Below are 57,671 nucleotides of genomic sequence, written 5' to 3'. Positions count from 1 at the left end.
CTCCGACAGTCCTTCATAATGAAGATAAAACTTCCCGTCTTCCGGAACCGCGATTTCACCCCGATACCAGTATAACGCCGTCCATTTCCACCCTTCGGTTCCCAACCCGCGTTGCCCCATTGAGCTTCTCAGTTCAATCCGTTCTCCCGCCGTATTTTCCAATTCGATTTGCTCCGGAAAAGCCGCCCCTTCCCCGGCCAGGTCGATCGTCGCCTGCTTGCTTTCAATCGAAACGGCACGCAGCTGCACCATCCGTCCGTTCTCGCCTCTGGCTTCCACAGGAGAAGGCAGCACATACCTCGGCGCATCGTCGGTTCCTTCCTGAACGTTCGCATAACCCGGAATGTACTGCAGCATTTTTTCGATCTGAGCTCTTACGGCCGGAGAACCGACTATCAGCGCGCCTAACAAAGCCAATCCGGCAATGACCGCGACTGCCGCCCAGCGTAACGCACTCTTCCGCCACACCGCCTCTCTGCGCGCAATCGAAGCGCGTACGGCTTCTGCACCGGCATCTTCCGCATCGAGCGGGGAAACAGGCGAGCCTTCAACGACCAGTCCCAGCCTGGCGAACGTCCTGGACTTGATTGCGGCGATCGTTTGCGAATCCGTTTCTGCCGCGCCGCGGCTCGGGAAACAATCGTCACCCGACAATAGAACCATAAGCTCCTCCTCGCTCAATTGATCCATATTGTCCAGCCATTGTTCATCCTCATGCGTCCAATCCTCCGGCCGCTCGCGATATTGACGTTTCATGACCATCCCTCCTTCCGCTCGCGTTTAAGCTGCTCTTTCAACCATTTGCGGATTCTGACCAGGCGGCTTTCCACCGCTTTGCCGGTTAAATCGAGCCGGGCCGCAATCGCTTCGATCCGCTCTTCGTGTACATATCGCTGAATGAATATTTGCCTGTCGATTTCCGGCAAACGTCCGACGAGTTCGATAAGCTGTGTCCGCTCTTCCTTCAACAGCACCATTCGTTCCGTCAACTCGCCACCGGGTTGATCTTCTGCGGCAATGTCCTCCTGCGAATGGCTTGATCCTCTCCGTCGGTAATCAAGAGCCTTGTACTTGGCCAGAATAAAAATCCACGTTCTCAGCGTTCCGCGGGATTCGTCGAACTTGCCGATTTTGTTCCATACGTCCATGAATACGTCGCTGACGCATTCTTCCAGGTCCTGCCGGGAACATTGCCCGCATATTCTCGCCACGAGCCGATAAACGCCATCCCCGTAAGTATCGATTACAAATTCCAGCGCCTGTTGATCCCTGCTTTGCAGCCCTTCCGCCGCATTCCGTTCCGTTATTCGCATTCCTTCACCTCATCTTGCCATCCTCTACACCATACTACGCAGGCACAATCGAAAATCCTGCAAGCAGATTTATCCAGTCAACAAAAAGGCAGCCATCCGTCAAATGGCTGCTTTTGATTTCAATTTATGACGACTATCGCCGGTTTCTCAAAACGTTCTGCGACTTGTAAGCAACCAACCGCCGAACAGGAAGAGCACGGAAAGCCCAAGCGTAAGTCCTAGCCCGGCGAACAGGGAATCGTTGAACAGCAGCGCCAGGAAGCCGTCTGCCACATGAACGCGCAGCGACGGAATCGACGTGCCGATCGGAATAGCGGCAATCAGGAGCACCCACAGTATCCAGCCAACGGGATGGCGCAAGCCGGAGAACAGCAAATTCAGCAGCGATGCAAGCAGCATATAAGTTCCGAATTGGTATAAAAACATGCCGATGACGCCGAACTGATCCCAGTGGAAAATTTCGAGCAGGTTGAAAATATTCGTATATTCCCGGATAAATCCTTTTTCCAGCTCCAGCCAAAGCACATTAAACAAGGCAAAAGCAGCCGACCACATCGTATAAATGGTAATCAACCCAACATAATATTGCTTGCGCGTCGCCCCTAGATTGATGATTCGCTTGAAGAAAGCGGTAGGCAACACGATGGCAACGAAGATCAGGAAGATCGTCAGCATATTGCCGATCGACACCTGGTTATTGTCTTCCTGATACCCGGTCGACATGTAAACGATAAAGTTGGAGACGAAGCTGGCGGTCACAATGCCGAACACGCACCACATATATACCCGCAGCTGCAAGAAAGACGCTCTCCACAGCACGTTCGTTTTATTCAATGCGCTCTCCCCCTTCGATCAAATAGGCAAAAAATTTCTGCAGCGGCAGTCCTTCGACCGCAACGCCCGAGCGGCTGGCCGCAAGCTTCTCCTCGTCACCGATCAAGTCGTACACGGCCGCCAACGTTTCTTTGCCGTACGCCTCCTTGTACATGACCCTCTTGCCTGCAACCAGGCGTTCGACGGCTTCCCGGTTTCCCGTTACGAGATGGGACCGCACGCGAATGTTGTCGACATCGTCCGTCAGCAAAATCGTCCCCGCTTCGATGATGAACACTTTTTCCACCACTTTGGCAATTTCGTCGATCAAGTGCGTCGAAAGCAGAATCGTCCGCGGGTTTTCGGTATAATCCTCCACGAGCAGCCGATAAAACTTTTCACGCATCAATACGTCGAGTCCAAGCACCGGTTCGTCGTAAATCGTCAGCGGAGCGCGGCTTGCGAGACCGACGATGTTGCCGACAAGCGACTCCATGCCGCGGGATAACTGCCGTATTTTTTTGTTCGGGTTCAGCCGGAACGTATCGACCAGCTTCATGGCGAAATCCCCATCCCAATTCGGATGGAAAGCCGAAGCCATTTGCAAAATCTCTTTCACCTTCGCACCGCCGAAATAAAAGTTTTTTTCCCGCACGTAGCAGGTTTCCCTTGGCGTATCTCCGGCATTCAGCCGTTCGCCGGCCACCGTTATGCTGCCGCTGTCTGCAAATTGGCCGCCGGTGATCATGTTCAGCAGCGTCGTTTTTCCCGCTCCGTTGCGGCCGAGCAAGCCATAAATCGTATTGGGCTCCAGCTTCATCGACAGCGAACGAACCGCTTCGTTTCTGCCGTAGCTCTTGTACACGTTGGCACATTCCAGAATGGCATTCATGGGTCAATCAGCTCCTTTTCCCTTGTTTGATCATGGCGATAACTTCTTCAGTCGTCAGTTGCAGTTTTTCAGCTTCGTCCAGCAGCTTCAGCACGAGCTCGTTGTAGAAGCGATGCCGCCTTTTTTCGATAATGATCGTTTTCGCTTCCGCGGAGACGTACATGCCAAGACCTCTTTTCTTGTATAAAATGCCTTCGCCGACCAGCAGCGCGATGCCCTTCACCGCCGTTGCCGGATTGATCTGAAACGTGCTTGCAAGCTGCGCCATCGAAATGATCTGATCGTCCGTTGCGTACAATCCGGTCAAAATATCGTCCTCGATCATTTCGGCAATTTGTTGAAAAATGGGCTGCCCTTCATCAAAGCGACCCTTCATGCCATCACCCTTCTGGTATGTTAGTATTGTAACATACTGTAATACCTTCGCGACGCAATGTCAAGAGGAAATCGGGCAAAACAAAAAGCGACAGTTGTCGCTGTCGCTCGAAACCAGGGCATGATTCGCCGTTTCTTGGATCTTCAACGATTACACCGATTGTTCCAAAGTTATGTCGTTCGGAAGTTCATAACGGACCTCGGAGTAGTTCGCAATCAGCCGTTCTTGTTTGATTTCATTCCCTGTCTTCTTATCGATGGTACTTCTCCAGATCTCATTCTGCCGATAGTTTTTCCCTTCCGCTTTCCGAAAGGCATGATTCTTTTCAAATACATGATAGGAAAAGGGCCATTCTGCTTCGATATGGACGGATCCTTTGAGATGCTCGTCGGTCAACCAAACCGTTATTTTATTCTCCTGAAGAACGGGGTCGCTGGAGCCCAATTTTCTGCGCAATAGAGATTGATGCTTTTTGCACGTATACGGCAGCGTTTCTTCCGTCCTAACTTTCGCAAACCTGGTAATGGAAAATATATTTTGTAGATGACGCTTGAAAATGAGATAGGCAACACGCGCTCTATACAAGACAGGGAAATATTGAAGCAGTTTTCGTCTCAAACCGTGTTCACCATTCTTTCTCCTCATAAAAGTAGATCGCCGCGGCACCTGCTCCTCGTTCAAAAATGTCTCCTTACTAGCTAAACGTTTTCTCCGGAACAAGCAGCTCCCGCAAATAACGCCCGGTCAGCGATTGTTCGGAGCGCACAATCTGTTCCGGCGTTCCGAAAGCTACCACCGTACCGCCATTTTTGCCGCCTTCCGGCCCCATATCGAATGCCCCGCATCAACCAACCGTTCCAGGCAGGCAAAAGTTATACCTCCATAGTAGCACACATACGTTCGCATATCCATCGTCAATTTCCATATTATTCTTCCCGAATCAAAAAATGAAACTGCAGCAAGATCTGCAGCTTCATCGTTGTTTATCGTCAGCTTCGTCAACTTTCTTCTATCGCCAACTCATATAAGCCCTGCAAACAAATTTCCGCGTGTTTCATCATATCCTCAATGCGAACAAACTCGTCCGGCCGGTGCACGTTCGTGTCGACCCCTCCCGGCAAACCCGCGCCGAAAGCAACGCCGTTGTTGTTCAGTTTCCGGGCATAAGTGCCCGCTCCCATTCGCAACAGCACCGCCTTGTCCCCTGTCGCGCGCTCGTACACCCGGCTTAAAGTACGAATGACGGGATGCTCGGGCGGGACATAAACCGGACGAAGGTGCCGGGTGATCGTCGTTTTCAGCCCGAACGATTCGGCTTGCTCCTCGACAAGGCCGAGCAGCCGATCGCCATCCTCGGTCACCGGATAACGGATATTCATGATGGCAGTAACCGTATCCCCTGCCGTGAGAATTTGCTTGAGAAATACAATCGTAGACCCGGAAAGCTCGTCGCTGCGCTGAATGCCCAGCGATTGCCCGTTTGTTTCATGTCCGAGCTTCTCGTTCAGAAAAACAACAAGCGGATCGGCATCGGTTTTATAAGGGAGACCGGCGAGCCATTCCATCATATCCGCAATCGCATTGCTCGGCGGGTCGGCGGAATTTCCGTTTGCTGCGATCTCGACCGATCCGTCACCGGCTATTTCAGCCGTCAGACTCGTTCGGCGTTTCAACTGCTCGCGCCATTCACCATCGGAAACAGGCCCGGAGGCGATCCGGACTTTGCACTTTGCGGGCAGCAGCGCCGTCGGCAGCCCGCCCGTCAGACTTTCGATTCGAAGCCGTTCCTGTCCGGGGCTGCGATCCCGGGTATGGGATACCTCGACAAGCGTATTGCCCATTTCCACATTAAAGATCGGGTAACCGGCATCCGGCACAAACGCCATATTCGGGAGCGGCTCCTTGGCAAAATAATAATCCATGTCCTTCATGCCGCTTTCTTCGTTCGTTCCGAAAATGACTCGAATCCGGTTGCGGATCGGAAGACCAAGATCGCGGATCGCTTTCAAGCAAAATAAAGCGACTACGGCAGGCCCTTTGTTGTCGGATGCTCCTCTTCCGATGATGCGTCCGTCCTCGATCAGGCCGCCGAGCGGCGGATAGGTCCACCCTTCCCCTTCTTGAACCGTGTCCAGATGAACCAAAACCGCCGCCAATCGGTCGCCGCTCCCGTATTCTGCATGACCGGCGTATCCGTCTACATTTTTCGTCCGGAATCCCATCGCGTCCGCCAATTCAAGCATATACGCCAAAGCCCGGTCTACCCCGCTGCCAAAAGGCTTGCCGGGTTCGGCCTCCTCCTGGACGCTTCGTATCTTGACTAACTCGGCAATGTGATGAGCGATCTCATTTTGATAAGGGGCCATTTCACGCCCGAGCAACATTCGTATCCCCTACTTCTGATCTTCTATGTAATATGGACATCTTAACTATAAAATCGGTTGAAAGCGTTTCATATCATGCGATCTTGTTCTTTTATTAGGTTTCTTGCGCTATTCGATTTCAACACTCACCACGGTTTTCCATGTATCCGGATGGTGGCACATCATTGCCGGGGTAAGATAGATTTCTTTTCGATCTCCTATGGCTATCGCTTCTTCATACATAGAAAGTGTAATGCAATCAGGGACCTGCATCATGTAGGTGACGGAATACTGATGACCTACACATTCTCGGATCGAACCGCAACGATATCCGGCCCCTTGTTTTTAACTCCTCTTGCGCACGGGGAAGCAAATATCCGTAATGGAATCATCGGACTCGGGTCCATGACTTCTTTCATCATAGATTTCAATATTATATAGTCCGGCGAGTTCATATTCACTATCTTTCAACCACGTAGAGTATAAATAAGCGTGCACGGCACCTGCATTCGCGAAGGGACCATTGAACGTAAATAAAACGTACGTATTGGCCGGTATCTCTCTGACGACCATTTCAGCGGGCCTCCGCTTTTCTTTCCAAGAAATTTGCCGATAGATGAAGCGTTGTCCTATTCTGCTGCACATCGCGGAGGGTTAGATTGGGAGCAAACTTCATTAAACTTTTACTACTCATTGCAAAATCGAATGGGCCTGCTGCAGTATGTCAGACATAATCTCCTCCGCTTTTTGACGGTCTGTGAGCATTCTCGTCCCTTGTCCGGCCCACAAGGACATATATTCCGTATTGGCTTGATCGGAAGCAGCATTCCGGATGTCGCGAGTGATTGAGTTTTGTGTTGGGAACGGCAGCGGTTGAACCTTGCTTTCGTCCCAGTGTTTCATAAACTTGTTCACGATCCCTCTCGCCGGACGCCCAGAAAATACTTTCGTGATCACCGTGCTTTCTTCCGTGCTTCCCAGCAGCGCATCCTTGTAGGCTTCATGCGCTCCGGATTCATAAGCAGTCAGGAATCGTGTTCCCATCTGTACTCCTTGCGCCCCCAGGGCAAGAGCGGCCACAAGTCCCCGGCCATCCATAAAGCCGCCGGCTGCAATAACCGGAATCTTGACACGATCCACGATTTGAGGCACAAGCGCGATAACGCCTATATTGGCCCCCATCGGATGGTTGGAAAGGTCGAAGGTGCCACGATGCCCGCCTGCTTCACTCCCTTGCGCAACGATCGCATCGCATCCAGCCTGTTCCGCCATTATGGCTTCGTTCACAGTCGTTACCATGGTCACAATGCGGATCCCTGCCGATAGGGACTGTTGGATGAATTTCTCCGGAAGCAGCCCGAATGCCGTGCTGATGACGGGAACTTGTTCTTCCAGTAAAACCGCGACCTGCTCTTCAAAACGATTCGGCGTACTTACTTCCTCATCTGAGGCATGCTTCATCCCCAGTTCATCGCGGATCTTGTTAAGCTCGCGCTGGACTTCTTTTATTCTGGCATTGTCATCAACGAATGGCGTTGAAAAAAGATTGACCGCAAATGGAGCTTGCGTGAGTTGTCTGAGTTCGCGGATCGCTCCACGGATGGCTTCCGGCGTCATGTATGCCGCCCCCAATGACCCAAGTCCTCCCGCATTGGATACTGCCGCAGCTAATTTTACTCCTGGCAAACCAGCCATTCCCGCCAAAAAAATCGGATAACGTATATTGAAAATTCCGCACAAGGCTGTGTTTAACTGAATGCCCACCGTTCGGATCCTCCTTTAGGTCGTTCAATGTACGACGCCGTACTTGTTCCCATCCGGATCGTACAGCGGAAATCCGCGGATGCCGCCGTCGAAGCTTTCAATTTCTCCAAGATCGGCTCCTTTTTCCTTCAAAGAACGATACGCGTCATCCACATCTTTGGCATGAAAATTGAAATATCGTTCAACCTGATAATGGTTTCTTGGAAAAGGAATTACCGTCCGGGTCCTTGAAGCTGAACCAGGCACGTCCTAGCATGAACCGTATTTGGTTGATCTTCACACCATTTTTCGAAAGTTCGCGGTAATAGCGGAACATCGATTTCGCATCAGTGTCGCGGAACGCTCTTACAAAGGCCTCAAGCAGTTCCGCTTCCACCGCGGATTTCGGAGCCGATTCCGCTTCGTCATCGCCCCTCGCCAACAGGTGAGATTGCCTGTCTGCCGCCTTCTTTTTGCCGTTTCCGGGCCCGATGAAGGGCTGCTTTGATTGCGGTGATTGGCTGATCCAATGCAGTTGCGGTTTCTACCGGTGTGAATCCGAATACGTCTGTCATCATGATTAGCGCTGCTTGCTTTGGTTCAAGAGCGTCCATCAGCGTCTCCAGCGATTCTCGGACGTCGTGCCGGCCCCACTCTGCATAGGAAAGTTCATCTGATCGGCTATGGACCCATGTACTAAAGCAATTTTGCGTCTACGGCAAACATCGAACCAGGCATTCGCAGCGATGCGGTATAAATAAGGTTTACTCAGCTCACGCTCCGGCCATCGCTGGAATCTGCGAAATGCCTTGATCATGGTCTCCTGATACAAGTCGTCACCGTCCCATTCCGAACCGGCCAATTTCCAACAATAATTACGCAAGCCCGGCTCATGGAACGATGTCAGCTGCTCAAAAGCGGTGTAGCTCAATACAGTAGTCATCGCATTCAATCCTGCCTATATTTTCGCTCAGGATCGTATTGTTCCTCTACAATTGATTTTCCTTACTCTACTATAACGGGAAAAAACGGCAAAGAGATATGGGGGGGGACGGCAACCCAATTATCCATCATTCCCCACTCCCCCTACCTGGTCTCTCACCTTTCGTTTTTGATAATCCAGAATCGCCGCATACAATAGTTCTTCGTTAAAATCTGCACGCGTAACTCTCCAATTTCCAGGGACAAAGCGAACATTTTTCGGCGATAAAGGGTTTGAAAATGGATTGTCCCGTATGTAATGGAAATTCTCGTATTCGATCGACAATTCCTGCTTTTTCAAAAGAGCGCCAAAATTTTTCTTCCTCCTCAACCGGCGAACAATCGGCGAAACCGGCCCCCGCTGAGCGTCCTTGAAAATAGGCCATGTTTTATTGCCTATTTCGCCTAAAACGGGCAGCCTCACCAAAATAACCAGTGAAATCACTGGCTATTCCCGCAAAAAGGCCCGAATCGGGGCCTGCCGGAGCGAATAAGCCATCTTTTCACTGGCTATTTCCGCCGAGGCACCCCAAATCGGGCAAATAAGTCATTTTTCATGGGCTATTTTCGTTATCCGGCCCGCGGGCCGGTGAAACGATGCATACTGTCGCGCTACCATTCAGCCTTTCACCCCTCCAGAAGCGACGCCGTCCAATATTTTTTGCGCGAACAGGTAGAAGACGACCAGAATCGGCACCGTTGCCGCCACCGAAGCGACCATGGCCAAATCGAGCGTATACATCAGATTGCTCGTCAGCTTCATGATCAACAGCGGAATGGTCCGTTTGCTTTCGCTTTGCAGGAAAATGAGCGGCACAAAAAACTGGTTCCATATTTGCACCGACATAATGATGCAGATGCTGAACACGACAGGACTGGCAAGCGGAAACATGATCCGGTAAAACGTTTTCCACTCCGACGCCCCGTCCATTTTGGCCGACTCGTAAATGTCCTTGGGCAGCCTGGCAAAAAAAACGGTCAGCAAGTAAACCGGCATCGAAATTCCCGCTGCCAAAATAATAATGACGGACGCTTGCGAATTCAGCAGCCCAAGGCTTCGAATCAGCAGGAAAATCGGCACGATGCCGAGCTGAATCGGGAACATGAGCCCAACGAGAAAGTAGAGCATGAGCGCTTTCTTCAGGCGAAATTGATACCGGCCGAGACCGTACGCCGTCATCGACGACAGCAGCACGACAAGCAGCAGAGCAGCCAGCAAAATGACCGCGCTGTTCAGCGCATATTGCAGGAAATGCAGCTCGCCGAATAACCTGCGATAAGCATCGAGGCGGAAAACGCGCGGCAAGCCGAACGTGTTCGACAGCAGTTCGTTTTTGGGCCGCAGCGAGTTGTAGGTCATATACAGCAGGACGAACAAGGTGAGCAGCGAATAGATCCACAGCAAGCCGGCGCTTACCGGCGTTCGCGGTTTGTTCGGCATCGGTTATTCCTCCTCCGTCTTGCGGTAGGTGACGACAACTTGCAAGAGCGCAACGACGAAAATGATGGCAAACATGACGCAGGCGATCGTTGTGCCCATCCCCATCGCGTTGGCATTCATCGTGCCGCCCACGGAGCTGTTGTCGCCGAACGCGACGCGGTAAAAAAACAACGCCATCACATCCATGCTGAAATGAATGCCGCCGGACGCGCCGCCGAGCATAAAGCTGTAATCGAACACGGTCATCGAAAAAATGTAAGTCAACACGAGCAGATTCAAAATCGTCGTGCGAATCAGCGGTACGACGATCCGGAAAAACCGCCCCCAATACGTCGCCCCGTCCAGCAGCGCCGCCTCCATCACTTCGCCGGGAATCATCCTCATCGCCCCGACAAAAAAAATCATGCCGATGCCGATGCCCGCCCATGCCGCAAGCAGCCAAACCACGTAAATGCCTAGCTCCGGCAACCCCATCCACGGCCTTGCCCACGCACCGAGGCCTACCGTTTCAAGCAGCTTGTTGACGACGCCGATGTTGCCGTCCAGCATAAGCGCGCCGAGAAACACGATCACCGGCGTAGAAATGAACTGCGGCGAAAAAATCATCGCCTGAAAAAAAGAAAAGCCGCGTACCCGGTTATACAGCATATAAGCCATATACAGCTGCGCCGGCAGCACGATGCAAGCGTTAAGGGCAAATATCGTCAGGCTGTGCCCAAGCGCGTTGGTCAACTGCTCGAACAAGGCGTCGTTGGCAAACAGTTCGGCGTAGTTGGCGAAGCCGACGAATGTTTTCGGGCCGATCCCGTCCCAGCGATTCAAGCTGATCTGCACCGCGGAAACGATCGGATAAATCGAAAATACGGTGTAAACGAGAAGGCCCGGAGCTATGAACCACAAGTAAGGCCGCTTTCTCAGCCAGGCCATGCGCATCACCTCTTGTCGCAGCGAAGGGACGCGCGGCGGAACATGCCGCCGCGCGCCGCCTATGCCAACCGGTTATTTTTTGTATTTGGCCGCCTTATGCAGCGCTTGCGCCGCCTGTTCGCCGGTGATCGCCGATGTCATCAGCTTCGGAATAACGTCTTTCATCAGTACGTCCGGCGTATTCGACTCGGTCGTGGCGAGTGCGGAAAGCACCGAATAGATGTTGAGCCCCGCCTCGTCGAACTGCGACAGCTCCTTGACGCCGTCATTCTTCGGTTTGATGTCCTTGATCGTTGGCACCAGGCCGCTCGAATCTTCCATAATTTGTTGTGCTTCCAGGCTGTTCAGGAACTTCACGTATTCAACCGCTTCCTTCGGATATTTGGTTTTGGCCGATATCGCATACGTCATGAAGTTGCTGTAGCTGGACTGGACGATGCGCTTGCCGTCCTTGTTCGGCACCGAGAAGCGCCCGAGCTTGATGCCGGAGCTTTCGTACGTCGGATTATTCCAGGTGCCGTCGATGATCATCGCAGCCTTGCCATTCGTGAACGCGAATTGCGCCGCGGCGAGATCCTGCGCCTGAAAATCTTTGCCGAAGTAGCCCTTCTCGGCAAAATCGCGGTACACCTGCAGCATTTGTCCGATGGCCGGAGCGGTCAAATCGCCTTTGCCGTCGAGCACCGCCTTGAGCGCATCGTTGGCGAAAGCCGGCGCGAAGGCGAAGATCGGCCAGGCGCGGTCCCACTCGCTTTTGCCCGGCAGCGAAATCGGCGTAATGCCCTTGCCTTTTAACGCCTCCAAAAGCGCGGTGAATTCGTTCCAGTTGTTCGGCACCTTCAGTCCGTTCTTCTCGAACAGGTCCTTGTTGTAATAAACGAGATTCGTATCGAAGAATGCCGGCAAGGAGGCGTACAATTTGCCGTTTACCGTGGAATACGCGCGTTCCGAATCGGAAAACCGCTTCGTATCGAGCTTATAATCGTCAAGCGCAAGCAGGAAGCCGTTTTTGACCATTTCCGCCATCTTCGGCGTTTTATCCCCTTGCACCCAGAACAAGTCCGGCAATTCGTTGGCTTGCAGCGCAACGTTTAAGCTTTGGTCGTTTTGGGCAAAATCGTACTGGATTTTAATGCCCGCATTCTTCTTCTCGAACGCTTCGTTGATTTTTTTGAACGGCGCTTCCAGCACCGCCTGGTTCGGCAAATCGCCCCACACTTTCAGCGTCACGGTTTTGCCGCCGGAACTTCCCGTTCCGTTCGTTCCCTTCGAGTCGCTGCTGCACCCCTGCAGCAGCATGCCGGTCATAGCGGCCACGACGAGCGGCGCGACAATTTTTGCGAATTTCACACGATCCCCTCCGTGTATTGTGATCGAGTACGGCCGTACGCCCGGGGGCTTCGGCCTCTCCACTTTTATTGTAGGAGCAGCCTGAGCGGCCAACAAGGAAAGCTGTATCGGGAATCGTTCCACATTTGTACGAATGCGCCGCCCCGGCGAACGGAAGATGCCATAATTCTCGCCATTCATGCCATATGTTCGGAAAGTGCGTGCCGCGATTCAATTGCGATGCCGGAAAGCGGACACCGTGGTGCCCGTCACCTTCTTGAACACTTTGACGAAATAATTCGCATTCGCATACCCCACCCGCAGCGCAACTTCCTCCGTCGACAGCTCCGTCTCCTGGTAAAGCTGCATCGCTTTGCCGATCCGATACCGCGTCACGTAGTCCGAGAAGCCTTCGCCGGTCTCCTGACGAAACCGCTGGCTGAAGTAGTTTTCGTTGAAGCTGACAAGCTCGGCCGCGTCCTCGAGCCGGATCGGCTCGTCATACCGCTGCTCGACGTAGTCCTTCACCCGCTGGATCCAGCCTTGTCCGGCCTGCATCAGCGCCATCATCTGCTGCACCTTGAGCGCCGTTTCGCGCACTCGTGCGGTCAATTCGCCCATGCTGCCCGCCCGCTCGACATATTCCGCAAGCGGCCACATGGCGGCAAAATGCCGTTCGATTTTGTCGGCATGCAGGTGGAAACGCTCGATGACCAGATCGGTTAGCTGCGTCGCAACGGTATGACCGAGTCGTTGCCATTCCGCTTGCCGGATCGTTGCCCCCCGCTCTTCGGCCAGCCCGGCGAACCAGCCGTGCAGTTCCTCGAATCGCTGCAACCGGATCAACTGCTTCGCCTGCGTATAGAACGCAAGCTGCTCCTTTTCGCTGAACGAAGACAGCGGCCCGTTCGTTTCCCGATCCGCGTAATAGCCGGGCCCGCCGCAAAATGCCGGCTCCATGGCCAGCATGGCGCGCTGGCGCTGAACGATCGGCTGCGGCAAAGGCTCCGGCCGGCTGACGCCGATCACAAGCGCAACGTTGATATTGCGCGCTGCGCCGATCAACTCGGAAGCGGCATCGGCAAGCGCGCGTTCGCGCGTTTGCCGCGGCTCCTCCTGCGGGAAAACGGCGAGGCCGTGCAGCATGTCGCGGTCCCAGCCGAGCAGCTCCATCCCGCGCAGCCGGGCGAATATTTCGCCGGCCATCGCCTGCAGCGCCTTCTGCTCGGAGGGCAAATAGCCGGGCTCGCGCGGGTACGGTTTCAGCGCCACCCAGCAAACCAGCTCTCCCGTTCCCCGCAGCAAACGCGTCAACTCGGGCCATTCCGGCTCGCGTTCGATCCCTCCCGCAGGCAAGCCGGAGTAGCGCAGCAGCTCCTCCTTCTCCGCATGCAGCAAGACGCTCCGTTCTGCCGAAGCTGCCGCCGCGCTTCCTCCTGCTGCATCCGTTTCGGCGGAAACGAAGTGCAGCGCATTCAAGACGCGGATCAGCTCTTCGGGCTCGAGCTGGTATTTGGAGATGTAATCGGCGACGCCGAGCTGAATCGCGCGGCGCGTATAGGTAAATTCATCGTAGCTGCTGAGCACGACGATGTTGATGTGCGGCTGCAGCCGCTTCAGCTGTTCGATCAGCTCGAAGCCGTCCATCACCGGCATTTTGATGTCGGTCAGCGCGACGTCGAATGTGCGGTGTTTCGCCGCCTGCAGCGCTTCCTCCCCGTTCTTGAAAACACCCGCGATCGAATAGCCGTAGCTCTCCCAATCGATAATCGACTGCAGCCCGACGCGCACGAGCGATTCGTCGTCGACGATCATGACGTTACGCATGCTCTCTCACCTCCGTTTCCCCGGCTTCGCATTCGCGATACGGCAACCGTATCGTGATCGCCGTTCCGGCGTCCGGCTTGCTGTCAACCCGCAGCCCATACGCTTCGCCGTAATGCAGCTGCAGCCGCTCATGCACATTGCGCAAACCGACATGATCGCCGGACGGCACCTTCTCCTCCAGCTTGCGCTGCACTTCAGCGAGCCGTTCCGGCGTCATGCCGATGCCGTTGTCCGTTACCGTCAGTTCCAGCGCGGCGCCTTGCCGCATCGCCGACAAACGAATGACGCCGCTGCGATCGGCATTCGCAAGACCGTGCAGCAATGCATTTTCGATCAGCGGCTGGAGCAGGAACGGCAAGAGAAGCGCTTTCAAGAGCGCCTTTGAAATGTCATTCTCCAGCGCAAATTGCTGGTAGCGCACTTTTTTGATGGCCACATAATCGTTTAATGCCTCCAACTCCTCCGCCAGCGTCACCGGTCCGCCGGAGCCTCGCACGGCGCGGGTCAGCAGCCGATTCATCGCGTCGATCATCTCTTTGATATTGTCCTGCTTCTGAATCATGGCCATCCAGCGGATCGAATTGAGCGTATTGTACATGAAGTGAGGCGACAGTTGGGTATGCAGCATGCGGATTTCCGCGTCCCGCTTCTTCTTCTCCTGCCGCACGACCTGCTGGATCAACTGCTCGATCTCGTACATCACGGATATAAAAGTGTCGTTCATTTCGATAATTTCAACCGCTCCCTTGAATGTTTTCAGTTCGGCGGGCTTGGTCCCTTTGATTCCCTGCTTCATATTGACCATCAGCTTGCGGATAGGAATGACCAGATCAAGCGCCAGCAGCTGAGTAACGGCAAGGGCGAGCGCGATGCAGCCGAGCAGCACGACGAGCGCCTGCCGGGTAACCGTGGTGATCGGCCGGTACAGCTGTTCGAGCGGCAATTGCGCCGACAAGCTCCAGCCGTTCTGCAGGCTGTCCTGCGAGTAGGCGAGTATTTTGTTGCCGTCCGTTTCCGGCGTTCGACCGTTGCCAAGCAGCTCCTGACCGTCCGGTCCGAGCAGCCGCAGCACCGCATCGTCTTGCAAATTCGTCTGGGCGAATATCGATGCAATCGCTTGCACATCGATGACAAGCGTAATTTCGCCCAGCTCGTTCAACTGTTTATCGCGAATCGTTCGTCCGAGACGAAACGCATCCAGCTCGCGATAGCCGTCGGTAAAAACCGCGGGCGCAAACCAGGCTGCGCTGCCTTTCTGCTCGCGCACCTTATTCTGGTAATCCGGATCGTCAACGGCATACCCGTTGACGGCGTCAGTGCCGTACGTATAGCTGCCGTTCGGCGATTCGATCTTGATGCTGCGAATGTATTTGTTCTCGTCGTCTCCCAGCCAGAGCACGTTGATGCTTTCGTTGATTTCACGCTCGATGCGAAATTGCTCGAAGCTGGATTCGGCTTTTTGGGCGAGCAGTCGGTGCAATTCTTCGTCGGTCATGATCTGTTTGCTGAGTTGCTCGTAGCCGCGCAGCCGGTCGTCGATTTTTTGCGCCATCAAGCCGAGCAGGTCGGACGCATAGCGGGAGGTCAATTGTTTGCTCGACGTCGTGTAGCTGCGGGTGGTCAAATAAATGCCGGTTAACGCCGGCAGCAAAATAAGCGGCATGAATACAAGCACAAGCTTGATCGGAAGCCTGATCTTGCGCCAGCGCAATGGGGCAACCCGCTTGGTCATCGTCGTCCTCCCACGTGCAGTGTCGTATATCCGCATTATACGCCGAACCGGCGCCATTTCGCACCATCCCGATTACAGGAAAAAACGCCCCGAACGGGTCGGGGCGATGGACGAATTAAAACGTATTGTACACATTTTCACACTCTTCCGCGGTCGGTTCGTAAAAACAGTGCTTCTTCCATCGTCCCACGAGCGGTTGATTGTACCAGGTTGGCGGGCAAGGTCCGGGATTTTCGAACGTTCCGGGACGGAAATACCAGAGCGAATATTTGGCCGGCCAATTCTGCTCCCCGTTCACTGCCCGCTGCGCCAGACGGCGTTCCCTCTCCCTTGCGTTCTGATAGTACAAACCATGCTGCAACGCTTCGAACGCATGCGGTTGATTGATCATTTGGGGGATCGTCCGGATTCCTTTAAAATCGGAGCAATTCGCTCTTATTCGGTTAATGCCGACATTTCCAACAAGGAGCATGCCCATTTCGCCTTCGGTCTCGGCTTCGGCCCGAAGCAGCCTTGCCAACATATCAACATCCTGTTTTCTCGCCTTTACGACTGCCATAGACTCACCTCTTCGGATTTCTAGACTCATCATATTGTAGGCGAATCGGATATGTTACTCTGGCGTCGCCGCGGTCACGGTCCCGCGACTTTGCGACAAGCGACGAATAACCCGACTTCCTTGGTAATAGAAATGGCTCCTTCAACACGGATTCGCTCATTTAACAAGTTTTCCAGCTGAAACAGACGGCTGTCCGTTAAATTTTCGCGGCCTCCGGGAGTTGTTCGTATGTAGTCGATGAGCGGTTTGGCATCCGTCACCCGAAGCGCATCCTCATATCGTTTCATACGAATTTCCACGAAACCTGCCGCTTCCAACTGTTCTTCCCCGTTCTCCAACCCAAACTCGCAGGCAAAATCCTGGCGTCCAAAATCATAATTTGGATTCAATTCGTTTAGAAATCCTTTCACCTCAACCATATGATGCCTGCCCATCGTGGATGAGAACAGGATGCCGCCAGGTTTCAGAACACGGCGAATTTCCTTCAGGGCTTGGTGCCGTTCGGTGACATGATAAAGCATATGATTCGCCAAAATCACATCAAAACTTGCATCCGGAAACGGAATCGAACGCGCATCGGCAGGCGCAAACCGGAATCGACTGGCAGGAACGGCATGTTCCAGCTCCTCCTTGGCATCGTTCAACATTCCTTCGGAAAGGTCTGTCAGCGTAATCCCCCAACCTGTCGGTATCCGATCGGCATTCCGTTTCCACAACGTTCCGTCCCCACAACCCAGCTCGAGGATCGTACTGGCCTCCGGTACCGCCATTTGATCGAAAAGCCAGCGATGCCATCCGTAAGGATTTACACTGAAGTCGTCATGCAATCTAATCCTCGTCTGAAGGTTGAACGCACTCTCATACTCCTGGTTAACAACGCGGATGATGGAAGCGAACAACTCCCACGCCGGATTACTTTCACAGAATCCGGCACTGCGCTCCCGGCCCTGCTCCTTGTGTTCCAGGCTTTCCAGCAGCGAAAGTGTCTCCTTGACCGTTTTTTGGACAAGACGGAGATGCTCCATTTTCTGACCGATTATCGTACTTTGAACTCGCAAAGATTCCTTCAGGTCCTCTTCTTGCCCGTTTCGGTGTATAATTCTTCCGATCTCGTCTATGGTCAAACCGATATATTTCAGGGTCAAAATTCGTTGGAGTCGCGCCAAATCCTGCTTGGTGTAATATCGGTGCCCGGTGACCGTTCGATGACTTGGACGAAGAAGTCCCACCTTATCGTAAAACTGCACGGTTCGCTTCGTCACCCCCGCCTTGTCCGCAAACTGTCCCGCACTCATCCATTCGCCTCGTAATTGCATTTCCTTCCCTCCAGCATGTCAGGCTTCAAATGGTTCGGGCCCCTCCGAAATAATTCCAAAATGATGGGCCATCCATTGTACGATCCGTCTCGAAGCTTTCCCGTCGCCAAAAGGATTCCCCGCACTTGCCATGGCGTCATAAAAACTTCCATCCAACAGAAGCCTTGTTATGATCGCATAGATGTCATCTTCTTTCGTCCCCGCGAGATAAATAGCCTTGGCAGAAACCGCCTCGGGGCGTTCAGTAGTATCACGCAAGAGAACAAGCGGTTTATGAAATACGGGGGCTTCTTCCTGCAAGCCTCCGGAATCACTTACGATCAGCTCGGAACGGGACAACAAATGGATCATGTCAGGATAATCGATCGGATCGAGCAAATGAATTCTTTCATGACCGGATAGCGTCTTGAAGGCAGCCTCCCGAACAATGGGGCTTAAATGGACGGGATAAATAATCGAAACATCCGGATGATCGTCGGCAATACGGCGAATGGCACGAAACATTCGGAGCATGGGGGCGCCATAATTTTCTTTGCGATGAACGGTCATGGTAATGAACCTGCCCGGTTGCTGCAGAATCCGAGTCAGCTTGTCTTCGTGAAACTTGTATACGGGACGATTCGTCTTTAGTGCGGCGTCAACCGCCGTTTGTCCGGTTACAAAAATATTGCTCTCCCTGAAGCCTTCTTTAAGCAAATTGTCTTTGCTGTTCCTTGTAGGGGCAAATAAAAAGTCGGCCACTGCGTCCACAAGTTTTCTGTTGATTTCTTCGGGCCAAGGGGAGTGCTTGTTGTACGAACGCAATCCTGCCTCCACATGTCCAATGGGTATTTTATGAAAAAATCCAACCAACCCGCCACACAATGCCGTTTGTGTATCGCCGTGAACCAAGATGAAATCCGGTTTTTCGTTGGCAACAATGGCATCTAACCCTGAAATGGCGGCAGATGTAAGATAGGCGAGCGATTGTTGTTCTTTCATGAGACGCAGGTCGACATCGGGCTGGATATGGAAGTGGGAAAGCGCTTGATCGAACTGCTCCTTCTGTTGTCCGGTCACAATCACCTTTGTTTCAAACCACTCGGGATGATGATGAAGCTCTTGGATGACAGGCCCCAATTTCGTTGCTTCCGGGCGGGTCCCCAAAATCACCATGATTTTTTTGCGTTGAGCCATTGTACGTTCTCCCTTCAAATGTGTTCTGCAACCAAGAGTAAGGGATGACGTTACGTCACATGCAAGGGGTAAAACAACTCCTTTAAGAGCAGGTCGCCGCGGCGCCTGCTCCGGAGTCATATATAGCGCAGTTTATCGGGGTTTCGCACGAAGAACAGCTCGCAGACTCGACTGTTTTCGAGTTGAAGCATTCCTGCCGTATGGACGACGCCTTCCGCCGAACGAACAACCAGGCCGGGCTGCCCGTTCATTACCTGCATCTCGATTCTGGCTTCGCCATTCACCAAAGCGGCTTGACGCAGCGGGCCAAGAAGAAAACGCGCGACGGCTTCCCGCGTGCGGATCGGGTCGAGTACTGCGGTTGCTTTGCCTCCTCCGTCGGAAATCGATACGACATTCTGATCGAGCATCGTCATGATCCGATTCATGTCCCCTTGTTTCAACGCCTCGAGAAAACCGTGCACCCATGCTTGATTCGCCTTTTCCCTCGGCACGGACTTTTCGGAATCGCGGACCATCTTCGCGCTTGCCCGGCTGAACAGCTTGCGGCAATTCGCTTCGCTTTTGTCCGTCATCCGGGCAATTTCGCCATATTTAAAACCAAACGCTTCGTGCAGTACAAATACGCTCCGTTCGGAAGGAGTAAGCCGCTCCAGGAGAACGAGCATGCCATAAGAGAGGAGGTCGTCGCGGACGACCGTTTCCATGGCGTCGTGGTCCGGACCGAGGAAAGGCTCCGGAAGCCACTCGCCGTAATAGTGCTCCCGCTGCCTGCGCGCCGCCTTGTACAAATCCTTGCAGCGATTCGTGACCATTTTGCAAAGATAAGCTTTCGGTTCGACCAACTTCTCCGGAGGAACGTCGTAGATTTTCAGAAAAACGTCCTGCACGACGTCTTCCGCATCCGAAACCGACCCGGTCAGTTGATAAGCTAACTTGAACAAAAGCTTTTTGTATTTTTCGTATAATTCTTTCGTACGACCACTTCCATCCATGACTGGTTGATTTCCTGATTAATCATAACGTGAAACCGCGCCAAGGTCGACGATCTATTTTTTCTGCCGGATTGTCACGAAATGACGAGATGCATCGTTATATGCTCGTTCAAATAAAAACAGGAGTCGTCTGGATCCCCGGGCTGCTCCGCAGGAGGAATGGATTCGGATGAAAATTGTAGTGGCAGGCGGAACCGGACTCATCGGGAAACAGTTGGTTCATCGGCTTCGCGAGCTTGGCCATGAGGCGACGGCGGCATCTGCATCGCTCGGCGTCAATGCCGTGACGGGGGAAGGATTGGCCGCAGCGCTGGAAGGCGCCGAAGTTGTTGTAGATGTACTGAACTCGCCCTCTTTCGAGGACAACGCGGTGTTGGCATTTTTCGATGCGTCGACGCGGAACCTGCTTGCCGCGGAAGCGGCCGCCGGCGTGAAGCATCATGTCGCCCTGTCGGTTGTCGGAACCGAAAGGCTGCTCCAGGGCGGCTATTTTCGCGCCAAGCTCGTGCAGGAAAAACAAATCGCCGCATCGCCGATCCCGTATACGATCGTGCGGGCAACGCAATTTTTCGAATTTGTCGGCAGCATTGCTTTTGTCGCCACTGATGGACAAACCGTTCGTTTGCCCTCCGCTTTTGCGCAGCCCATCGCCGCGGCTGATGTTGCCGGGGCACTTGTCGACTTTACGCTTGCGAAGCCTGTTGGCGGTATCGTCGATTTGGCAGGCCCCGAAAAAATTCGCCTGGACGAGTTAGTTCGCCGCTATTTAAGCGCGCAGCAAGATGTCCGGCAAGTCGTTACGGATGAATCGGCGGGATATTTCGGCGGTATCGAAGTGAACGATCAGTCCCTCGTTCCGACTGGCGATGCGGTTATTGCCACGACACGATTCGACGAATGGCTGAAACAATCGGCGGAATAAGAACCCGCACGACTGCAATCAAAACCGGCACTACGCCAAAGAACCCTCGACGAGGGTTCTTTGTGCGCGTTTCTTTTATTCAATCGGACCAACCACGGCACTTTATCTTATTCGAGCATGGGGAGCTTGCTGCGCAGGAGGCGTGTACTTCATTCCGATTTAGGCCGAATGGGCATATAAAATTCTACCGCACACATCGCTGTACATTCCTTGATTCCGATCCCGACCCGATCGGCATTAATAGTTGCCTTTTCGCGGAATACTTCAATGACCGCGCTGATTCCGCCACCGAAAGCGATGCGGTGACCATCAGAATCCTTCATCGTAAATTCGCTCCAGAGTTCAGAGTAGCTAGGGCCGTCAACGATCTCTACTTCTTTGTCGCGGCATTCTTCAACCAACAAATCGATCACTCATTTCTCCGGTCCTCCTTTACCTGGAAGTGTTTGTATACAGCATTAGCGTTGCTTAATCCTTTAAACGAAAAAAGTGAGTGGCATTTTCCGACTCCAATTGACGGGAAAAACCAATCGAACGATAAAATATATCCGCAATCGGATTATTTGTCCTCAACACAAGCGTTCTGTAGTGTGTCTTCGCTTCTTCAACAACCGCATCCACTAACATTCGCCCAATGCCGAATCGCCGCACCTTCGGCGAGACATAAAGTCGGCGAACACGACCAATCTCTTGGGAATTCGAATAGGGATCACGATTCAACCCGCAAATCCCTACAATTTCATCATTCTGATAGGCAGCAAACAGCGCTTCTCCGTCTTGATCGAATTTATTCGTTCCGGCATCAAAGTCGTTTACCAACCGCCGAATATGAAGAAAACCTTCGTTTACACTTTCATCGACCAGCAGCATTAAGCGGTTGGAATCCAATTGATTAACTTTTCCAATCGTAATCTCATGCAATTAACCCCTCCCCTTTCAACAAGCGAAGCTCCGCCTTTGCCGCGGCCGCCTCGTGCCGTAAAACTCAACAGATTTTCCTATAGTCCAATATTAATTTTATATTGTGCATAGGAGATAGCTCGGTTGCTTGCTCAAGCAGTTCAGGAAACAACCTCCCCATAATATCCACACCATCCATTCCAGCAGCAAATATAACGAGAGCGTTTGGTGTACAGTCTGTACTTTCATCATCGTTCAACCCTTTAAACATAATTGACGATACAGCGGTATAGCCACCTGCCGATGCTCCACACATCACAATTCGATTCGGGTTTACCCCCAGCAGAGCAGCATGACTTCTTACCCAATGAACAGCAGATTTAGCATCGCTGATCGCTTGCATCGGAACGAACCCATCGTCATGACCATTCCGATAATCAACACAAATAGCGACAATTCCTTGCATGGAAAAATAACGTGCTTGTTGCTGAAATTGTGCAGGTGTCAGCGGCCCTTTTTTAAAAGTACCTCCATTGAAAAAGAGAATGGCGGTCCTATTTGCTCCGGGTATTTCCGGTTCAAAGACGTATCGGGTCAGTTTCCGTTCCCCGATCACTTTATACGTCAATCCAATGTAGGTAAGGCGGGAGCAGTTCAATCCAGATCCGGCGGACGACGAAAACGAGTGGCCTGCTCAAAACTGTAGGCGATGCCGATTAGCGTCGGTTCACTGTAAGCCTTCCCGGAAAAGCACGAGGGCTTCAGAACTGCATTCGCCAGCAGTCATTGCCTTCTGCATGCTCACCCAATCGGCTTCTTGAATCCAATCTTGCAAGTTGACATTCATTGATTTAGTCTCCCGCCATCGGGTAATGGTCAAATGGATATTGCGACCTCTTCAATAAAAGTAACTTGAATTTCAGGAATTTCAAATGGAAAGTTTTCATTTACCTATCTTGCCCGTTACCTTAATGATTCGTCGGTAAGTCAAGAATACGCATCCAGCATGACCAGCAGTTCCTTATACTTGGCTAAGGTAGCTTGATCTTCGACTTTGCAACCGGATTGAAAAAACAACAGCTTCCCCGTTCCTTCATTGATCTGATTCCTTGCTTCGAGAATTCGTCTTAAATGTTTGGCTGTTCCCACACTTCCGGAAATCATGTCCACCCCTTCCGGGAAAACTTGTTTCAGACTATTTTCAAAAAACGGAAAATGGGTACATCCTAAAACAACCGTTCCGTACCGGTTCAAATCGAATGAGGCGAGTTCTTCTCGTAAATAACGGATTACCTGATCTTCGTCAAATATAAAATTTTCCGCAAATTGCACCAGACCGGGGAGAGCCAAACTATCCACCATATCCTCACGGCTAATGCTTTTCACCAAATTGTGGAACTTTTCTTCTCTCAGCGTCAAATTAGTCGCCAAAACGAGGATTTTCTTTCGTTTTCCTTCCCATTTTTCAACAGCGGGTTTTACCGCCGGTTCGATCCCCAAAATAGGGAAATCATACTTTTTACGCAGGTCTTCCACGGCAACACTGGTCGCAGCATTACAGGCAATGACTACTGCTTTCACTCCTTGTTCAGCAATAAAGTCGATAGCGTCAAAAATGTATCCTCTAACTTCATCCTTCGGCTTTTCGCCATAGGGGACGTGCAATGTATCCGCATAATAGAGGTAATCCTCGTTCGGCAGCAACCGCAAGGCTTGATGAAGAACCGTAATCCCGCCTATTCCCGAATCAAAAATTCCTATTCTCACTGCTTTCACTCTTTTCGATTAGGTGTTATGGAGCTGTTTTCTAAACCAATTTTATACCCATGGCACACCAAATACTATATGTCGACTGTACTGTGGTTCCTCTTTCCGCTAAAAAGATAATCAGAAAAGATCGAGGCCGCTCCGATCAAGCGTCCTGAAAAATAGACCATGTTTTATGGCCTATTTGGCCAAAAACAGGCAGGCTCGCCAAAATAGCCAGTGAAATCACTGGCTATTTCGGCTATGAGGCCTGATTTGGAGCCTGGTGGAGCAAATAGGCCATGTTTTCGCTGGCTATTTCCAGCGAGGCACCCCAAATCGGGCAAATAAGCCATTTTTCATGGGCTATTTCGTTACCCGGCCCGGCAAAGTAGAAAAACCGTCAGGGAAAATCACCCTGACGGTCCTTTCGAGCGTGGCGACGCATTATGGATGAATCGCAGCTTGGAACGCGACGATAGCGGCGTTAAGTTCCGCTTCCGCCTGGTCGGCATCCAGCTGTGTGACCGCGTACGACGGCGCGTTCGGCACGTCGTTGGCCTTTCCGATCGCTGCGGCGAAGATCGCCTTGGCTCCCGGCGCGCTTTGCCCGCTGCCGCCGCCTTCCATCGTGCCGTCATGCAAGATCTGCGCATCCGCGGCCAGATCCTCCAATGCCGACGTATCCCCCGCAGCAGGCGCTTTGACCGCCAGATCGGACGTATTGCGCATAATCGCCAGCCATTTGTCCCGATAACGCGTCTCTCCTGTCGCTTGATAAGCTTGAACCAGGCAGTTCGGAAAATACATGTACCCCAGATGGCTCTGCCATTGTTTGTCGCCGCCGGGCGCAAGCAGCCAATCGATCGGATCGCCGATCGCAACGAGTGGGCTGTTCAATAACGAAATCCGGTTATCCAGCAACAGCTCCGCGTCCTCCCTATACCGCGGATTGTCAGGGAGCGGCGTCAGCCGCGTTTGCTTCAGCCTGCGCCCCAAGATCGCCACATATGCCGCCATCGCTTCCTTCCATTGCTTCCTTCTCGCAAGCATGTTCACTTCCTCGAGGCCTGCCGACGTCAAGTCGATCAGCCCCATAAACGCCGCATTCGCGTTATCCGCCGCACCGCTTACAGTCACTTGCCGCGCCTCCTTCGTTTGTTGGCCGCCATGAATTCAAGCGCCGCGCTATCGATTTGCCCTCCAGCCGCAACTTTATCCTGCCTTACCGCGCCCGTCAGCGACAATTGCCGGAAACTCGAATTGTTGCCGGAATCGCCTGCGGATATTGCGAATAGCCGTACAGGAAACGAATAAGGACACTTCCCGCTTGCAGGAAAGTGTCCTCTTATTTATTGCCAAGCTTTCACCGATCCGGTTGTTCAGAAAGCAATGTTCTCGATAAGCATCCAGACGCCCATGAGTCCAAGCACGATGCCCGGCGCTTTTTCGGCCCATTCTCCGAGATAAGGCCTCAGTTTGGCGCTGAAAATGACGCCGATCATGGAGAACGTAAACGATTGGGCGGCAATCAGCACGATCGTGAGTACGATCGGCGCCTGCAACAATCCGGCGGTAAACCCGACCGAAAGCTCGTCCAGGCTGACGCCGATCGCCGCGGCGAGTAACGGCCATCCCGCAAGCGGCTGCCCGAACGTTGGATCATCGTCCGCATCCCGATCGAAAAAAAGAAAGTAAATTGCCACCCCGATCAATAACAGAGCGCCGATCCAGGATATCGCCCCTTCGAAAACACGATCGAGCGCGCCTCCGACAATGATGCCTACAATCGGCATAAGGGATTCGGCCGCAGCGAACACAAGCGCGATCGTGATCATGCGCTTCGGCTCTTTTCGCAGCCCCAACGAAACCGAAACGACTAACGCATCGAAACCGAGCGACAGGCTTACGATCCAGGCGAACCAGATTTCCATGGCCATACTCCTTCAACTGTCTATAATTGCCATTATACACGACAGCATTTCTCCGTAGTACAAGCATGGTATAGAATCGTTGCAATCGTGGGAACCTATCCGGAGAATATCAATCCTCTTTCAAAGGCAGGTAGCGCCATGACAAAAAAAATGGTAACTGGATTGTGGGCCCTGGTCGTATCGGCGGCGGTTGCCGTCCCGGCTTATGCCCAAGGGGCGACTTCAAACGGAAACGACGGGCTTGGCAATGGAATGGGAACCGGTACGCACGGCATGCATGTTCAGTCGTACGATAACGCAACAAGAGCGAAAGGAACGCCGAATTACGATGTCAGCGTATACGGCACGGGAACGGGCAGTCAGTTCCTCAACGTAAATGCGAACACATCCGGCACGACGGACCGGAATCCGGTGTATCGCATGAAATCCGCAACGAATAACGCTAATCGCTGGGGCTGGCTCGGTTTGCTCGGATTGGTCGGCCTGTTCGGCATGCGGAATCGCAATCCGCAACGCGATCGCTAAGAAGAGCTTCGTTGAGTAACGATGCAAGGCACGGTCCGCAGAACGAGCGGGCCTCTTGCATCGTTATTTCTGCTTCTTGGACATTCCTGTGCCGACATACAATGAATCAAGCTTCGCTTCATGCCGGAGACAGCCTGACCGGCATTTCTAATGCAAGGAGGTAAGCCATGATTCTGAAAGTGCTCGGTTCCGCCGCGGGAGGAGGTTATCCGCAATGGAATTGCGCCTGTCCGGGCTGCCGTCGCACGAGAGCCGGCGACCCGTCCGCACGCGTCCGCAGCCATGACTCGCTGGCCGTAAGTCCGGACGGGACCCGTTGGGCGCTGCTGAACGCAAGCCCGGATATTGCTTTTCAGTCGGGAGCGCACCCCTGCCTCCACCCGGGTCCTTCCTTGCGCGGTTCGCCGATTCAAGCGATCCTGCTTACCGATGCGGAACTGGACCATACGAGCGGACTTCTTCAACTCCGGCAAGGCGCGTCCATGGACGTATACGCAACGAAGCGGGTCCTCGGCGCGCTTGATGACGGCTTCCCGGTCAGGCGGATCGTGGAACCGTACGCGAGCTTTCGTTGGCATGAGACAAGGCCCGAGGAATATTTCCCACTATTTGGGGGACAATTGTCGGTATGCGCGTTCGATTTGGGCGATAAACCCCCGCGATACGTCAGCGCGAATCCGCTTCGGGAAGCGGGTCGGCACCGGGAGCCCTGGAGCGTCGGCTATCGGATCGCCGACCGGAGAACGGGCGGCGTCGCCGTCTACGCGCCGGGAGTCGAAGCATGGTCGCAATCGCTTGAGCACTACCTGGAAGGCGCCGATTGCATCTTTATGGACGGCACCTTCTGGGTGGGCGACGAGCTGCGCAAGCTTGGCATATCGGAGCTTCTCGCTTCCGATATGGGCCACCTTCCCGTTGCCGGACCGGGCGGAAGCGCCGAACGGTTCGCACGTTCGCCGGCACGCCGGAAGGTGTATATTCACATCAACAACACGAATCCGATGCTGCTTGAAGATTCGTCGGAACGGCAAAGGCTGGCCGGTCTGGGCATCGAAATCGGGTTCGACGGAATGGAAATGGAGGTTTAACAAGAATGGATTCGTATTTGCTTTCGAACGAACAATTCACGTCGCGTTTGCGCCAGGTGGGAGAAGAACGGTACCACGACAAACATCCGTACCATATCGCAATGCATGAGGGCAAGCTTTCCCCCTTGCAACTGCGTGCCTGGATCGCCAACCGGTTCTATTATCAGAAAAATATCCCGATCAAAGACGCTCTGATCCTCTCCAAGCTGCCGTCCCGCGAAGAGCGCCGGGAATGGATTCAGCGAATCATCGACCATGACGGTCGGGACGGCAACGATGGCGGCATCGAAGCGTGGATTCGTCTGGGCGAAGCCGCCGGCATCCCGCGAGAAGAAATGCTGGATGAACGCCATGTGCTTCCGGCCGTCCGATTCGCCGTCGACGCTTATGTGAACTTTTGCCGGCTCAAGCCGTGGCCCATCGCCGTCGCCTCCTCCCTGACGGAATTGTTCGCACCCACGCTCGTCTCCAAGCGGATCGGCGTATTCGAACAGTTGTACCCCTGGATTAGACCGGAAGGGCTTGCTTACTTTCAAGCCCGGCTGACCCAGGCTCCGCGCGATGCGGATCACGGCTTGTGCCTTGTGTTGCGCGAATGCAGGGACCGCAGGGAACAGGAACAGGCGATCGCGGCTTTGCGCTTCAAGTGCGACGTCCTCTGGGCACTGCTGGACGCATTAAGCTTGTCTTTCCCCATCACTGCCGAAGAGTATGTCCGATGAGCGGCATCGCGCTGTCGGATCGGCCGAGGCTGCGCAAACCGGGGCGGATGAAGTACGACAAAGCCCGGCAGTCGGATTTATTGCTGCTGCCGGAGCGGGTTGTCGAGCTTAACGAGACTGCCGGTGCGATTCTCCGGCTGTGCGACGGGCAAAGAACGATTGCGGACATGATCGGGGAACTCGAGGCGCAATTCGTTCAGACCGGCCTGAGGGACGATATTGTCGAATTCATCGCATCGGCCACGGAGAGGGGCTGGCTCGAGCCATGCAGCTGAATTTGCCTTATGCCTTGACCGCGGAAGTAACGCATCGTTGTCCGCTTCACTGTCCCTATTGTTCGAACCCGATCGAACTCCGCCAAAGAGAGAGCGAACTGTCGACGCAGCTGTGGCAGGATGTGCTGGAACAAGCCGGCAACCTTGGGGTCGCCCAGGTTCATTTCACCGGCGGAGAACCGCTGCTGCGCCCGGATCTCGAACAACTCGTCCGCCATGCCAGAGATGCGGGACTTTATGGCAATCTCATCACGAGCGGCGTAGGCTTGAGCGAAGAGCGCCTCAGGCAGCTTGCGGAGGCGGGCATCGACAGCATTCAGCTCAGCGTGCAGGCCTCGTCCGCGGAGCTTGCCGATACGATTGCCGGCTTTCGGGCGCACGAACTGAAACGTCAAGCTGCGCAGCGGATCCGCGCAAGCGGAATTCCCCTACATATGAACGTCGTCCTCCACCGGGCCAATCTTCACCAGATCGAAGCGATCGTCGCGCTTTGCGCAGAATGGGGGGCACAGCGGCTGGAGTTGGCCAATGCCCAATACTACGGCTGGGCGCTGCGAAACGCCCAACAGCTGCTGCCGCAAAAGGAGCAGCTTCTGGAAGCCGAAGCCGCCTACGTTCGGGCGCAAGAACGGTTCGGGCATCAAATCGAACTGTTGTGGATCCTGCCCGATTATTATGAAGAGTATCCGAAGCCCTGCATGGGCGGTTGGGGCAAGCTTTCGCTCACTGTCGCTCCCGACGGACGGGTATTGCCTTGCACGGCTGCAGCGGAAATTCGGAGCTTGAAGTTTGAGAACGTAAAGGAACGCGATCTTGCCTGGATTTGGCATCATTCCCCCTCTTTTAACGCTTTTCGCGGCTATGATTGGATGCCGGAACCCTGCAGAAGCTGCGAGCGACGCGAGCTCGATTATGGCGGCTGCCGCTGCCAGGCGTTCCTGCTTACAGGCGATGCGCGGGCGACGGACCCCGTTTGCAAGTGGTCCCCCCACCGCAGCGCAATCACGGACCGGCTCGGCGCAATCGAAACCGGCGACGATCGTTCGCCGTCCTATTCTTATCGAGGCAAACGCTGACTCAATGCTCTGGCGCTGCCGCAGCGGCAAACCTCGGGTCGTGATCGACCGGTTGCACAAAACCGTCGGGCAGCTCGTCCCCGGCCTTCAGCACCTTCTCCTGCGCGACAAACTTCGTCAGCACGGTTTCGAAAAACAGCGGGCGTTTCTCCCATTCGTCCTTCGGCACCGTCAGAACGAACCGGCCGTCCCGATCCGGTATCGTCACGGAATATGCGGTTCCGGGAGGGACGTCGAGCCCTGCCAACAGACCTGTATACGTCGCACCCACCGAAGTTGTGCAAACAAGTGCAGGAGGTTTGTCGTCGATCACCTCGCCAGTCTTTGGCAAACGGATTCGAATGTCCACGCTTGTATGCCGGGGAAGGTTAATCACCTTGCCCTCCGGCAGCGCGTATCGGCGCGTGCCGACAATAACGGTAAGATTCGTTTCCTCTTCCTCCGGCCAGTAATACATTTCATAGTTTCCATTCCGATCCGTTGGAGTCGACTTGGCGAAGCCTTCTCCAAGGTCTCGGTCGATCCAGACAATCGCGTCCTTCACCGGACTGCCGTCGGCATCCGCCACCTGGCCCGAAATCCGATATTTGTCTATGCGGAAAAAGGAAATCTTGTCGCCTGCTTCGATCTTGAATCGCGCGTGCACCTTGACCCGGCCTGCGTCCGAATCGGCAGGCTCCACCCGGGTCACCTCGATCGGATGATAAACGCGGATCGCGGACGAGGCGGTCAGGATGGAATCGGCCTCTTCACGACGGATTGTGTTGCCGGCGATCGTTGCCCCATCAACCGACATTACCTTAACGAGTTTATAAGCGACCAGACTCCGGTCGACGAACAACTCGAAACTGCCGTCCTCCCCCGTCCGGATGCTTCTTCCCTGCGGACCTGCTTGCAGGAGGGCATTGGCGACGGGCCGTTCGCCGAAAGTCAGCTTGCCTTTGGCAAGAGCGAGGTGGGAGCCGTCGCTTTGCCACGACTTGGCGGCAAATGTCCCCTGTTCCAGTTCGATTCGGCCTTGCGGGCTTTCCGGCTGCGCATTCGCGTTCGAACAGATGGCCGGCAACAACGCCATTGCCGCGACGAAAAAAAGGACGGATAGTCGAGCTTTGGTTAATTTTTTCAAGTAAATGTCTCCTTTACTTAAATGAAGCGGTCAAAACAAGACGATATCCGTCCTGTTTTGACCGCCAGGTTGAATCCGCGTTACTGCGCCGCATGCCCTCCGCCCGTTTCGGCCGTGCCTGCCTGCCCTTGCGCCTTGTTGCCGCCAAGCCCGAACACGTGCACTTGGGGCTTCGTTCCGCCTGTGGTGAAGACGATGTACTCCTTGCCGTCAACCTTGAAGATCGACGGAGCGGCTTGTACGTTGTTCCCGGAAGTCTGGAACGTCCAGATCACCTTGCCCGCCTTGATATCGAGCGCATTGATCTTGCCGTCCAGCTCGCCGAAGAACGCCAGTCCGGCATCCGTGCTCGTCAATCCGCCGCGCTGCATATCCGTCGTTTTGATCTGGTAAGCTTGTTTGCCGGTATCCACATTGATCGCAGTAATCGTTCCGTATCCTTTGACGTCAGGCACCTCTCCGATCGACGTGCCGAAAGCCGCAGCGCCGGGCATATCCGGTGTGCTCGCCTCCTCCTCGCTCTTCGCCGATTTGTAGAGGGAAGGCGACTCGATGCCCGGAATCAACACATAATTCGTTCCGGGATCGTAAGCTTCGGGCGCGTAATTTTCCCCGCCGAGCACGCCGGGATACCCGACCACTCCTTCTGGCGTCGGTTCCTTATGATCGATTTTGGCAAACGGAATCCCGTCCCACACGACATCCCCCGTAGCGGCATCCCAGGCGAACCACAATCCCGACTTGCCGCCTTGGACGACAAGCTTCTTCTTTGCGCCTTTCACCGAAGCGTTGATAATCATCGGGGACGCCGCCGCGTCATAGTCCCACAAGTCGTGGCTGATTTCCTGTTTGGCCCAGACCAGCTTGCCGGTCTTCGCGTTGACGGCCACGACCGAGTCGGTGTACGGGTTGTCTCCCGGGCGATTGGCACCGTAGAAATCCGGTGACGGGTTGCCGGTCGCAAAATACATGATGTCGGTTTGTTCGTCGATCGCGACGGGGTCCCATACCGCCCCGCCTCCCTGGAACTTGCTGTTCGCCAGCCAATCCTGGCCTTTCGGCGGCACGACCCAGAACGGAGAATCCCAGGCCGGGGTTAAATCGCTCGCTTTGAACGCCGCGACGAAGCCACGAACGCCATTATCGCTGCCGCTGCTTCCGATGTAGACATTGCCTTTGTAATATTGGGGGGCGGTCGTCTCATAGTACCCGTTTTCGATCGTAACCCCTTCGATAAAGTCGGAAAGCTTGACCATTTTCACCAGCTTGCCCGTCTTCTGATCCAAGGAAATCAGCGAATTGTCGACCGCCAGCGTAAACACTTTGCCTTCGCCTACCGCTACGCCGCGATTGGCGATAATCCCCGCTTTCGCGAAGCCGGCAGCTTGCTCGGCCGACGGTTTCCAATGCCAAATCGTTTTCCCGGTCACGGCGTCGAACGCGAACACCTGGTTGCCCGCCGTCGTCAAGTAGATGACGCCGTCCACGACGACCGGATACGACTGATTGCCGTTTTTGACATCCGCATCAATCGACTTCAAGTCCGCAGACCAGATCATGCCAAGATCGTTGACGTTATCGGCTGTAATCTCTTTGAACGGGACGTGGCGGTTATTGGCCAGCGTATAACCGTAGGAGCCCCAATTTTCAAAACTGGTGCCGGTCACGCCCGCTGCGGCAGACGGCGAATTTGAAGCGGATTGGTTCGGCGTTGGCGAGGGCGAGGCAGCATTTTTGTTGCCCGTACACGCACTGAGCAGCAATAATAACGCAAGCGTTGCTCCGTTTATTGCATGGACTTTTTTCACGGCGGTAACCTCCAAGATGGGTTAGTGTGCGACTTGTCATTCGTAGGGGGAACCAGTTTCATGCCATCTTCGTCAATAATGGTATTTCCTAAGTTGCGCAAATTATGTAAACGACAAAAAAACGCCCTCCCGTCTTCCTGTCAGGAAGCGAAAGGGCGGCAGGGCATCCTTTTCATTCAGGATCGCATTTCGTAATGGGTTGCATTTTTCGTATCCGGGGCACTGACTGTCTCCTTGTCTTGTTGGGCGTCGTAGAGCTTTCCGAGCTTCCAACCGATCCCGACATTCACCACCGCCATCGCCGCGAACAACACAACGTCTCCCCAAGGCTCGGGGAGCAACAGATCGGCAAGGAGCCAACCGCCGGTCATCGTGACTCCCATCAGCGCGCCTTTTGCAGGCGATTTCAACAAGCTTCTCGCCATTCGCACACCCTCCTCGTCAGCTTCGCAACCCGATTTGGTTCTTGCTTTCCTTCTACCGATTGTATGTTCGGGACAAGTGAGAATATGCCGACGAAATAGCCCCGGCCGGGACCACCTGGATCGTTATTTATGCTTCTTGGACATTCTTGTGCCGACATACAATGAATCAAGCAACGCCTGGCGAATTTGCGGAGGGGAGGTGGAACCATGTGGGTTAAGCCGACATTCAAGATTATCGAGGTATGCGCCGAAGTGACGGCCTATGCTTATCGGAAATGACGGGGCCGCACGGTAAAGCAACAAGCTGGTGCCCGTGTGTTCAGGCGCCAGCTTGTCCATGCGAACACGATTTTCCCCCGTCGTGCTGTAGCCTTATTTTACCGTGATTGTACCTGTCATATTGTCATGGCCTGCACCGCATTGGATCGAGCAGTTAAAATCGTATTTCCCTGCTTTGTCCACCGTAAAAGTCGCCGTTTCCCCGCCCTTGATATTGACTTTCAAGCCCGGTATCTCCAATCCGTGCACCCCTTGCGAGTTTTTTAGCGTAAGCTTGACCGTATCGCCCGGATGCAATTGAATATCGGAAGGAGTGAATTGGAAGTTTTTTGCATCCACCGTAATTTCTTTGGTTTCCCCGTTAGGAGCGCCCGATGGCGGGTTGGTGGCCGCCGAATTGTTATTGTTTTTGTTGCCGCAGGCACTTAAAGCAACAACCACAACGATTGCGATAAGGGGAAGATACTTGATCATTCGCATAGTCACGATAACCTCCGGTTTTGTCGATTGGCATGGATTCCTTAAGCCGGTCCTCACTTAACCCCGCTTGTTTCAACCCCCTGCTGCCCATCGCTAGCATTCCCGGGATTGCTTTCCCCTACTCGCAAAATAGCACGAATGGGGGAACAATCGGCAACTATCCGGCGAAACCGGCTCCCGCTGCGCGCGGGGGTTGGTACTCCGATCGCTTCTTGTTTTCCGGATTCTTCGAACGATCAGGCCAAGGGGGATCCGGAAAACAAAGGCGAACGCTGAGCGTATGCTTCCGAAGCCGCTTTCTTACAGAAAGCGCTCAGCTTCTCCATACCAACCCCCGCTCTCCGCTCCCGCCCCTCGCCCCGTTTTCAACACCGCCAACCAGAAACCTTGCACCAACCTTGGCATTCTTCCCTCCGCCAACCAACAAATTTGCTTTTGTGACGCTCCGATTAGGCGCCAAAAAAAATAGGCCATGTTTTATGGCCTATTTCGCCAAAATCGGTATCCTCACCAAAATAACCAGTGAAATCACTGGCTATTCCTTTGAAAAAGTCGTTTTTGAGGCTTCCGGGTCGGGATAGCCAGTGAAATCACTGGCTATTTCCGACGAGGCAGGCAAAATGAGGCCAATAAGCCATTTTTCATTTGCTATTTTGGTTATCGCCCCCGCCCATAAACGGAAGCTGCTCCGGATCAAGGCCGGTAATCGCCAACTGCCGCTCGGCCGGGATACGTCCGTTGACGGCGGCATACTTGATGCCTTCGCTGATCGGGTTCCACACACATTCCAGCTCCAGCCCGTCGCGTTCGTACCGCGTGCGCCGCATGTGCGTAATACGATTGCCATACGCCCATTCGTCCAGGACGCGAACGCTCCCAAACAGGCCGCGGAACGCCGCGAAGCTTCCCACCTCCGACTCGCTCCGCACCTCAGCAACGAAGCCGTTGCCCGTCAGCAGGAAGCCGCGCTGCGCGAAGTCCAGAGCCGGACCTTCATAATTATAGAAGGAAACGGACAAGTAGCCGTTGATTCGCTCCACTTTTACCGCCGCCGGCCGGCCGTAATCCGTAAACAGCAGCGGGAAAAAGGCCATATACACCGGGCCGTCTTTCACGAACACCGGACACGGCGAATCGCTGACGCCTTCCAGCCGGTCGAGCCGGCGATCGCCGAGCCACACTTCCTCGACGAAGCCGTAGCGGGCGGGAAACAGCAGCGACAGCTTCAGGCTTGTCACCCGCTTGTGCAGCAGTTGCTTCGGCTTGTACAGCAGCATGGCCGTCCGGTCGTGATGCAAGCCGATTTTACGCCCTTCGTCCAACACCGACGCCTGCCAGTTCCGCCAGTTCAGCTCGACGTAGTCGTTCATTTGCCCCGGCTTCTTGTCGTTGACGATGTAGTTGGCGTAAACGACGCCGATGTCGCGCTGCTCTGCGACCGGCGCCCGCCTGCGGTACAACAGATGGAACGAGTCGGTGAATACGCCGGTACGAAACTCGCGGCTCATGACGCCAAGCGCGTAATCTTCCGTCATGTACGTCGTTGCGTTGCCCGACCCGGCGGGGATGTCGACAGTATCGTCCGATTCGAGCGGATTCGGCGGCTGCGGGCGGTCCGTCGACGAAGCGTATTCGTAGGTCCCCTGCACCCGGTAAGGGTACTTTTTGTGCAAGCCGTGCGCGACCAGATAAGCCGGGCAATGGTATGTCGTGTGCATGAGCCAGCCGGTGCTGACTTGCATGAACGGCAAATTGTGGTGAAGCAGCTCGCCTTCCTTGCCGCGCGGCGTGGCGAACAGCGTATTCAGCGGATGAATCGCCAATTGCTCGCCGATCAAGGCGTACAACACAAAGCGCGATTGATGCGTATGTGCCGTGGAATCGACCTCGTACGCGCGCGAATACGGGCCGGCCGTCTGGAACGTGGACGGGTGGTAATGGCTCCAAATGTCGGCCCACAGCCGCTCCTCAAGCTGCAGCGCCAGTCCGCGAACGGCCGGGTCCGCGGCCCACTCCGCGATTTCCGCCATGCACAGCAGCTGAAACGGCGTATAGGTCGGGCTGTTGAACTCCGACGCGAACCCGCGCCGCGTCAGCAGCGCTTCGAACTGGCGGAGACGGTCCGCGCCCTTCCGCTCCAAGTCGGGCCGGCCGTACAACTCACCGCCGACGAGCAGCGTATACGCGCCCATCGTCGGGAAATTGTCGTTCGCGCCGCGAAAGTCGTGGTCGGGCCCGGTAAAAGAGTCGAGCGCCCCGGCCAAATAACCGTCAAGCGCCGCCTTCGCCCCGGGCTCCAGCCTGCCGCCGAATTTGACCAGCAGCTGCAGCGCCGCCATCGGCGCAAAGTGGCACCCCCGAAACGCCGTTGCGGCGATGAGGCGATTGGCGGCGGCAGCGGCCAAAGGATCTCCGCTTTCCAAATAACCGAGCGCGTACCACAACCGCTCCCGCAAGTCCGGCTCCTTGTCGGTTCCGATCCATAACCCGTCCACGCCGAAATACCGGAGCGTATAATCCGTCAGCTTTCGATACAGCTGGCGTTTGCGCGCCGCTTGCCCATCGAGGTCGTAAAACATGGTCATCCGCTCCTTATGCGTGTGTTCGTGTGGCAACCGCCGTCCGCGGCACGACCGGCAGTGTCACATGTGAGGCGCGGACGCTGTCGTGATACACGCGCTGCATCGCCCGGCGCGTTTCGGTTGCGCAGGCGTCGTCCGCCCCTGTATTCGGATTTGTCGCGTAACACGGAAAGTTCGAAGAGCTTATCTGCAGCCGGAAGCGGTGCCCTTCGCGCAGCAGCACGGAAACAGGCGACATCGCGATGTCCAGCGCTATCGTATCGCCGGGCACGGGCGGCTTCGCGCCTGCCGATTCGGCGCCATGGCGGACGCGGGCGATGCCGTCGCTAAGGACGAACGACCGGCCGTCAGGGAAAACATCCGTTAACTTGCCGGTAAAATCGGTATCGGGCGCGTCGGTGGCGACAAACAGCGTCAGCGCGATCGGGCCGGTAATTTCCAGCGGCTGCGCCAAAGGAGCCGACGTATAAACAAGGACGTCGCCGCGCCGTTCGACTGCCGCCTGTTCGGCCGGCCCGCTTCCGATGTGGGAACCGCCGGCGGCAGGAACCGGATCGCACGGATCGTAGACGAACGCGTCCGGCCGCTCTTCCCCGTCGGGACGGCTCCTGTCCAGGGTCCCGTCCCCGCCCGCGGTATTGGCGTTGCCGCCGGAATGCAAATAAAACGCTTCGCACTCGGCGCGGGCAAGCGGCCATTCCGCTTCGTCGCGCCATACGTTTTCGCCCATGACGAACAGCCGGACGGGGGCCCGCTCCGCCCAGCCGTTGTCCGCGCCACGGAGCGCGAATGCCAACCACATCTTCATCTCCCGCAGAAGCTCGCGCGGTCTGCCTCCCTCCGCGACATCCGCTTCGATCCCGTACGCCGCATGGTGCGGCCCGTAAAACGTATGGTTCCACGGGCCGATCAGCAGCTTGCTGCCCCGGCGGACCGCGTCGTTGGGATGCCGCTGCAGCCGTTCAAAATCGTCCAGCTGCGCCACGGCGAACATATCGTACCAGCCGGCGACCACAAGTGCGGGCGCGCCGATCCGTTCGAGCCCGTTTCGCCCTCCCGTCAGCCGGTCCCAGTAGGCATCGCCAAGCGGCCGGGAGCGCCAATCCCGATAAAATTCGACCCGCTCGCCAAGCGCGACATCGGCTGCTTCGACGGCGGGCCTATGCCGCGCGATACGCGCCAACTCGAAACCGGACGCGTCCCGGACCGTCCGCCCATGGCTGACGAGAGCCCATTGCAGAAACGACAGGCAAAAAACGCCGCCGCGAAACAGCACCCGGTCGAGCGCAAGGCTGCCAAATACGGGCGTCAGCGCGCATATTCCATCATTGTCGAGCGCCATCGCGTACTGCGTATAACCGTGGTAGGACATTCCGTAACCGGCAATTCGCCCGTTGCACCACGGCTGCGCCTTCAACCAGACGAGCGTATCCGTCCCGTCGGCCGCTTCGTTCGCGAACGGATCGAACGCACCTTCCGACTCGTAGCGCCCCCGCGTATCCTGCACGCACAGCGCATAACCCTCGGCGAGAAGCAGCTCGATCGCCCATTGGCCGATCGCTGCCTTGCCGTAGGGCGTACGGTTCAGCACAACGGGAAACGGGCCGCCCCGCTGCGGCAAATATATATCGGTCGCGAGGCGAATCCCATCGCGCAAGACAACCATAGCCGTATTCATGCGGATTCCCCCTCCCGCGTTACCAGTACGCGTTCGTGCCGGCGAGATGCGTAAAGTCCATGCGGCCGTCCCGGTCATACGCGTGCTTGTGCCAGCCCCCGTTGACCGTGGTGACGGGTTTGCGCGCCCGCACGATCCTGTCCAGCAGCAGCCGCTGCATGTCGCGCGCGGCATCAGCGCACGCCGGATCGTCAATCCGGTTGCGCAGCTCCCACGGATCGTCGATCAGGTTGTACAATTCATCCGGCTGCTCGCCGTGCAGATTGGCCACGTAACGCCACGATTTCGTCGCGATTGCCTTGCGGAACGCGTTCTCCGTGAAGGCGCAGCTCCGTCCTTCCCAGCTCGCCTCCCCCGCGCCGACAGCTCCGGCGAAGCTGACGCCCTGTACCGTATTCGGCGCTTCCAAGCCCGCCAGTTCGCACAACGTAGGAAAAACGTCCACCGCTTCTACGATGGCGTCGTTGACGGCGCCGGCATGACCGGCCTTGCCGGAGGGCAGACGAACGATCAGCGGAATGCGGCTGATCGCTTGATAGCTGATGCCCCCCGTTTTTTCGATCAGGCCGTGCTCGCCTGCGTAGTCGCCGTGATCGGAGCTGTAGAGGATGATCGTATTCTCAAGCTCCCCGCGCCGCTCAAGCTCGCCGACGATCGCGCCGATCGCATGGTCGACCTGGCTGACCAGCCCGTAATAAGCGCTGACGAGCCGGCGCAGCTTCGCTTCCGGAAGATCTCCGCGCTTGCGGCGTACCTCTTCTTTCTCCGCTTCGCTTATCGGCGGCAGCACAATCGACTCCGGCAGGTATAGGCCGGCGAACGGTTCGGAAGGCGTGTAAGGCTGATGCGGCCGCGAAAAACTGACCCACGCCAGCCACGGAGCGTCATTGCGCCCCCGGTCCAACCGCTCGCCTTCGTTGCGAATGAAGCGAACGGCTTGTTTGGCTAGCGCCACTTCGCAGCTGTGTTCATAAGGAAGCAGCGAAATTTCCCCGTCGCGGTTGCCGTTGAACGCTCGATTGTCGTTGCGCTCGTACAAGCCCGTCCCTTCCAAATATTTGGGATATTCAATAAATTCGTCGTAAACGAACTGGCAGTCGCGTTCGATCCAATACCGGGGCGTATGCAGCTTGCCAAGAGCGCCGGTTCGGTAGCCCCGTTCCTTGAAATAACGAAACAGGCTCGTCATCGGCGCCTTCGGCTCCGAACCGTACAGCCCGTAGTAGCCATGGGTCGAAGGGTACAACCCCGACAGGAAGCTGATTCGGCTCGGCGTGCAGATCGGATTGTTGGCATAGGCGTTCGTAAACCGCGTCCCTTCGGCAGCCAGCCGGTCAAGGTGGGGCGTTTGCAGCTGCTGATGGCCCGCGCAGGACAGGCAGCGGGCATTGTGCTGGTCACTGAACAAAAACAACAGATTCGGCTGCTTCATCCGACCGTTTCCTTCCTTTCACTGTTCATCCTCCAACATGCCTTGGCCCGGACCCGGACGCATCCGTTCGATAATAGGCGATGCCCAGTGCTGCCGCTATGCTGCGGGCAACCAGCTCCGCCTGCGCGCTGCGTCCGGATTCGTTGTAATGATACCCGTCGCCCGCTTCGTAATCGCGCCTTCCGATCATCGGCGCGTACAAATCGTTGACCGCAAGCCCGTAACGCGCCGCCACACGATCCACAACCCGATTGCGGGCGATGACCCTGTCGTTTACCGCAGAATCAAGCGCATACTCCTCAGCCGCCGCTTTCGTGACGGGCGTCGTGTGGGCGAGCACGATTGCCGCCTGCGTGTGCCGCCGCAAGTGCTGCACGACATCGTCGCAGCCGCGTTCGTACTCCGCTTCGCCAAGATGCCAGCCGTGCAGCCCGTTGTTGAAATGAACGACCTCATATGAAAAATCGAACGACTCGTCGCCATGCCGGACGATATAGTCCAATTCGCGGTAAAGAGCCGGATTGTCAAGCGCTTTCGATGTCGCCAGCTTATCAACGTAAACGTGCGCCCCCAGCAGCTCCTTGACAAAACCGTGATACCCTTTCGCAATCGAATCGCCGACCAGCAACACCCGCTTTTTGTCGCGCTGATTGGCCTTTTCCCACCAAAATTCGCACCATTCCGTTCGCTCCAGCGTCGCCACCGTTCTTCCTCCTTCCGCGTTGTTCCCGCGCGTTACGTGTTGCTTGCCTTGTGCGTATCCGCGCACCACCTGGAGTGGCCGATGAACGTCAGCATCGCCTGGATCGCTTCCTCCGTGCGGTAGTGGCACAATGCTTCGAAGGCATACGCTCTGGCGTAGCGGTCCTTGCTGTCCAGCGCCCGCTTCAAGGCGCCGACAGCCAAGTTCGGATCGCCGTTGTTGCCGATGCGCAGCAGCGAAAGCGCTGCGGTATACCCGATCTTGTTAACGATGTACCATTGCGGTTCGGTATAGTCGATGCCCTCCCCCGACGTGATCGCCGCAGCGGCGCCTTCCTCGCGCAGCGAACGATCCAGCGCCCCGGTCAACGCCGCCACGATCCGCTCGGCCGGCTGTACGATCAAGCCGAGCGCTTCGATGACGTTGCGGCGCACCCATTCGCTGGCATCGTCGTCAAGCGCCGCCAGCAAGGCGGGCACCGCTGCGCCGGACGGCGCGCCGATCATCCCGAGCACGAACGCGGCCAGCGCCCGGCGCTTCTCGTCCGGATGCGCGAGCAGCGTTGCCAGGCCCGGCACCGCAACGGCGCCGGCGCCCTGCAAGCCGTACCCGGCGCGCGTCGCCACCTGCGTCGTGCCCGCTGCCATCGCCGCGAGCAGCCGCTCGCTCCCTTTAGCGCCCATGCGCCCCAAGGCATATGTAGCGTTCAGAGCGACGATCTCGCTGGCGTCATCAAGCAACCCGGCCAGTTGCGCCGCGTGGTCGGCAGCCGCCTCGCCGAGCAGGCCAAGCTCGTCGGCCGCTTCCGCCCGAACGGCGGCGTCATCCGCCTGCAAATCGGCGGCCCACCGCGCGAGCGCAGCAGCATCCGTCGCATCGGCTGCCGAATACGCCGCGCTGCCGCCGCTTTCGCCCTTCAGCCAGTTCCATACATCCTGCCACAGAACGCGGTGCCGGAAGCGAGTATCCTCCGGCAGCACAAGGTCGCGCCGCGTATGGTTCCAGCTCGGGGACGCCGGCGCGGTCAGGCGGACGAACTGGAACTTCAGCATGTAGCGCATCTTGTCGGAAACGTTGAGCGCCGCCCGGTGCCACAGATCGAAGTGGATCAGCACCATCGTGCCGGCCTTGCCCGCAGGCAGCACCGTTTCGCCTTGCTCCCCGAGGAACTTCTCGTAATATTGCGTGCCCGCCATCACTTCGCTCGGCCCCATGTCCTCCGTCACGTCCTGCGTGTAGTAGAAAATCATCGCCCACCAAGGTCGATGACTGCGCATGGACGACCAGTAGCCGTCTTTGTGCCAGTTTTGCGCCTGCTCCTTGCCCGGTTTGTTGCCGTGAAGATGGCGGTGCGCATGCATGATGTAATCCGGTCCGAGCACGCTGGTCAAGGCGCCCCGAACGAGCGGCGTCTCGAAGCAGGCGCCCAGCTCCGGAATGCGCGGCAATATGTTGTTTCCCGGGTTTCCTTCCGCCGGAAGCACGTATTCGATCTTGCTCATGATCCGCTCGTGGAACGAAGCGGGCAAATCGTTGCGCAGCACCAGGAACCCCTTGGTGATAAATTGCGCCATCTGATCGTCGGTAAGCAAATAGTTTGAATCCAGCATAGGATGTTCAACTCCTCGGTATCGATTTCCTATTCCTGAATCGGCAAGCGGTAAAAAGCGAGCAGCGGCATGCCGGTGCCCGTATCGACAGGGATAGCGCCGCCGCCGCAAGGATTTTTCTCAAACATGCCGTTCACCACACCCGGGAAAGACAGCGGACGCGAAAGCGTCAGTTCGATTTCGTCGCGTCCGCTGATTCGCCAGGAAACGATGTCGACCTTGCCGAGCGCATCGAAAGCCGTAAACGGCGCGCCGTGCGGATCGTTCACAGCAAGCTCGCCGACGACATGGTCGAAACGAAGCGCGATCCGCTCCGTTTCGCCGCCGGCCTGCCGCTCCGCACACGCAGCATCCGGCGCGCGGTAACGCCCATGCCGACGATACACATGCGCCAGCGCCGATTGCGCCAGCCGTTCGCCGATTACCAAGTTGCCCGCCGGACTGTTGTGCACGTTATCCGACAACGGGCAATCGATCGCGGGCACGACGAAGACGCCGGCCAGCCGGCGCGCGGCCTGCCGCTGCGCTTCCCGCACGGTTCCCCAGCTTGCGTCCGCATCCGGGCCGGCTTCGCCCGTGGAACGGTTCAACTGTACGGTCAACACGGGGAGAAGCGGGTCGTTCAAGTGCCGGCGCCAGCTGTTGACGACATGTGCGAATCGGTCCAAATACGTCGGCGCTCCCGCCGCATTGCCGTCGGAGCAGCCCTGGTACCACAACACGCCCCGCACGCGGCCGCCGGCCGAACGAACGGCGTCCAGCAAACCCGCGTACAGCTCCCCGTCCTCGCCCGGATTCCAGCTTCGCAGCGGAGAAGCGCCCTTTGCGGTTTGCAGCAGGCCGATCGGCAGCCCGGTTGCGCGCAGCACCGTTTTGGCGAACGCGAGCATCGGCGAATGCCCCGTAAAAAATCCTTCGCCGCTGAGCGGATGCGCCGCCACCTCCCACGTCCCGCCGCGAAACAAATGGACGCCGAACGTCGGCGGATCGTATATCGTCCCTTGCCCGTAGCCGACCGCGTTACTTTGCCCCGCAACGACCCACAGATCGCCAATCCCGATATGCCGTATCATGTCGCCGCGAATCGACCTTCTGGTGACCGGCCCGCCTTCCACATCGACGATCAGGCCGGTTTCGATTCGATACAACCCGCCGGCCGGAACATTGCGAATCGTCACCCTCCACTGCTGTGTGCCGTATAATTCGCTTTTTGTCCATGGCACGACGATTTGCCCGTCATCCTCCCGCACGATTCGTACGATCACACGTTCGCCTCGAAACACGCAGCCGTCCGGCTCGGGCAGCTCCCAGCCGCCGGACAGCTCCAGATCGGCGAAGCCGTCCCGCTGCTGCACGATCGCCCAATCCGCCGGACCGCTGCGAACAAACGCCCCGCTCCTCTTGCCCATCCGTTTATGCCTCCCCTAAGCAAACGCTCTCCTCGGCTGCACGACCCCTTCCGCCGCCATCCGCTTCTGCGCCAGCTGCAGCAGCAGCCGGCCGCGCAGCGAAAAATACCGTTCGTCGGACCACCGGTTGACGTATTGGTCGGGGTCTTCGGCCAAGTCGTACAGCTCGCCGTCCGGCTCGTCGCGGTACACGACCAGCTTGTATCGTTCGGTGACGAGCGTCATCTGGTACACTTTTTCCGTGGCATGGCATTCGACGATCGTCGCATCCTGAACGGCTTCGACTTCTCCGCGCAGCAGCGGCATCAGGTCGGTGCCCTGCATCCCCTGGGGCCAGTCGACTCCGGCCAGCGTTAGCAGCGTGCAGGCCGCGTCAACCAGGCTGACGACCGCCCCGCTCGTGCCTTGCTTCGGGAAATATGCCGGCCCCCATACGAGCAGCGGCACCTTCTGGCAATCGTCGTAAGCGGCAAGCCCTTTGCCCCACAACCCGTGATGCCCGTTCATCTCCCCGTGGTCGGACGTAAACAGAATGACGGTATCGTCCAATTGCCCAGTTGCCGCAAGCCGCTCCAGAATGCCGCCGACTTTGGCGTCGATATTGGCAATCATGCCAAGCGCCGCCTGCAGCGCCACACGGTCCTTCGTTCGCTCGCGATTCGGTCCCCGTATTCCCGGCACGAGCGGCCCGTCAGTATAAGCGCCCGTCTTGTTCTCGAACATTGCCTGGTAGATCGCCGGCTTGCCCTCGAATTCGCCCGCGCGGTACCCTTCGTAAACGGGCATCCGTTCGACATCGACGGCGGAAAACCACGGCTCCGGGCATACGAACGGCGGGTGCGGGTCCTCGAAGCTGACCCAGCAAAACCAGGGCCGCTCCTGCTCCTTCCGGCTTTCGATCCACTCTTCCGCAAGGGCGGCCACCCAGGCCGTATTTTGCAGCTCATCCGGAATGTCCCAGACACCGGTGCGCGCATAATCGATGTTGCCCTGCAGATGCGGAAACCACGCCGCATAGTCCAGGCCCGAATTCTCCAGAAACGTCCGGTAATGCATATCCGGCTTGCAATTCGTCGTATGACCGGTGCAAGTATGCACCGTCTCAAAGCCCGCATACGGTCCGTGGTACTCGCGGAACATCGCCGGATCGGGAGCGGCCTGGCCCGTAAAATGCGGCGCTTCGTCGTCCCGCCTGACAAAATGGGCTTTGCCGATCAAACACGTTGCGTAGCCGCTGTCCTTCAGCAGCTGCGGAATCGTCGGACCGGGAAACGGATCCGCGGTCACGCCGATCGAATAAGCGCCATGCCTGGACGGCCATTGGCCGGTAAGCAGCGACACGCGGCTCGGGGTGCAGAGCGGCGACGCGCAATAGGCGCGGTCGAAATGCACGCCCTCCGTCCCGAGACGATCGAGATGGGGCGTGCGGATGGCGGACAGCCCCTTCAATCCGAGATGATCCGCGCGCTGCTGGTCTGTTGTGATAAGCAATAGATTCGGCCTTTTCACTTGCGTCCCTCCGTGATCCGTCCTTGCCAGGCCGGTTCCGCCGGTTTATTCCTTCACGCTGCCTAGCACAATGCCTTTCATGAAATAACGCTGCAGAAACGGGTATACGAGCAAGATCGGCAACGAGGCGATAAAAATTTGCGCCGCCCGTCCCGTCTGGTCGTTCACAAGGAAAAATTGCTCCATCTCCTCCGGCGACATCTCTTCCACATTTTTGGCGATAACATGGGTGTGCAGGAACGTTTGCAGCGGATAATCTTCCGGCTGATTCAGGTAGATGACACCGTCGAACCAGCTGTTCCAGTGGGCGACCGACGCGAACAGCAGAATCGTGGCCAGCACCGGCAGCGACAGCGGCAAATAAATGCGCCACAGGATCGTCCAGTGGTGCGCCCCGTCGATTTTGGCCGACTCCTCCATCTCCTTCGGCAGTCCACGGAAAAAATTGAGCAGCAGCACGACGTTGAAAATCGGCACCGCATGCGGCAGCACAAGCGCCCAGATCGAATTGATCAGCCCGGTTTCCTTGACGACCAAATACGTGGGAATGAGCCCGCCGCCAAAAATCATCGTGAAGACGAAAAACCAAACGTAAACCGTCCGCATCCGGAACTGCCGGCTTTCCTTGGAAAGCGGATACCCGACCATGACGGAAAGCAGCATATTGAGCGACACGCCGAGCGCAATCCGTTTGAGCGAAACGAGAAAGGCGGTCATGTACGCCGCTTCGCCGAACACGCTGTTGTACGAGGCCCATGTAAATCCGATCGGCCACAGCTTCACTTCCCCCGCCGATACGGCCGGCGCCGAGCTGAGCGAAACGGACAGCACCTGTACGAACGGAAGCAAACAGCTCAGGGCCAACAAAGTCAGCACGACGTAATTCGCGATCGTAAAAATGCGGTAACTGATGCTCGTGCGATAAGAGAACAAACGATCACCTGCTCTAAAAGATTCGGTAGTTGGCCAGCCGGTACGCGGCGTAATACGAAATGGTGATGAGGATCAGGGAGACGACCGAGCGGAAAAACCCGACCGCCGTCGCCACGCCGTACTGATACTGGTGCAAGCCGAGCCGGTAAACGAGCGTATCGATAATATCGCCTGACTCGTAGACGGAAGGACTGTACAGGTTCAAGATTTGATCGAACCCGGCGTTAAGCACGTTGCCGAGACTGAGCGTCGCCAGCAGGATAACGATCGGCAGAATGCCGGGAAGCGTAATGTATTTCGTCTGCTGCCACCGGTTCGCGCCGTCGATTTCGGCCGCCTCGTACAAGGAAGGGCTAATGTTCGTCAGCGCCGCCAAATAAACGATCGTGCCGAACCCGAAGTCTTTCCACACGTCGGAGGTGACGAGCGTAAACTGGAACCAGCGGTTGTCGCCGAGGAAAAAAATCGGTTTGACGCCGAATATCCCCAGCACCTGATTCACGAAGCCCGATGTCGGCGATAAAATGTCGATCAGAATGCCGCTGATGATGACCCAGGACAAAAAATGCGGAAAATATACGATCGTCTGGAAGATGCGCCGAAACGCCATTTTGCGCACTTCGTTAAGCAGCAGCGCCGTCAGAATCGGCGCGATCAGGCCGCAGACGATTTTTAGCGTCGCAATGACGAGCGTATTGGCGATGACTCGTGGTGTATCCGGCATCATCATCACATAATGAAAATTGTCGAGCCCGATCCATTCCGAGCCGAATATGCCTTTGGACGGCATGAACTTCTTGAACGCGATGATCATGCCGACCATCGGACCGTAGCTGTAAATAACCGTCAGCACAAGCGCCGGCAGCACCATGATGTGCAGCAGCCCGTTTCGTTTCCATTCCCGTAGTAACAGCGCGTTCATCTCCATTCGGGAGAGAGGGGCAGCCAAGCTAAGCCAGGCAAAGCGCCCCTCCCGCCTTTCTCAACGTTTGGCCCAGTCGTTGACTTCCTTCGTAATCTGCTCGCCGCCGAGCTTCTTCCAGTCGCTGATGAAGGCGTCATACGCTTCGACCGGCGCCGAGCCCATAATGATTTTCGTCACGATTTCGTCTTCCTTGGCAAGCAGCGTCGCCATCTTTTCGCCCATCGTCGGCGTCGGCGCCCCGTAAAACTCGTCGAATTTGAACAAATTTTGCTGGTAGCCCTGATACACCTTGGCCAGCGTGCCGCCGTCCTTGCCGTTCATGTAGTTTGCGTAGTTTACGATGTTGATGTCGCCGTTGATGAAGTTCATCATGTTTTTGTAAACGTTCGGCCACTGCCCCTTCAAAACCGACGGATCGCGCAGCTTTTCGGCTTTCGGAATCAGTTCGCCCATTTCGACCGGCCCGAGCTGGCCGAACAGCGTAATCGGGTTGATCGTGTAAATAATTTGATCCGTTTTGTTGTTTTTCCCCGTCGCGAGCACGTTGCTGCCCGGGATTTGATGAATCGTCGGCGCAAGCGACAAGTCGGCGATTTTGATCAGCGCTTCCGGATGCTTCGACTTTTTGCTGGCCACGAAATAATTTTGCACGTTGGCGCTCACCTGGCTTTGGGCCGGCTTGTCGTCGATTGACGGGATCATATAGCTTTCCCATTCCTGCACCACTTTGTTGTTCACAATCGCGCCGGTCAGCGCTACCGTATCCGAATAGCGGCCGTACATGATGCCGACCCGGTTGTTGTTCACCAGCTCGAGCTCCTTGACCCGATCCTTGACGCCGAATTCCGGGTCGATTTGCCCGTCCTTGAACATGGCTTGCAATTCCTTGAGCGCGTCCTTCATCCTCGGGTCGAGGCTGCCGTAGCTGAGATTGCCTGCGCTGTCCTTCACCCACGTTTTCGGATACAGGTGGTAGCCATTAAAGAAGTTTTTCAAGCCAAGCGTTTTGTCGAGGAAAAGGCCGTACGTTTTCCCTTTGCCGCCCGAATCCCGCTGCGAAAACGCTTTCGATATTTTCAGCAAATCCGCCATCGTTTTGGGCTCGGGCAAGTTCATTTCCTTCAGCCAGTCCTTGCGCACATACAAAATGCCGAGATCGCCATAGCCGCTGCGCGTTTCCGGAATCGCCATCAGCTTGCCGCCGAACGTGGCCGATTTCATCTGGATGCCGCCGTCGTAGCCGACCCACTTTTTGAACGCGTCGGAAGCGGTCTTGTCCCAGGCCTCGGTCAAATCGGCGACCATGCCGTTTTCGACCAGCTGCAGCAAATCGACGGGAGAAACCTTGAAGAAATCCGGCAGTTCGTCCGAGGCGATCGCCAGCTTCAGCTTCGTGTCGTAATCTTTGCTGACCGTCCATAAATTTTTTATTTTGATGCCAAGCTGGCTTTCGTAGAAATCGTACAGCGAGTTTTTGTCGATCGTTTCGCCTTCGTCGAAATATTGATTCGCCGCAACCTGACGAACGGTGGACATCTCGATCGGCGGGTTGTATTTGCCGAGCGGCTTGAAGTCGGGATTTTGACTCGGCTGCGGCTTCGCCGACGCCGATGCTGCCGCTGACGGCGATGCCGACGGCTGCTTATCCTCGTTTCCTTCTTTTGAGTTGCCGCTGCACGCGCTCACGACGACAATGAGCGCCGACAGCCCAACCAATACCGAATATCGGCCTTTCTGCATTTCCTTTCCCCCTTGAACATCGTAGTGGTGATCACAATCCCAGTATAGAATCGCGGCATAATGGCGAAAAGATTCATTTTCTTACCCGGCGATGCAATTCTTTACTTGCGTTTCCCGATGCGCCGGATGTCCCGCCCGCTACAGCTCCCGGTATTCCTGCGGGGTCATGCCTACCTGGTTTTTGAACATGCGGACGAAGGACAACCTGGATTCGTATCCGACCTTTTCGGCGATTTCATACACTTTGTAGTCGGAGGAGGCAAGAAGCTCCTTCGCCTTGTCGATCCGACATTGCTGGATGTATTCGAGCAGCCCCATGCCGGTCGTTTGCTTGAACAAACGCGATAAGTAGGAGGGATTCATCTGCACCAAATCGGCCAACCGCGCGAGCGACAAATCCTCCTGGAGATTGCCGGGGATGTAGCCCTGCAGCCACAACACGACCTCGTGATCGCTCTTGACCGCCCTTTTCTCCGGATGGGTGAACACGGTTTGCGTCAGCTTGAGGAAAAAGCGGGCCATCTGCCCGGTCGTCATTTCGGGATCGACTTGCGTGAGCCGATTCAGCTCCTCGCCCTCCAGCCAGTGGCGGGCCGGGCGGGCGTTGAAATAGGACAGAAAGATCGACGCAAGGGCGTGATACACTTCGAGCTTGTAAAAGCCGGCGGCGCCGCTTTCCTCCATCGCAGCCATCAGCTCGCGGAACGTGTCGTTAAATTCCTCCTGCTTGCCTTGTTCCAAATAGTGCCGGAGCAGCGCGATTTTTTTCGCATTGCTTTTATACAGCTTGCCGGCGGCAGGCTCCGAATCGTCGCTCTTTTCATCCGGCTGCGCACGGTCGATCAGGATAATCCCCCTGTCCGCTCCCCGTTCGCTGAGCAGCATGGACCGCAGCCGGCTGAACGTAGCCGGCAGCGTTATCCACTCCGCCGCAGCGTTCGCGACGGCGAACGAAACCGGCAGCCGCATCAAATCGGCGCATGTTCGCTGCATGCTTTCCAGACGGCCGGCCACGACCGCAAACACGGGATCCTCCGCCGTTTCCTGCGGTGCTGCCGGCGGGGCCTCCTCCCGCCTGCCGGCTTGCAGCAGCCAGACGAGATTCGATGTGCCGAACGGAATGGAGATCAGTTCGACGTCCTGCTGCAAATATTCGGCGGCGATGTTCTGAATCGCGAACCGCATTACCGGATGTTCGGCGGTGCGCCAGCCTTCCCAGCTGTCCACCCGGCCGACCAGCATCAGCACGGGCGCGTCCGTCCGCAACGGGATGTCCCACAGGTCGAAACGCCGCTGCGTTTCTTCGCTCGACCACGGCCTGTCGCCCTGCAGCAGCGGGAGCAAATAATGCTGCATCGCTTCTGGCTTCAGCTGCAGCTTTTGCATTTTTGCCTCGTACAGCTTGCGCTTCGTGTCGTACTCCTCGTCCAACTTCGCGATTGCTTTTTCCACCACCTGCACGATGCTGTCGTCGCTTTCCTCTTTCAGCATGTAGTCGAAGGCGCCGCTCGAGATCGCGCTTTTGACATAGTGAAAATCGTCGTAGCTCGTCAGGAAAATGACTTTGCAGGACGGCCAGTTTTGGCGAATGCTGCGCAGCAGCTCGATCCCTTCCATCCCCGGCATCTTGATGTCGGACAGCACGATATGGATATGCGTTTTCTCCATGATGGCCAGCGCTTCCTGGGCGGAATACGCCGTGTGCAGCTCCAGCCCGAGCCGGGGCTGCCCGGCGAACAGCTCCATCAGGCCATCCACGATGATGGGCAAATCGTCCACGATGATCATGCGATACATGGAATCGCTCCTCTCGTCTTTGTTATAAGCCGTCCGGATCGAGCTTCAGGCGGATAGCCGCGCACAGCCCGCCGAGCTGGGACCGCGACAACCGGACGCCGCTCCCGGTTCCGAACATGATTTCGATGCGCCGGTGCACATTGATGAGCCCGGTCGTCTCCAGCCCGTCCGCGTCGGAATCGGCCAGCCGGGCCGCCATGGCCGCTATGTCGTCGTCGTGCAATACGCTGCCGTTGTCTTCGATCATCAGCGAATAATAGCCATCCTTCACCGCATCGTGAATCCATAACTCGCCTTGGCCGGACGCCTGGTGGAAAGCGTACTTATAAGCGTTTTCAACAACCGGCAAAATCATCATCCGGGGCACCGGCAGCACGCGACAGCGTTCGTTCGGCGGCTCGATTGCGACAGCGATGCGGTCGCCGTAGCAAATCGTCTGGATGTCGACGTAGTTCCGCACATGCCGCATCTCCGTTTCAAGCGGGATTTTGTCGCTGGCGCTGCGGGTAATGAAGCGGAAGTAGTCGCCCAAATACATGGCGAACCGGAACGCCTTTTCGTTGTCCGCCGTTTGAATGAGCCGTTTCAGAATGAAGAAGCAGTTGTACAAAAAATGCGGATTCATTTGCGACTGCAGCTGTTTCAGCGTCAGCCGCTGGTTGCGGATTTCTTTCTCGTACACCTGATGGATGAGCACGTCGAGCCTGGCCACCATGGAGTTGAAGCGATGGTACAAATAGCGGAATTCGTCCCCGCGCTCGGTCGTCACAATGGGCGTCAAATTGCCCTCCTCCACTTTGCGGAACGCGAAGACGAGACGGCGCAGCGGCTGATGAATAATGCGCAGCAGCGAGTAGGCAAACGAGACGACGATCAGAATAGCCATCGCCAGCAAAATCCAGGCCCATTTTTCATAAAACCGCAACGAACGGAGAATGTCGTCCTGGGGCATAAACGTGAGCAGCGTCGCATCGCTCAAAGCGGAAGTCTTGTAGGAAACCAAATAGTTCGTTTGTCCGACGGCGACGGTTACCGCCCCGGCTTCATCGGCAAGCGGAGCTTCGCGATTCGCAAACGCCTGCAGCGACCGCTGTACCGGCTTGTCCGGATCGCTTGCCACAATCCATCCGTCCCTGGCGTGGTACAACACCGAATAACCCTGCTCCGGATCGACAATATTGAACAGGCTGCTCCGCAGCACGGACGTGGACAGCTCGACGGCAATGACGAATACGGGCGGTCGGTTCGTGTAAATACTGGTCGGATAGCGGAAGCTCATGAACAGCCGCTCGTCAATCGCAACGAGGCGATTCGCCTCCAGATTGTTGGCAAGCGGCTTGTATTCGGCGGACGATACCCGCGTATCGAAATCGGTCGAGGTGAGCGTACGATCCAACTTGGGGAAAAACACTTTCACTTCCTCAATAAAATGGCTGGAAGCTTTGAGCAGCTGCAGCCGTTTCTGGACGGCGATCAGTTTGGCCGTACGGTCGTACGAAGCGATGTCGTCGACGGAGTTGCCGAGCTCCTGCAAATCTTTGTCGATGACGAAGTTGAGCAGCAGTTGATTGATCCGGTTCACCTCCGAATCGAACGACTGCATGTAGAACCGGTTGTTGTTGACGGCCGATTTGGTAATTTCGTGGCGAATGTCCCGGCTGCCTGCGCGGTTGAGCAGCAGCGTGACCGTGTACAACGGCAGCAGAACGGCCAGAAACGTCAATACCAGTTTCATGAAAATGGACACGCGCATCCGCTTCATCCAGGCCAGCCGTCCGCTGAATAAACGGGCAATCACAGGTTTCAATAGCCGAACCCCCATTGCTAGAAATGGAAATTATTGTAATACCTCAGATTGATCGTATCCCCCCCATTGTACGCGATAAACCGGCATTAGCCTATTCTTTTTCTGTCGCCGGTGCGGCGCTTGAAAGCCGGACCAAGCTTCGACAACATAAAAAAGCCCGTCCATTGCACGGGCTCGATTCGGTTTATATTTTTGTCACTTGTCAATCATACCCAGCCTTTGCAGCGTTCGGAGGAACACAACCGCCGCTTGCGCGCGTGTCGCTTCCTCCTTCGGTCCAAATGTATCGTCACTTGTACCGATCATAATTTGCAGGTTCACCATCAGGCGAATGTCCTCCAGAGCAACTGCGTCCACACCTTCGATATCCTTGTATCCATCCAGACGGGTAAATCCCTCTGTCATCGACGGCTTTTCCAAGGCAACGACGGCAGCAAGCATACTCGACATTTCCTCGCGGGTCAGCGGTTGATCGGGACGAATCGGTTGCCCTTCACATAATCGAGAATGCCCAATTCATTCGCTTTGGCTACTGTGTCCCCGTACCATGTATCGAGCTTGACATCGTCATAAGGTTCCGCGCTGCCGGCGGATAGGCCGAGCCCCAGCGCCCGAACGAGCATGGCCGTAAATTCCGCTCTGGTGACCGCCTTGTCCGGTTCGAAGCGGCCATCGCCAGTTCCCTCAACAAGTCCTTTCGCCGCGGCCAGCTCGACAAACGACCGGCTCCAATGCGCTTGCACATCCGTAAAACGCACTGAATTTTCCGCTATGGCGTACACGCTGTTTGTATAGGAGCGAATCATCGCATACCATATGCCATCAATCTGTTTCGTTGTGGCCGCAACAAACGCAAACGTCTTCGTCGTCTCGTTGTAACGGAATGCGCCCCATTGCGCAGGCATGGCAGTCTCATTTTTCGGCATCGGAATCACTCTTGTCAGCGCCTCGCTAAACCTGTCGACAGCTCCGAAGATTTGCCCCGACTTGGTGTTGATCACATCGATTTGAAAATCGACGATCGCCCCCATCACCTTTCCGTTAGGCAACCCGTTCGCAAATGCCGTCTGAATGGCGTTGTCGCCGGACTTGTCGGTCAGGGTGATCTTGAAGCTGATGTCCGCGGGATTGAGGTTGTTGGCCATAAGCAAATCTTGCAACCCTGGAATAAGCGACGCCAGACTCACGGGAACTTGATAGCTGCCGTAAGGGGTTTTAATCTCCAGGATGAAGGCGGCGTTCTTATTCTCAAAACCTGTCAAAATACTGGCCGGGATGCTGACGTACGCTGTGCCGTCCTTGGGCGTTACCTCCAGTGTGCAGGACGGCTTTGACATGTCGATGGTACTTGGGTCAAGCGTCGCGCCGTTCATGTCGATGACCGGCGCGTTGACCGGCAACGTTACGATAGATGGACTGCTGCTTGAATCCGGGTCGGATGTCGTTGTCGCTATTGTTATGATTGCCATTTCCTTTACCGCTTCGTTGCCTGCCGCATCTTTCGCATAAACGGTGAAAGTCCCATTCATGGTGACCGTGAATTGTTGTGTGGCCCTGATGTCTGTACCGGCTCCACCGGCAAAATCGGCAGTGCTATGGCTTCCCGCCATCCAGCTCAGCTTTGCGAGCGTGTTGCCCGCCGCTTCTCCGTTGACATCGGCCGTCACACGGATCGTTTTCTGCCGACTCGGTCCGTCCGGCGAGGCTTGCAGGGCAAGGTCTGGCGCAATCGCGACGATGCGGATGCCGCTCGTATCCGGCACTTCGTAAAGCAGCGAAGCGTTTGCACCGGAGAGGACGCGTGTAATGCTTGCACCGCCTTGAAGCGCCAATTGCCCTATGACAGCAATCCCGTCCTCGTCCGCCGTCCCCGCCGGCGCCTCGTAAGCGAAGGTCAGGGAGGTTACGGGAACGCCGCGCTCGCCCGCATATGTTGCATAAACCGAATAGGTCACGCTGCCGGTGCCGATCTTCAGCGGAACGGCAGGCGTGCCGCTCACGATTACTTCGTCGTTATAGGTCAGCGTAAAGGCAAGCGTTTCGTTCACGCCGTACAAATCGTCCGCCGGGACTGTCAGTTCGGGCCCAACAAGGATGGTGTACGTCCGATTGGCACTGCTGCCGCTATCTGTGTCGGTGGCCGTCACCTCGAACGAATACGAACCGGCCTTGTCCGCGGTGCCGACGAGCGTTCGGCCGCTCAACGTCAGCCCGTTTGGCAGTTGCCCGTCCGTGATCGCATAGGTATAGCTTCCCGTTCCGTTTTCCGCTTCCGGAAGGTCCGCGTTGTACGCCTCGCCGTAATCGCCATGCGGCAGGTCTGCCGCGGACAGCGTCAACGCGTTGGCTGTCCATTCGGCAAAAAACGAGGTATCCGCGCGCACTTGTGCCGGAAAAACAGCTTGAGTCGAGTGACCCGGATCGGTGTACCATTCTGCGAACGTGTAGCCTGCTCGCTGCGGATGGGGTGAAGGCGCTGCGACGCTTGCGCCATATACCTCGTTCGTCACCGAAGGTTGACTCATCGTTCCGCCATTCAAACCCCAGCTTACTTGATAAAGATTCGAGAGCGTAATGTCCGCAACCGTCTCCGTATTCGTAACCTCAAGATGAGCAGGGTCCAAGGCCACCGGTCGGTAGCCATTCGAAGAAGTCAGCGCAAGATCTTCCAGCTCATAGTTGCCGGCAGGTACATACAAGCGCAGCTTTCCGTTGCTATCTGTCGAGACTTCGCCGCCCTTATACGAAAGCGACATATTCGGCAAAATGGTTGTATCGTCTGCAACGACCGTCAACACCATCAGATAGACCGGGACGCCGGCACTATTTTGAAAAGCGCTTGTATCGCCGTTTGCTTGAACCGCACCGCCATCGACTTTGGTTATCGCACCGCCGGCTCCCCCGTTTCCTGCGCCGATGCCGGCTCCGCCATTCATACCCGTAGCCGTTACGGTGCCGCCCGTTATCGTCGTTGTGCCGCCTGCTGCGCCATATCCTCCGCCGATTCCGGCTGAGTCGGAGCCGCCTGTGGCTGTGACGATGCCGCCCGTTATGATCGTTTCACCGCCGGCTCCATAAGTTCCCCCGCCGATGCCGGCTCCCATGGCGGTGCCAGTGGCCGTAACAGTGCCGCCCGAAATGTTCGTTGTACCGCCTGCTCCGCCGCTTCCCCCACCGATTCCGGCTGCATGGCCGCCACCAATAGCCGTAACCGTGCCACCCGTTATCGTCGTTGTGCCGCCGGCGCCTCCGGATCCTCCACCTATGCCGGCTCCGTAATACATGGCTCCGCCCTTCGCCGTTACGGTGCCGCCCGTTATCGTCGTTACGCCGCCGGCACCCCCGGATCCTCCACCTATACCGGCTCCATCATTAGGACCATAGGCCGTGACAATTCCACCCGTTATCGTCGTTACGCCGCCGGTACCTCCGGATCCTCCGCCAATTCCGGCTCCTCCGTTATAACCGCCGTTGGCCGTGATGTGGCCGCCCATTATCGTCACTGTACCGCCGCCTTCTGATGGCCCTCCGCCGATGCCCGCTGATCTGCCATTGGCCGTAAGCGAATCTGTGTCCGTACCGGTAATGGTGAGCGATTTGCCGGCAGGCACCCGGATTCCCGGGGCGTTTGAGTTGCTCGCGATGAAATTATTGCCTGTCAATTTGAGCGTGACTTCCGCTCCGGCTACATCCATCCCTGCCATACTGGCAGAGCTAAAGTTGATACCGCTGATGGTCAGTTCCAAAGCGTTCGAATTGTTGGCCGACACACTGGCAGTCAATATCGTCGCCGGGTCGTTTTGGGTCAGGGTGACTTTGGTTACATTTGATGCTATGGAAATGGTCCCATCCCCCATCAACTTGTATGTACCATTTTCGCCGATCGTGTAGACGCCGCTAATTTCCGTAACGGATTCATCGGCAAATGCGGCCATTGGCAAGCCGAACACCGTTCCGGCCAACAGCAGAAAAACCAATAACAGCTTGCCTGCGGGTCGAGTCGTTCTATTGCTCATCATTCCTTACCTCCGACTATTTTTTGCAGACCTCTGGTTTTTTCACTGCCTTTCATGGACAAACAACCAACTATTTTGGCTATTTTTAAATACATTCCGGTATGTATATATTTAAATCCGATCTTCCGCATCCGTCAAGCAAACAATTCGCAAAAACAGTAAAAAAACGGAATCGACTCGACCAAATACGATTCCAACGGCGGTGATTTAAGCCGGTTTTTACGACTTATTTGATGCAAGCCGCCGTTTCCTGATTCACTCTGCTTTTCTGTTCTTGGATGCGTTCCGACACTAATTGCACGCAAAAGCGCCGCCCCTAGCAGGACGGCGCAGATTGGAACCGTATCGATGCGGCTTCTTCGTTGCCGGACGCAACTTCTGTTTGCGACCGTTACGGGCGCTTCACAAACGTGTGCGAAGCGGTTTCGATCGCCGCAAACGCCCAGTGGGTGGCCGGCACGTCGCCCCATGTCGCGTTCGCCGGCGTTGCCTCGTCCCAGGCCGGCCGATGCAGCAGCCGGTTCAGCACGGCAACGCCCTCCGCGCGGGTGAGCGGCCGGTCCGGACGGAACGTGCCGTCCTCGTAGCCGACCATCCAGCCTTCCCGTTGCACGGCTGCGATGGCGGCGGACGCCCAATGTCCCGCCGCATCGGCGAACGGGGAAGCTGTTTCGCCCGGCGCGAGCTTGGCCCAGGCAGCAGCAATCGTGGCCAGCTCGGCGCGCGTCACGGCGGCGTCCGGGCGGAACGAGCCGTTCGAATCGCCGACCATCAGCTCTTCGGCGCGCACTAGCGCAATGGTTGACGCCGCCCAGTGCGCAGCCGGCACGTCCGGGAATGCGCTGCCCGCCGCAGCCGCAGCGGCCGCCGGCAGGTTGCGGGCAAGCAGCGCCGCCAATTCCGCCCGGGCGAGCGTTCGCTCGGGGTGGAACAGACCGTCGTCGTCACCGCTCACATACCGCTCGTACACGACCGCATCGTGCAGGTCGAGCATCGTAAAAGCGCTGAAATGGTCGACGGCAATCTCGTATCCGCTCGGTTTGCCGTTCGCGTCGTACACGATCGTCCCCCGCTGCAGCACGTTCCGGCCGTCGCTATGCTCGACATAAACCGCAAGCGATTCGAGCAGCCGTTCCAGCTGCACCGGATCGGACGGTAGGCGTACCAGGTCAAGCGGGAACACAAGCCGCGTGGTCCGGTCCGCGTAATCGGCCTCGATTTGCACCGGCGTGCCGATCACTTCCGCCGCTCCTCCCGGCGAAGCGCCCGTCACTTCCGGCGCCTGCAGCACGCGAGCGGCCGTTGCCGCAAGTTCCCCGGGAGCGCGCGCCGGAACGACCGTAAACGTCACGTCCCGCGCATCGCCCTTCAGCAGCGCCAACGTTTCCGCCGACAGGGAGATCAGGGCTTCCGGGGTTTGAATTTCCAGCGAAAGGCCGTAATCGTCCAAGGTGCCGACGGCTTTCCGCGACAAGCCGACCACGATGGCGTCCGCCGGCTCCTGCGGCAGATCGTCGATCACGATGCGCGCCGTTTTGTTCCCCGTGCCGGCGGCGGCGCGGGCAAAGGCGAGGACGCTCTGATCGTCGAGCGAAACGACGTCCGTCTTGCGGCCGTCCGCTGCCCGCTTGCGCGTGATCGTCACGTTCATCGTGTTGCTGCCCGTCCCGACTCGCACTTCTTCCTGCCCGCCGGAGGACGGGCCGGGAGTTGCCGTCGGGGACGGAGACACTTGCGGTGTCGGCATTACGCCACCGCCACCTGGCCCGTCGCTGCCGGTTGGCCCGCCGGTGCCCGAGCCATCGTCCGGATGCTGAATCGCCGCGCGCGAGGCAACCAGCGTGTAAGTCCGCGCCTGCCCGTCGGCGGCCGTAACTTCCACCGTAACGGTTGCCGTTCCGCCCGCCGCGACCGGAATCGCCGCCGAAGCGGCGTCGCTGTCAACCGGCTCGCCGTTGACCCGGATTGCGGCGTCGGCATGTTGCGCTTCCGGCGTCAGCACAAGCTGCGCCTCACTGCTCGCCATTGACACAACGTAGCCCGTCACCAACGGATCGAAGCTGCGGTCAAGCGTGCCGCCGGCAACCGCCAATGCACTCAGATGATGGCCGTCGTAAGCAAACTTCTGAATGCGATGGCTGGAGCTGTCGGCAATGTACACGTTGCCCGCCCCGTCGACGGCGATGCCGCGGATATCGTCGCTTTGCTCATCGCCCGTCCCCCGCTCTCCCCAGCTTGCCAGCCGCGAACCGTCGGGAGCGAATTTCGAAATCCGGTTGGCTCCGCTGTCCGCCACGTACACATTGCCGACGCCATCCAGCGCAATACCGCTGATGTAGGAGAAAGCGCCGGTTTCCGGCTGCCCCCACGCTGCTTCGAGCGGATCGCCTTCCAGCGTAAACGTCTGGATGCGCGTCGAATCGCTGACGTAGGCGATGTTC

At 56.3% G+C, this 57,671-nt stretch carries 55 protein-coding genes (2 of these 55 only partly in view); 7 read left to right on the top strand and 48 right to left on the bottom strand.

Translation table 11 applies throughout. The features are described from left to right. The 23 genes from EXY20_RS08025 to sigJ all read right to left on the bottom strand — a co-directional run. Positions 1–756: the 5' portion of a hypothetical protein gene (locus EXY20_RS08025; RefSeq protein ID WP_135549521.1), read on the bottom strand. It extends 726 nt beyond the left edge of the window; only the first 756 of its 1,482 coding nucleotides appear in the window; its start codon is at positions 754–756; its stop codon lies off the left edge, out of view. After that, positions 753–1,313 carry a sigma-70 family RNA polymerase sigma factor gene (locus tag EXY20_RS08020; RefSeq protein ID WP_135549517.1) on the bottom strand — a complete coding sequence of 187 codons (561 nt, stop codon included), beginning with the start codon at positions 1,311–1,313 and terminating at the stop codon, positions 753–755. The genes EXY20_RS08025 and EXY20_RS08020 overlap by 4 nt, the downstream gene beginning before the upstream one ends. Positions 1,314–1,460: 147 nt before the next feature. After that, complete coding sequence (locus tag EXY20_RS08015) at positions 1,461–2,147, bottom strand: hypothetical protein (protein WP_235885412.1); 687 nt, start codon at positions 2,145–2,147, stop codon at positions 1,461–1,463. After that, positions 2,140–3,018: an ATP-binding cassette domain-containing protein gene (locus tag EXY20_RS08010; protein ID WP_135549515.1), complete on the bottom strand. Its 879-nt coding sequence runs from the start codon at positions 3,016–3,018 to the stop codon at positions 2,140–2,142. The genes EXY20_RS08015 and EXY20_RS08010 overlap by 8 nt, the downstream gene beginning before the upstream one ends. Before the next feature lie 7 nt (positions 3,019–3,025). Further along, a complete protein-coding gene (locus EXY20_RS08005; protein WP_135549512.1) occupies positions 3,026–3,394 on the bottom strand; it encodes a GntR family transcriptional regulator in 369 nt (122 codons plus the stop codon). A 150-nt stretch (positions 3,395–3,544) separates the two neighbouring features. Then, positions 3,545–4,075 carry a hypothetical protein gene (locus tag EXY20_RS08000; RefSeq protein WP_235885411.1) on the bottom strand — a complete coding sequence of 177 codons (531 nt, stop codon included), beginning with the start codon at positions 4,073–4,075 and terminating at the stop codon, positions 3,545–3,547. A 13-nt stretch (positions 4,076–4,088) separates the two neighbouring features. Beyond that, positions 4,089–4,223, bottom strand: a complete 135-nt coding sequence (locus tag EXY20_RS40240; protein WP_268966061.1) for a hypothetical protein — start codon at positions 4,221–4,223, stop codon at positions 4,089–4,091. Between the two features lie 169 nt (positions 4,224–4,392). Further along, a complete protein-coding gene (locus tag EXY20_RS07995; RefSeq protein ID WP_235885439.1) occupies positions 4,393–5,760 on the bottom strand; it encodes a Sapep family Mn(2+)-dependent dipeptidase in 1,368 nt (455 codons plus the stop codon). Positions 5,761–6,102: 342 nt separating this feature from the next. Continuing rightward, positions 6,103–6,402 carry a GyrI-like domain-containing protein gene (locus tag EXY20_RS40590; RefSeq protein ID WP_135549507.1) on the bottom strand — a complete coding sequence of 100 codons (300 nt, stop codon included), beginning with the start codon at positions 6,400–6,402 and terminating at the stop codon, positions 6,103–6,105. A gap of 45 nt (positions 6,403–6,447) precedes the next feature. Beyond that, a complete protein-coding gene (locus tag EXY20_RS07985) occupies positions 6,448–7,521 on the bottom strand; it encodes an NAD(P)H-dependent flavin oxidoreductase (protein ID WP_135549504.1) in 1,074 nt (357 codons plus the stop codon). Between the two features lie 181 nt (positions 7,522–7,702). Beyond that, on the bottom strand, positions 7,703–7,942 hold the full coding sequence (locus tag EXY20_RS07980; protein ID WP_135549501.1) for a hypothetical protein: 240 nt from the start codon (positions 7,940–7,942) through the stop codon (positions 7,703–7,705). Continuing rightward, positions 7,926–8,075, bottom strand: a complete 150-nt coding sequence (locus tag EXY20_RS40585; protein WP_407944902.1) for an RNA polymerase sigma factor sigma-70 region 4 domain-containing protein — start codon at positions 8,073–8,075, stop codon at positions 7,926–7,928. Before EXY20_RS40585 ends, EXY20_RS07980 begins: the two co-directional genes overlap by 17 nt. Before the next feature lie 38 nt (positions 8,076–8,113). Next, positions 8,114–8,443: an RNA polymerase sigma factor gene (locus EXY20_RS07970; protein WP_135549496.1), complete on the bottom strand. Its 330-nt coding sequence runs from the start codon at positions 8,441–8,443 to the stop codon at positions 8,114–8,116. 120 nt (positions 8,444–8,563) lie between these two features. After that, a complete protein-coding gene (locus tag EXY20_RS07965) occupies positions 8,564–8,926 on the bottom strand; it encodes a hypothetical protein (protein WP_135549493.1) in 363 nt (120 codons plus the stop codon). A gap of 174 nt (positions 8,927–9,100) precedes the next feature. Beyond that, entirely contained in the window at positions 9,101–9,922 is an 822-nt protein-coding gene (locus tag EXY20_RS07960) for a carbohydrate ABC transporter permease (RefSeq protein WP_135549490.1), read from the bottom strand. A gap of 3 nt (positions 9,923–9,925) precedes the next feature. Beyond that, positions 9,926–10,849: a carbohydrate ABC transporter permease gene (locus tag EXY20_RS07955; RefSeq protein ID WP_167859073.1), complete on the bottom strand. Its 924-nt coding sequence runs from the start codon at positions 10,847–10,849 to the stop codon at positions 9,926–9,928. A gap of 72 nt (positions 10,850–10,921) precedes the next feature. Next, a complete protein-coding gene (locus EXY20_RS07950) occupies positions 10,922–12,199 on the bottom strand; it encodes an ABC transporter substrate-binding protein (RefSeq protein ID WP_167859072.1) in 1,278 nt (425 codons plus the stop codon). 210 nt (positions 12,200–12,409) lie between these two features. Beyond that, positions 12,410–14,005, bottom strand: coding sequence for a response regulator (locus EXY20_RS07945; protein WP_135549482.1), 1,596 nt, complete (start codon positions 14,003–14,005; stop codon positions 12,410–12,412). Continuing rightward, on the bottom strand, positions 13,998–15,737 hold the full coding sequence (locus EXY20_RS07940) for a sensor histidine kinase (protein ID WP_167859071.1): 1,740 nt from the start codon (positions 15,735–15,737) through the stop codon (positions 13,998–14,000). The genes EXY20_RS07945 and EXY20_RS07940 overlap by 8 nt, the downstream gene beginning before the upstream one ends. A 115-nt stretch (positions 15,738–15,852) precedes the next feature. Beyond that, the gene (locus EXY20_RS07935; protein ID WP_135549476.1) at positions 15,853–16,296 is read right to left on the bottom strand and encodes a cell wall hydrolase; all 444 of its coding nucleotides are present in this window, start codon (positions 16,294–16,296) and stop codon (positions 15,853–15,855) included. A gap of 74 nt (positions 16,297–16,370) precedes the next feature. Next, positions 16,371–17,612, bottom strand: coding sequence for a MerR family transcriptional regulator (locus EXY20_RS07930; RefSeq protein ID WP_135549473.1), 1,242 nt, complete (start codon positions 17,610–17,612; stop codon positions 16,371–16,373). 18 nt (positions 17,613–17,630) lie between these two features. Then, positions 17,631–18,788, bottom strand: coding sequence for a non-hydrolyzing UDP-N-acetylglucosamine 2-epimerase (gene wecB / locus EXY20_RS07925; protein ID WP_135549470.1), 1,158 nt, complete (start codon positions 18,786–18,788; stop codon positions 17,631–17,633). 116 nt (positions 18,789–18,904) lie between these two features. After that, complete coding sequence (sigJ, locus tag EXY20_RS07920) at positions 18,905–19,783, bottom strand: RNA polymerase sigma factor SigJ (RefSeq protein WP_135549468.1); 879 nt, start codon at positions 19,781–19,783, stop codon at positions 18,905–18,907. Positions 19,784–19,952: 169 nt separating this feature from the next. Between sigJ and EXY20_RS07915 the strand changes: the two genes are divergently transcribed. Further along, positions 19,953–20,705 (top strand): SDR family oxidoreductase, encoded by a 753-nt coding sequence (locus tag EXY20_RS07915; protein ID WP_135549466.1) that lies wholly within the window; start codon positions 19,953–19,955, stop codon positions 20,703–20,705. A gap of 149 nt (positions 20,706–20,854) precedes the next feature. On the opposite strand, the gene EXY20_RS39450 is transcribed toward EXY20_RS07915, so the two are convergent. The 6 genes from EXY20_RS39450 to EXY20_RS07885 all read right to left on the bottom strand — a co-directional run bounded on the left by EXY20_RS39450 (position 20,855) and on the right by EXY20_RS07885 (position 25,285). Continuing rightward, a complete protein-coding gene (locus tag EXY20_RS39450; RefSeq protein ID WP_207671238.1) occupies positions 20,855–21,118 on the bottom strand; it encodes a hypothetical protein in 264 nt (87 codons plus the stop codon). A gap of 55 nt (positions 21,119–21,173) precedes the next feature. Then, a complete protein-coding gene (locus EXY20_RS07905) occupies positions 21,174–21,626 on the bottom strand; it encodes a GNAT family N-acetyltransferase (RefSeq protein WP_135549464.1) in 453 nt (150 codons plus the stop codon). A gap of 64 nt (positions 21,627–21,690) precedes the next feature. After that, positions 21,691–22,221: an alpha/beta hydrolase gene (locus EXY20_RS07900; RefSeq protein WP_235885410.1), complete on the bottom strand. Its 531-nt coding sequence runs from the start codon at positions 22,219–22,221 to the stop codon at positions 21,691–21,693. Positions 22,222–22,592: 371 nt separating this feature from the next. After that, entirely contained in the window at positions 22,593–23,372 is a 780-nt protein-coding gene (gene murI, locus EXY20_RS07895) for a glutamate racemase (RefSeq protein WP_135549459.1), read from the bottom strand. Between the two features lie 426 nt (positions 23,373–23,798). Further along, on the bottom strand, positions 23,799–24,491 hold the full coding sequence (locus EXY20_RS07890; RefSeq protein WP_135549455.1) for a heparinase II/III family protein: 693 nt from the start codon (positions 24,489–24,491) through the stop codon (positions 23,799–23,801). A gap of 242 nt (positions 24,492–24,733) precedes the next feature. Continuing rightward, positions 24,734–25,285 (bottom strand): manganese efflux pump MntP, encoded by a 552-nt coding sequence (locus EXY20_RS07885; protein ID WP_167859070.1) that lies wholly within the window; start codon positions 25,283–25,285, stop codon positions 24,734–24,736. Positions 25,286–25,423: 138 nt separating this feature from the next. Between EXY20_RS07885 and EXY20_RS07880 the strand changes: the two genes are divergently transcribed. The 5 genes from EXY20_RS07880 to pqqE all read left to right on the top strand — a co-directional run bounded on the left by EXY20_RS07880 (position 25,424) and on the right by pqqE (position 28,971). Continuing rightward, complete coding sequence (locus EXY20_RS07880) at positions 25,424–25,810, top strand: WGxxGxxG family protein (protein ID WP_135549450.1); 387 nt, start codon at positions 25,424–25,426, stop codon at positions 25,808–25,810. Between the two features lie 167 nt (positions 25,811–25,977). Then, positions 25,978–26,898, top strand: coding sequence for a pyrroloquinoline quinone biosynthesis protein PqqB (gene pqqB / locus EXY20_RS07875; RefSeq protein WP_135549447.1), 921 nt, complete (start codon positions 25,978–25,980; stop codon positions 26,896–26,898). A 5-nt stretch (positions 26,899–26,903) separates the two neighbouring features. Further along, complete coding sequence (pqqC, locus tag EXY20_RS07870) at positions 26,904–27,620, top strand: pyrroloquinoline-quinone synthase PqqC (RefSeq protein WP_135549444.1); 717 nt, start codon at positions 26,904–26,906, stop codon at positions 27,618–27,620. Then, entirely contained in the window at positions 27,617–27,895 is a 279-nt protein-coding gene (pqqD, locus tag EXY20_RS07865; RefSeq protein WP_167859069.1) for a pyrroloquinoline quinone biosynthesis peptide chaperone PqqD, read from the top strand. The genes pqqC and pqqD overlap by 4 nt, the downstream gene beginning before the upstream one ends. Then, positions 27,886–28,971, top strand: a complete 1,086-nt coding sequence (gene pqqE / locus EXY20_RS07860; RefSeq protein ID WP_135549438.1) for a pyrroloquinoline quinone biosynthesis protein PqqE — start codon at positions 27,886–27,888, stop codon at positions 28,969–28,971. The genes pqqD and pqqE overlap by 10 nt, the downstream gene beginning before the upstream one ends. A gap of 1 nt (position 28,972) precedes the next feature. On the opposite strand, the gene EXY20_RS07855 is transcribed toward pqqE, so the two are convergent. The 3 genes from EXY20_RS07855 to EXY20_RS07845 form a co-directional block, all read right to left on the bottom strand. Continuing rightward, on the bottom strand, positions 28,973–30,097 hold the full coding sequence (locus EXY20_RS07855) for a carboxypeptidase-like regulatory domain-containing protein (protein ID WP_135549436.1): 1,125 nt from the start codon (positions 30,095–30,097) through the stop codon (positions 28,973–28,975). An 80-nt stretch (positions 30,098–30,177) separates the two neighbouring features. Continuing rightward, on the bottom strand, positions 30,178–31,905 hold the full coding sequence (locus tag EXY20_RS07850) for a pyrroloquinoline quinone-dependent dehydrogenase (protein WP_135549433.1): 1,728 nt from the start codon (positions 31,903–31,905) through the stop codon (positions 30,178–30,180). Between the two features lie 176 nt (positions 31,906–32,081). Further along, the gene (locus EXY20_RS07845) at positions 32,082–32,330 is read right to left on the bottom strand and encodes a hypothetical protein (RefSeq protein WP_135549431.1); all 249 of its coding nucleotides are present in this window, start codon (positions 32,328–32,330) and stop codon (positions 32,082–32,084) included. A gap of 207 nt (positions 32,331–32,537) precedes the next feature. On the opposite strand from EXY20_RS07845, the gene pqqA reads away from it, so the two are divergent. Next, complete coding sequence (pqqA, locus tag EXY20_RS40580; protein WP_407944901.1) at positions 32,538–32,609, top strand: pyrroloquinoline quinone precursor peptide PqqA; 72 nt, start codon at positions 32,538–32,540, stop codon at positions 32,607–32,609. A gap of 93 nt (positions 32,610–32,702) precedes the next feature. On the opposite strand, the gene EXY20_RS07835 is transcribed toward pqqA, so the two are convergent. The 16 genes from EXY20_RS07835 to EXY20_RS07760 form a co-directional block, all read right to left on the bottom strand. After that, positions 32,703–33,089, bottom strand: a complete 387-nt coding sequence (locus EXY20_RS07835; RefSeq protein WP_135549427.1) for a cupredoxin domain-containing protein — start codon at positions 33,087–33,089, stop codon at positions 32,703–32,705. A 641-nt stretch (positions 33,090–33,730) separates the two neighbouring features. Beyond that, complete coding sequence (locus tag EXY20_RS07830) at positions 33,731–35,668, bottom strand: hypothetical protein (RefSeq protein ID WP_135549425.1); 1,938 nt, start codon at positions 35,666–35,668, stop codon at positions 33,731–33,733. A gap of 13 nt (positions 35,669–35,681) precedes the next feature. Continuing rightward, positions 35,682–37,349, bottom strand: coding sequence for a CocE/NonD family hydrolase (locus EXY20_RS07825; RefSeq protein WP_167859068.1), 1,668 nt, complete (start codon positions 37,347–37,349; stop codon positions 35,682–35,684). 19 nt (positions 37,350–37,368) lie between these two features. Continuing rightward, complete coding sequence (locus tag EXY20_RS07820; protein WP_135549421.1) at positions 37,369–38,781, bottom strand: sulfatase family protein; 1,413 nt, start codon at positions 38,779–38,781, stop codon at positions 37,369–37,371. Between the two features lie 25 nt (positions 38,782–38,806). Further along, a complete protein-coding gene (locus EXY20_RS07815) occupies positions 38,807–39,484 on the bottom strand; it encodes an SGNH/GDSL hydrolase family protein (protein ID WP_167859067.1) in 678 nt (225 codons plus the stop codon). A 32-nt stretch (positions 39,485–39,516) separates the two neighbouring features. Next, positions 39,517–41,094 (bottom strand): HEAT repeat domain-containing protein, encoded by a 1,578-nt coding sequence (locus tag EXY20_RS07810; protein WP_135549417.1) that lies wholly within the window; start codon positions 41,092–41,094, stop codon positions 39,517–39,519. A gap of 29 nt (positions 41,095–41,123) precedes the next feature. Further along, on the bottom strand, positions 41,124–42,503 hold the full coding sequence (locus EXY20_RS07805) for a sialate O-acetylesterase (RefSeq protein WP_135549414.1): 1,380 nt from the start codon (positions 42,501–42,503) through the stop codon (positions 41,124–41,126). A 15-nt stretch (positions 42,504–42,518) separates the two neighbouring features. Next, on the bottom strand, positions 42,519–44,012 hold the full coding sequence (locus tag EXY20_RS07800; RefSeq protein ID WP_135549412.1) for a sulfatase family protein: 1,494 nt from the start codon (positions 44,010–44,012) through the stop codon (positions 42,519–42,521). 45 nt (positions 44,013–44,057) lie between these two features. Continuing rightward, the gene (locus tag EXY20_RS07795) at positions 44,058–44,945 is read right to left on the bottom strand and encodes a carbohydrate ABC transporter permease (protein WP_135549409.1); all 888 of its coding nucleotides are present in this window, start codon (positions 44,943–44,945) and stop codon (positions 44,058–44,060) included. Between the two features lie 13 nt (positions 44,946–44,958). After that, positions 44,959–45,873, bottom strand: a complete 915-nt coding sequence (locus EXY20_RS07790) for an ABC transporter permease (protein WP_407944897.1) — start codon at positions 45,871–45,873, stop codon at positions 44,959–44,961. 54 nt (positions 45,874–45,927) lie between these two features. Further along, complete coding sequence (locus tag EXY20_RS07785; protein WP_135549405.1) at positions 45,928–47,610, bottom strand: type 2 periplasmic-binding domain-containing protein; 1,683 nt, start codon at positions 47,608–47,610, stop codon at positions 45,928–45,930. 138 nt (positions 47,611–47,748) lie between these two features. Beyond that, entirely contained in the window at positions 47,749–49,407 is a 1,659-nt protein-coding gene (locus EXY20_RS07780) for a response regulator transcription factor (protein ID WP_135549403.1), read from the bottom strand. A 22-nt stretch (positions 49,408–49,429) separates the two neighbouring features. Then, positions 49,430–51,205: a sensor histidine kinase gene (locus EXY20_RS07775; RefSeq protein WP_235885437.1), complete on the bottom strand. Its 1,776-nt coding sequence runs from the start codon at positions 51,203–51,205 to the stop codon at positions 49,430–49,432. Positions 51,206–51,409: 204 nt separating this feature from the next. Beyond that, the gene (locus EXY20_RS07770) at positions 51,410–51,655 is read right to left on the bottom strand and encodes an S-layer homology domain-containing protein (protein ID WP_167859065.1); all 246 of its coding nucleotides are present in this window, start codon (positions 51,653–51,655) and stop codon (positions 51,410–51,412) included. A gap of 20 nt (positions 51,656–51,675) precedes the next feature. After that, a complete protein-coding gene (locus EXY20_RS07765) occupies positions 51,676–55,230 on the bottom strand; it encodes an S-layer homology domain-containing protein (protein WP_135549396.1) in 3,555 nt (1,184 codons plus the stop codon). Positions 55,231–55,621: 391 nt separating this feature from the next. Next, positions 55,622–57,671, bottom strand: partial view of an S-layer homology domain-containing protein gene (locus tag EXY20_RS07760; protein ID WP_167859064.1) — the 3' portion only. It continues 1,403 nt past the right edge of the window; the window shows 2,050 of its 3,453 coding nt (coding positions 1,404–3,453); the start codon falls outside the window, past its right edge — the gene reads right to left on this strand; it ends in the stop codon at positions 55,622–55,624.

It is taken from the genome of Paenibacillus cymbidii, assembly GCF_004764705.1.
Classification (GTDB): Bacteria; Bacillota; Bacilli; order Paenibacillales; family NBRC-103111; genus Paenibacillus_AN; species Paenibacillus_AN cymbidii.
The sequence above is the reverse complement of the archived record's forward strand: the minus strand, read 5'-3'. Positions and strand labels throughout refer to the sequence as shown.

Coding starts and splice junctions, on each gene's coding strand:
- EXY20_RS07785 (WP_135549405.1), bottom strand. CDS start 47,610: ATGCAGAAAGGCCGATATTCGGTATTGGTTGGGCTGTCGGCGCTCATT.
- EXY20_RS07940 (WP_167859071.1), bottom strand. CDS start 15,737: ATGACCAAGCGGGTTGCCCCATTGCGCTGGCGCAAGATCAGGCTTCCG.
- EXY20_RS40240 (WP_268966061.1), bottom strand. CDS start 4,223: ATGGGGCCGGAAGGCGGCAAAAATGGCGGTACGGTGGTAGCTTTCGGA.
- EXY20_RS07955 (WP_167859073.1), bottom strand. CDS start 10,849: ATGGCCTGGCTGAGAAAGCGGCCTTACTTGTGGTTCATAGCTCCGGGC.
- pqqD (WP_167859069.1), top strand. CDS start 27,617: ATGAGCGGCATCGCGCTGTCGGATCGGCCGAGGCTGCGCAAACCGGGG.
- EXY20_RS07885 (WP_167859070.1), bottom strand. CDS start 25,285: ATGGAAATCTGGTTCGCCTGGATCGTAAGCCTGTCGCTCGGTTTCGAT.
- EXY20_RS07880 (WP_135549450.1), top strand. CDS start 25,424: ATGACAAAAAAAATGGTAACTGGATTGTGGGCCCTGGTCGTATCGGCG.
- EXY20_RS08010 (WP_135549515.1), bottom strand. CDS start 3,018: ATGAATGCCATTCTGGAATGTGCCAACGTGTACAAGAGCTACGGCAGA.
- EXY20_RS07830 (WP_135549425.1), bottom strand. CDS start 35,668: ATGTTTTACGACCTCGATGGGCAAGCGGCGCGCAAACGCCAGCTGTAT.
- wecB (WP_135549470.1), bottom strand. CDS start 18,788: ATGGCTCAACGCAAAAAAATCATGGTGATTTTGGGGACCCGCCCGGAA.
- EXY20_RS07995 (WP_235885439.1), bottom strand. CDS start 5,760: ATGGCCCCTTATCAAAATGAGATCGCTCATCACATTGCCGAGTTAGTC.
- sigJ (WP_135549468.1), bottom strand. CDS start 19,783: ATGGATGGAAGTGGTCGTACGAAAGAATTATACGAAAAATACAAAAAG.
- EXY20_RS07810 (WP_135549417.1), bottom strand. CDS start 41,094: ATGCTGGATTCAAACTATTTGCTTACCGACGATCAGATGGCGCAATTT.
- pqqB (WP_135549447.1), top strand. CDS start 25,978: ATGATTCTGAAAGTGCTCGGTTCCGCCGCGGGAGGAGGTTATCCGCAA.
- EXY20_RS07915 (WP_135549466.1), top strand. CDS start 19,953: ATGAAAATTGTAGTGGCAGGCGGAACCGGACTCATCGGGAAACAGTTG.
- EXY20_RS07930 (WP_135549473.1), bottom strand. CDS start 17,612: ATGCAATTACGAGGCGAATGGATGAGTGCGGGACAGTTTGCGGACAAG.
- EXY20_RS07820 (WP_135549421.1), bottom strand. CDS start 38,781: ATGAAGCAGCCGAATCTGTTGTTTTTGTTCAGTGACCAGCACAATGCC.
- EXY20_RS07960 (WP_135549490.1), bottom strand. CDS start 9,922: ATGCCGAACAAACCGCGAACGCCGGTAAGCGCCGGCTTGCTGTGGATC.
- EXY20_RS08020 (WP_135549517.1), bottom strand. CDS start 1,313: ATGCGAATAACGGAACGGAATGCGGCGGAAGGGCTGCAAAGCAGGGAT.
- EXY20_RS07790 (WP_407944897.1), bottom strand. CDS start 45,873: ATGGAGATGAACGCGCTGTTACTACGGGAATGGAAACGAAACGGGCTG.
- pqqE (WP_135549438.1), top strand. CDS start 27,886: ATGCAGCTGAATTTGCCTTATGCCTTGACCGCGGAAGTAACGCATCGT.
- EXY20_RS07770 (WP_167859065.1), bottom strand. CDS start 51,655: ATGCTTGCTGCCGTCGTTGCCTTGGAAAAGCCGTCGATGACAGAGGGA.
- EXY20_RS40585 (WP_407944902.1), bottom strand. CDS start 8,075: ATGACAGACGTATTCGGATTCACACCGGTAGAAACCGCAACTGCATTG.
- EXY20_RS08005 (WP_135549512.1), bottom strand. CDS start 3,394: ATGAAGGGTCGCTTTGATGAAGGGCAGCCCATTTTTCAACAAATTGCC.
- EXY20_RS07935 (WP_135549476.1), bottom strand. CDS start 16,296: ATGGCAGTCGTAAAGGCGAGAAAACAGGATGTTGATATGTTGGCAAGG.
- EXY20_RS07825 (WP_167859068.1), bottom strand. CDS start 37,349: ATGAATACGGCTATGGTTGTCTTGCGCGATGGGATTCGCCTCGCGACC.
- EXY20_RS07805 (WP_135549414.1), bottom strand. CDS start 42,503: ATGGGCAAGAGGAGCGGGGCGTTTGTTCGCAGCGGTCCGGCGGATTGG.
- EXY20_RS07970 (WP_135549496.1), bottom strand. CDS start 8,443: ATGACTACTGTATTGAGCTACACCGCTTTTGAGCAGCTGACATCGTTC.
- pqqC (WP_135549444.1), top strand. CDS start 26,904: ATGGATTCGTATTTGCTTTCGAACGAACAATTCACGTCGCGTTTGCGC.
- EXY20_RS07835 (WP_135549427.1), bottom strand. CDS start 33,089: ATGCGAATGATCAAGTATCTTCCCCTTATCGCAATCGTTGTGGTTGTT.
- EXY20_RS07765 (WP_135549396.1), bottom strand. CDS start 55,230: ATGAGCAATAGAACGACTCGACCCGCAGGCAAGCTGTTATTGGTTTTT.
- EXY20_RS40590 (WP_135549507.1), bottom strand. CDS start 6,402: ATGTGCAGCAGAATAGGACAACGCTTCATCTATCGGCAAATTTCTTGG.
- EXY20_RS07845 (WP_135549431.1), bottom strand. CDS start 32,330: ATGGCGAGAAGCTTGTTGAAATCGCCTGCAAAAGGCGCGCTGATGGGA.
- EXY20_RS07945 (WP_135549482.1), bottom strand. CDS start 14,005: ATGCGTAACGTCATGATCGTCGACGACGAATCGCTCGTGCGCGTCGGG.
- EXY20_RS07780 (WP_135549403.1), bottom strand. CDS start 49,407: ATGTATCGCATGATCATCGTGGACGATTTGCCCATCATCGTGGATGGC.